Here is a 56358-nt window from a genome sequence, read left to right on the forward strand (position 1 = left end):
GGGGTGGGGGGCTTGGGGTTGGTCCCCGCTGCCTTGAGCTGCCTTCGCAGGGTGCAGTGGCAGCACAACCAAATAGGTGACTGAGCGATGAAATGCCGGGGCCGGGCGTCGCAAGAGTGCGGCCGGGGACGGACCTTCAAAGACGTTGCGACTTCCGTAACTCCAACCGCACACCGGCCTGACGTACGTGCCCACCCAATTGACCCCAGCGTCAAGCGACAGATCAATAGTAGCCGATGTAGATCGCCCCCAAATCGGCCGCTTGAGCTAGCGCGGATAGACAATTCGGGTCAGCGGGTTCAACGCGGAAAAAAGGAGGTCGGAATATCCGTGCCGCCGCCAGCGCGCGTTCTTGTTGGCCGCTGTCCTGCAGCGGAGATGCGCCTCGCGCGTCTTGGCGCCCGGCTGTGGCTGGCTGTGGCCTATGCGGCCTGCCCGTGCTCGTGGTAGACGCGCGCCAGCGCCATGCATTGCAGCGCCATGGTCCCACGCATAGTGCGCTTGCCCAGCCGAAAACAAGCAATCCTTGATTCCTGGCGGTTTCCTGCAACTATTGCCCTAAATCCATGTCAAATGGATGCAATGGGGGCATTGGACCATGGTGAGGTATCGGTTTGCAGGGCACGCCCTGGCTCTCTTGGCTGCTCACGCCTTCATCTCCGATGGTCGCGCCAATGACGCGGCAATGCCGGTCGCGGCAGACGCGCGGGTGTCTCACCTGCTCGACCGCTCCGATATGGCGCGAGCCTATTCAGGCGAATCGGACCTGGTGACCGCCTACATGACGGGAATGGCGCGCAATCGTCTCAATCTGACCGCGCGTGGCGACGAAAGCGACCTTGCGGTCCCGCTTGAGCCAAGGCTCCTGCGCGCGGAATTCCGTGCGCGAACGTGGCGGGCGGCGGACGGCAGCCTGTTGCAGGGTTTTGCCGGCACGGGCGGCTTCCGGCTGACGACCGGAAATTGCCTTGCCCGCATCTGCTCCGCCAGCGAATGCAGCGATGACGGTTGGCCGGTCTACAAATGCAGCGACGGCCGCAAACGCAAGATGTCGGTCACCGACTTCGTGACGGCAGTCTTCGACGGCGTCCCCTACCGGCGATTGAGCGCCCCTCCTCCCAAGGAGTAACGCCGCACATCAATGCCATGAGCGACAATACCGGGCACGGGCGAAGCGATTGAGGCCTGAGGCGCTGGGCAGGCAAAACGGGGCAATGATTTGAGCGACACCCCGTGGCGCTACGCAAGGGCCGAAGGGCCGGCTTACGCGATCGCGCAATAATCAATCCGGCGGACTTTGCTATGCTTGGCTCAGCGGCGGACTTGACGCCGCGTGGCCGGCGCTCCCAGGCAACCCCAATCTCCCCGCCCCCTGCGGCGCCGGCCATCCTCGAAAAGCGGCGATCGATCGATCGGACCGATTTCAGATTCCGTATCCCCCGACGGTGGCTTTGCGACCCAAGTCCTGTTCGGTTCTGCCTGCGAGAGGCGCTTGCACGCGCATGCCCGCCGGGCGATGGTGCAACCGTGTCTTTGGGAGGAACCATGCGAAACATCCTGGCATCGGCGCTGCTGCCTTGCGCCGCGCTCTGCGCAGACACCGCCGCGGCGCTGGACAGCAGCGGCACGCCGGTCGTCGTGACGCCGCTTGCCGATCGCACCGAGACGGCCTCGGGCCAGCCGATCACGCTGCCGCAGAAAAACGTCCAGGTCCTGGTTTCGACCTTCGACATTGCGGTGGGCGCGACCTTGCCGGTGCACAAGCATCCGTTTCCCCGCTACGCCTATGTGCAGGCGGGAACGCTTCAAGTGACGAATGTCGAGACCGGCAAGAGCAACACCTACAAGACGGGCGATTTCATCATCGAGATGATCGGCCAGTGGCACCAGGCCACCAATGTCGGCGACGGCCCGGTCAAGCTTTTGGTCATCGACCAGGTCGAGCAAGGCGCCAAGAACACGGTGCTGCGCCAGTAGCCACGTTCAGCCCCAGGCACCGACCGGCTGTCTGGTGGCGGCGTTGAGGCGGTTGAACGCATTGATGAGCGCGATCTGGACCGCCAGCGCGGCCAGCCCTTTCTCGTCATAGTGCCGGGCGGCCTCGTCCCATACATCGTCGGGCACCGCATCGGAGCGGTCGCTCAACCGGGTCGTGGCCTCAGTCAGCGCAAGGGCGGCGCGTTCGGCATCGTTGAAATAAGGCGTTTCTCGCCAGGCGGAGACGGCGAAGATGCGTTCGTCCTTTTCACCGGCCTTCTTCAGTTCGCGCGCATGCATGTCGACGCAGACGCTGCAGCTGTTGATCTGGCTGGCACGCAGGTGCAGGAGCTTGCGCGTCACATAAGGCACATCGGCAGCTTCGGTCGACTTGTCCAGCGCCAGCAGCGCCTGCAAGGCGCCGGGAATGAGCATCACCGGGTTTTTCAGTCGTGCTTGCATGATTGGTCTCCTTCAAATCGGTTTCGGCAGGGCTGTCGTCGGCCGCGAAATCAATAACCAACTGGCTATGGATTATCCATAACTCGTCGGTTATGGAAATGTCAAGCGGCGTCTGGTCCTGAATAGGCGCCCCACTGTCGCGTGTGGACCGATCATTGCTGCTTTAACGACGGCAGGCCCGATGCTAGGGCTGGCCGTCTGCAATCATGAACGGATCGTCCTCTTGGCCAGAAATGCTCGCCTGCCCCTGATCGAACTTTGCGTCGAAGGCATTGATGGCCTGCTCGCAGCGCAAGCTGCCGGCGCCGACCGGGTCGAACTCTGCGCCAGCCTGGTCGAAGGCGGCATCACGCCGAGCCTCGGCACCGTGCGCGCGGCACTGGAGCTTGCGACCGTTCCGTTCCACGTCATCGTGCGGCCGCGCGGCGGTGACTTTCTCTACAGCGAGACCGAATACCGTTCGATGCTGGCCGATGTCAGCGCGCTCCGCGATCTCGGCGCCGCCGGTGTCGTCGTCGGCTGCCTCAACGCGGACGGCAGCATCGACGAACAGCGCATGAGCGGGCTGGTGCAGGCGGCCGGCTCGCTCAATGTCACCTGCCACCGCGCCTTCGACATGACGCGCGATCCGGTCGAGGCGCTTGAAGCCCTGATCCGCTGCAAGGTCGGCCGCGTGCTGACCAGCGGCCAGCGCGACACGGCGCTGGAGGGAGCCGATCTGCTGGCCGACCTTGTCCGGCAGGCCGGCGACCGCATCATCATCCTCGGCTGTGGCGGGCTCGCCCCCGACAACATCGCCGAGGTGTTTGGAAAAACCGGGCTGAGCGAAATGCATTTCGCCGCGCTCACCGACGTGCCGAGCGTAATGGCCTACCGCAATCCGCATGTCGGCATGGGCGGCACCGACCTCGACCGCGAATACCGCACCACCATCACCGATGAGGCGCTGTTGGCGGCGACCATCGCGGCTGCCAGACCATGAGCGCAGCTTTGCCGATAGACCGGGTCTTGCTCGAGGATGAAGCTGCCATCCTGGCGCTCAACAACGCGCATGCCGCCGAATTGTCATGGCGAGCCCGAGCGGCTGTCTTTCCTGATTGGCGAGGCGTTCTACGCGCGCCGCATCGGCGCGCTCGAAGCCTTCATCATGACCTTCGACCAGCATGCAAACTACGACAGCCCGAACTTCCTCTGGTTCCGCGAGCGCTATGCGCGCTTCGTCTATGTCGATCGGGTCGTCGTGGCCGCGCAAGCGCGCGGCCGCGGCCACGCCCGCCGGCTCTACGAGGATCTGTTCGATCATGTTTCGCGCGCCGGGCAGACCGTCGTCACCTGCGAGGTGAATGCCGAGCCGCCGAATCCGGCCTCGGATGCCTTCCACGCCGCGCTCGGCTTTGCCGAGGTCGGCGATGCGGTGATCCATGGCGGCCAGAAGGCCGTGCGCTACTATGCCAGGCATATCCCGACCTGAGCCCGGGCAGGCGCTGGCCACATAAAGAAGCAGCAGCTAATATGAGTGCTTCCGCGGCCGGAGCCCCCTGTCATGGCAAGCAACGTCTTCCGCTTCGACGAGAACTGGGACATTCCCGAGGCCACACCGCAGGAGGTGTGGGACGTGCTCTCCGATGCCGAACTGCTGCCGCTCTGGTGGGGCGACGTCTACAAGGAGGTCGTGCCGCTCGACAGCAAGGGCAAGGGCGTCGTCGGCTCGCGGGCACGAGCCCGGGCGCGTGGCGCCCTGCCCTATGAGTTGAACTTCATCATCGAGGCGGTCGAAATGGATCCCGGCAAACTCGTCGCGGTCAAGACGATCGGTGACTTCGACGGGCTGTGGCGCGCCGAGCTGTCGCCATCGGGTTCGGGCACCCATGTCAAGCTAACCTGGCAGGTCACGGTGCTGAGGCCGATCCTGAAATTCCTCGCGCCGCTGCTGCGGCCCGCCTTTGCCTGGAATCATCGCTGGACGACACCGCGCGGCGAAGCCGGCCTGCGCCGCTATCTGGCGCAGAAGCGGGCATGGCGGCACGATCACGCCCTGTAGCACCCTGGAGCAATTCCAGGAAAAGTGCGCAGCGGTTTTCCGTCCGGAATTGCGTAAAAACAAATACCGCAGCCCCGCCATTCACGCATGATGGCGAGTCGAAAACCGATGAAAAAGGGGCCGTGAAGGCCCCTTTTTCATGCCATGAGATCGCAAGTGATCAGGCGTTGGCAGCGGCCACCGCGCGCTTGGCCATCACCGCCACCAGATTGGCGCGGTATTCAGCCGAGGCATGGAGGTCGCTCATCAAATTCTTCGCCGGCACTTTCACGCCATCGAGCGCCGCGGCCGAAAAATTCTTCGCCAGCGCCGCCTCGATCTCCTTCGAACGGAAGACGCCGTCGTCACCGGCGCCGGTGACGGCCACGCTGACGCCGTCCTTGCCCTTGGCCACGAACACGCCGACGATCGCGTAGCGCGAGGCGGGGTTGCGGAATTTTTCGTACGCAGCCTTGGCCGGCGCGGTGAAGCTCACCGCGGTGATGATCTCGCCGTCCTTCAGCGCCGTCTCGAACAGGCCCGTGAAGAATTTGCCGGCTGATATCTCGCGCTTGTTGGTGATGATGGTTGCGCCCAATGCCAGCAATGCCGCCGGATAGTCGGCGGCCGGATCATTGTTGGCGACCGAGCCGCCGATCGTGCCCTTGTAGCGCACCGCCGGGTCGCCGATCAGCGAAGCCATGTGGGCGAGCGCCGGGCACACCTTCATCAGCTTCTCATCGCTGGCGACGTCGTAATGCGTCGTGGCGGCACCGATGGTGACGGTCTTGCCCGACACCTTGACGCCTTGCAGCTCCTTGATCCGCGACAAGTCGACGAGATCGGAGGGTGCGGCGAGCCGCGTCTTCATCGCCGGGATCAGCGTCATGCCGCCCGATAACAGCTTGGCATCGCCGCTCTTGACCAGCTTGGCGGCGTCGGCGACCGAGGTGGCGCGGTGGTAATTGACCGAATACATGGCTGTTCCTCCTCAGTGCTTCGTCGTCGCGCGGATCGCTGCCCAGACCGTGGACGGCGATGCCGGCATGGCAATGTCGGTGATGCCGATGGCGTCGGTGATGGCGTTGATGACCGCCGGCGGCGATCCGATGGCGCCCGCCTCGCCGCAGCCCTTGATGCCGAGCGGATTGCTCGGGCACGGCGTGTTCGAAGTCGAGACCTTGAACGACGGCAGGTCGCCGGCGCGCGGCATGGTGTAGTCCATGTAGCTCGCCGTCAGCAATTGTCCGCCGGCGTCATAATGCGCGCCTTCCAGCAAGGCCTGGCCGATGCCCTGGGCGATGCCGCCATGCACCTGACCCTCGACGATCATCGGGTTGATGATGTTGCCGAAATCGTCCGCCGCGACGAACTGGACGATCTCGGTCGTCCCGGTTTCCGGATCGATCTCGACCTCGCAGATGTAGCAGCCTGCCGGGAAAGTGAAATTCGCCGGATCGTAGAACGCCGTCTCCTTCAGCCCCGGCTCCATGCCGCTTGGCAGATTATGGGCGGTGTAGGCGGCGAGCGCCATCTGGAACCACGGTATGTTCTTGTCGGTGCCGGCTACCTTCAGCGCCCCGTTCTCGATGACGATGTCGCCCTCGTCGGCTTCGAGCAAATGGGCGGCGATCTTCTTGGCCTTGGCCTCGACCTTGTCCAACGCCTTGGCGATGGCCGACATGCCGACGGCGCCCGAGCGTGAGCCATAGGTGCCCATGCCCATCTGCACCTTGTCGGTGTCGCCATGGACGATCGAAACGCTGTCGATCGGCACGCCAAAGCGCTCATTGACCAGTTGCGCAAAGGTCGTCTCGTGGCCCTGGCCGTGGCTGTGCGAACCGGTCAGCACCTCGATCGTGCCGACGGCGTTGACCCGCACCTCGGCCGATTCCCAAAGGCCGACACCGGCGCCGAGCGAGCCGACCGCCGCCGACGGCGCGATGCCGCAGGCCTCGATGTAGCAGCTCATGCCGATGCCGCGCAGCAGCCCCTTCTTGGCGGCGGCTGCCTTGCGCTTGGCAAAGCCGGCATAGTCGGACGCCTTCGTAGCTGCGTCGAGCGAGGCGGCATAGTCGCCGGCGTCGTAATTCATGATCACCGGTGTCTGGTGCGGGAAGGAGGTAATGAAGTTCGTGCGCCGCAGTTCCGCCGGCGACACGCGAAGTTCGCGCGCCGCCGCCTCCATGGTGCGCTCGAGCAGATAAGTGGCTTCCGGCCGCCCTGCCCCGCGATAGGCGTCAACGGGCGCGGTGTTCGTGTAGACCGTGCGCACATTGGCGTGGATTGCCGGGATGTCGTACTGGCCCGACAGCAGCGTCGCATAGAGATAGGTCGGCACGCAGGACGAGAACAGCGACATGTAGGCGCCGAGATTGGCGATGGTGTCGACTTTCAGACCGGTTATCCGGTTGTTTTTGTCGAAGGCCATCTCCACCGTCGAGACATGGTCGCGGCCATGCGCGTCCGACAGAAAACTTTCGGTGCGGTCGGCGACCCATTTGACGGGCACGCCGGTCTTCTTCGAAGCCCACAGGCAGACGATCTCTTCCGGATAGATGTAGATCTTGGAACCGAAGCCGCCGCCGACATCGGGCGCAATGACGCGCAATTTGTTTTCCGGCGCGATGTTGTAGAAAGCGCTCATCACCAACCGCGCGACATGCGGGTTCTGCGACGTCGTCCAGCAGGTATAGTGGTCCTCGGCCTTGTCGTAATGGCCAAGGGCGGCGCGAGGCTCCATGGCGTTGGGCACCAGCCGGTTGTTGACGATCTTCATGCGGGTAACGTGGGCGGCAGCCTTGATCGCCGCGTCGGTGGCCTTGGCGTCGCCGATCTCCCAGTCGAAGATCAGATTGTTCTCGGCCTCCGGGTGGAGCTGCGGCGCGCCTTTTTCGAGCGCCTTTGTCGCATCGACGACGGCTTTCAGTTCCTTGTAGGTGATCTCGACCGCTTCGGCCGCATCGCGCGCCTGGCCCTTGGTTTCCGCGACCACGATGACGACCGCATCGCCGACATAGCGGACCTTGTCGACGGCGAGCGGCGACCAGGCGCCCATCTTCATCGGCGAGCCGTCCTTGGAATGGATCATCCAGCCGCAGATGAGATTGCCGATGCCGTCGGCCTTGAGCTCCTTGCCGGTCAGCACGCCGATAACGCCGGGCATGGCTTGGGCCTTCTTGACGTCGATCTTCTTGATCTGCGCATGCGCGTGCGGGCTGCGCACGAAGGCCGCATGCTTCATGCCGGGAACCACCATATCGTCGACATAGCGGCCGGCGCCGGTGATGAACCTCTTGTCTTCCTTGCGCGCGACCCGAGCGCCAACACCTTCAATGCCCATCGCAGAAATTCCTCCCGAAATAGCGAATAGAGAGTAGCAAATAGTGAGTAGTGAATGGTGGTGAGTTGCAACTCGGCCAGACGGACACCGACTACTCGCTACTCACTATTCGCTACTCCCTTATGCCTATGCAGCTTGCCTGGCCTTGCCCTTGACTCCCTTGGCCATCGTCTTCGATGCGGCGAGGATCGCCTTGACGATGTTGTGGTAGCCGGTGCAGCGGCAGATATTGCCTTCCAGTTCGGCGCGCACGGTCGCCTCGTCGAGGCCTTCCGGATGGCGCGCGATCATGTCGGTCGCGGTCATGATCATGCCGGGCGTGCAGAAGCCGCATTGCAGGCCGTGATGTTCCTTGAACGCAGCCTGCACCGGATGGAGGTCGGCGCCGTTCGCCAACCCTTCGATCGTCACGACGCTCGACCCGTTGGCCTGCACCGCGAGCATCGAGCAGGATTTCACCGCCTTGCCGTCGACATGCACGACGCAGGCACCGCATTGCGAGGTGTCGCAGCCGACATGTGTCCCGGTGAGGCCGAGATTTTCCCGCAAGAAATGAACCAGCAGCGTCCGGTCTTCGGCTGTGCCGCTGACCCGCTTGCCGTTCACCATCAACGATACGTCCGACATGAAACCTCCCTGGGTAATTTACCTTGGTCGTCCCGGCGCCGGTGTTGCCCGGACGCAGTGGCTATCGGCCTATTCCTATACCGCACAAAGCACGGGAAAAAGTGCCTTGCGCCCTCCACGACGCGAGAATGCAGTTCGTCCGAAACGGCGCATATTGTACTTTCGGTCACGCCTGACGGGGCCGGCCCATTGCCAAAGCGACCCCCGAAGACAACAATGCCCTGCAACGCCCGCGTGCCGGACACGCACAAGAACAAGCGTTGGAGGACCCGCAGGAGGAAGGCAGCTGGCCAGTTCGAGCACGCGCTACGCATGCGGCCTCTCGGCGCTCACCACGGATGAGCCCGACGCCAATGTTTTCGCCCAGGCCATCGCGGCGGAAGCGGCAGCCATCGACGCCGGCTTCGCGCTGCTGTTCTTCTCCCAGAGCCTGGTCGACGCGACAGCCCTGTCCCAGGCGCTGAAGGCGCACGCGCCGTCGCTTGCCTATGCCGGCTGTTCGACCGCCGGCGAGATCACGCCGCAGGGTCTGGAGGAAGGTCACATCCTTGCCTTGCTGCTGCCTTCGGCGTCGTTTTCGACGGTCAGCATCATGGTCGACAACCTTTCCTCGTCGGGCATGGACAGGATCACCGGCGAAGTCGCCGCCCTCAGGCGCCTGCTGCGCGGCCGCGTCGGACACGAACTGGCCAAGGGCACCTTCGCGCTGTGCTTGATCGATGGGCTGTCCTATGCCGAGGAAGCGGTGACCTCGGCCATCCATTGGGGGCTGGACGACATTCCGCTGATCGGCGGCTCGGCCGGCGACGATCTGAAGTTCGAGACGACGCGGCTGATCTCCAATGGCAAGGTCGCCTCCGACAGCGCCATCATCATGCTGATCACCACGGAAATTCCGTTCCACGTCTTCAAGACCGATAATTTCATCCCCACCGACGAGAAGCTGGTGGTGACCGCGTCCGATCCCGATCACCGCATCGTGCGCGAATTCAACGCCACCAACGCCGCAGAGGAATATGCCGCTTCGGTCGGCATCATCCCGCAGACGCTGACGCCGCTCAGCTTCGCCTCGCATCCGGTGGTGGTGAAGGTCGGCGGCGAATATTATTGCCGTTCGATTCAGAGAATGCATGCCGACGGCTCGCTGTCGTTCTTCTGCGCCATCGACGACGGCGTCGTGCTCTCCATTGCCCAGCCGAAGAACATGGTGGAAGCGACGCGCGCCGCCCTCAAGGACGTCGAGGAAAAGCTGGGCGGCATCGACATGATCCTCGGCTTCGACTGCGTGCTGCGAAGGCTCGACGCCCGCAACCGCCAGGTCTTTCGCGACATTTCGGAGCTCTACCGGGTCAACAACGTCATCGGCTTCGGCACCTATGGCGAACAGTACCGATCGATGCATCTCAACCAGACCTTTACCGGCATCGCCTTCGGCGAGCGCCAGGCGGCGGAATAGGATCCTTTCTCCATGCCGCTGAGAGACATCAACGACCTGGAGAAGCTGAAGAAGATCAACGCGGCCCTTGTCAGCCGCGTCGAGCGCTCGATGGACCAGCAAGGCAATGCCTTCTCGCTGTTCCAGACCGCGATTTCGCTGGAGAACCGGGTGCGCACGCGCACCGAGGAACTGCATTCCACCTTGCGCCGGCTTGAACAGTCGAACATCGACCTCAGCGCCGCCAAGGAAACCGCCGAGCTGGCGAACCTGTCCAAGACCAGGTTCCTGGCCGCCGCCAGCCACGACGTGCTGCAGCCGCTGAACGCCGCCCACCTCTCCGTCTCGGCCCTTGCCGAACTGCAGACCAGCGACGAAGGCAAGAAGCTGGTGCGCCAGGTCGAGCGCTCGCTGGAAACGATGGAAGACTTGCTTCGCACGCTGCTCGACATTTCCAAGCTCGACGCCGGCGTCGTGCAGCCCGACATCGGCGATGTCAGCCTGGAGACGCTGTTCTCCTCGCTGCGCTCGGATTTCCTCCCCGTCGCCGAGATGAAGGGGCTGACGCTGAAATTCCGGCCGGTCAACGCCGTCGTGCGTTCCGACCGCACGCTGCTGCGGCGCATCCTGCAGAACATCCTGTCCAATGCGCTACGCTACACCCGCTCCGGCGGCGTGCTGGTCGGCACCAGGCATCGCGGCGACACCATCCGCATCGACGTCGCCGACACCGGCTGCGGCATCCCCGACGACCAGCGCGAGGCGGTGTTCGAGGAATTCCACCGCGGCGGCACCGCGCTCGCCGATACCGGCCTGTCCGGCGGCGGGCTGGGACTAGGCCTCGCCATCGTGCGCCGCATGGCGGCCGCCCTTGGCCATCCCGTGACGTTTTCGTCGAAGGTCGGGCGCGGCACGATTTTCCACATCGATGTGCCGGTCGGCATTGGTGCTTCGGCCGACGCCATCGCCGGCGCTGCCGACATGGAACGGCCGCGCGGCTACGGCCTGTTCGGCACCAAGGTGCTGCTGGTCGAGAACGACGCCGACGTGCTGCAGGCGATGACATCCCTGCTCGAGCGCTGGCAATGCGTGGTGCGTGCGGCGACCTCGACCGACGATGCGCTCGACATGCTCGGCGATACCGACTGGGTTCCGGACATCGTCATAGCCGACCAGCATCTCGACGGCGGCGACCTCGGCACCACCACTATCGCCGAGGTCCGCGACTATCTCGGCCGCCCGGTTCCGGCCCTGATCGTCACCGCCGACGCTTCAGAAATTGTCGCCAAGGCCGCCCGCGCCGATGGAATCGAGCTGATGCGCAAGCCGCTGAAGCCCGCGCAACTGCGCGCGCTTCTGGCGCATCTGCTGGCTTAGCTCCATGCCCTCCCCTCGATGGGGAGGGTAAAAGGCTCAAAACCCAGCCTGATCCCGAAACAGCTCCGCATTGTCCAGCTTCGAAACCTCGATCACGGCTTGCGTGCGGCTGTAGACATTGAGCTTGCGCAATATCTCCGAGACATGCGCCTTGACCGTGGTCTCGCCGACCTGCAGTTCATAGGCGATCTGTTTGTTGAGCATGCCCTGGCGCAGCATCTGCAGCACCCTCAACTGCTGCGGCGTCAACCTGGACAGGCGCTGCAGCATGTCGGCGCGGTCGGCGCTGTCGGCGTCCGGCGGCTGGCCCTCATAGGTTTCGGGCACATAAATCGCGCCATCCATCACCGAACGGATGGCGACGGCGAGATCGCTCTTGCGCGCCGATTTCGGGATGAAACCGGCAGCCCCATAAGACAGTGCCTCGGAAATGATCCTGGGCTCTTCATAGCCAGAGACGATGACCACCGGCAGGCGCGGATGGCGGGTCCTGAGCTGCAGCAGTCCGTCGAAGCCATGTACGTCGGGCATGCTGAGGTCGAGCAGCGCAAGGTCGAACAGTTTTGTGCCGGCCAGCAGATCGAGCGCCTCGGCGATCGAGCGCGCCTCGACCGTGTCGACATCCGGATAGGCCATCTGCACGGCGCTATGCAGCGCCTCGCGAAACAGCGGATGGTCGTCGATGATCAGAAACCGGGCGCGATCGTTGACTGCGGTCATGGTGAGGTCGCTTCACTTCGCTCAGAATAGGATAATCCCGCGACCATGGCCAGATTATTGCAAGATAGTACATCTCCATATTTGACCAGCGCTTGCCCGGCCGTCCAAATCGGTCGAATGTGCCGGCGAACAAAACCATGGCTTTGCAGAGACCGTGCATGACAGAATTCGTCCTCCCCTTGCCCGCAACCCCTTCGGTGGCCGTCGCAGGCTCTGAGTGGCGTCGACAGGATAGGCACGATCGAACTGACCATCGGCCAGCCGACAGCGTGATCCGATGAGCGACCTCGTCCTTCACAACTACTACCGCTCCTCCACCTCCTACCGGGTGCGGATCGCACTGGAGATGAAGGGCCTGACCTATGATTATGTGCCGCATCATCTGCGCCATGGCGAGCATCTGGAGCCAGCCTATCTCGCGGTTAATCCGCAGGGGCTGGTGCCGGCGCTGATCCTGGGCGACGGCACCCTTCTTACACAGTCGCTGGCGATCATCGAATATCTGGACGAGACGAAGCCCGAACCGCCGCTTCTGCCGAAGGATGCTCTCGGCCGGGCGCGCGTCAGGATGCTGGCGCAGATGATCGCCTGCGACATCCATCCGGTGAACAATCTGCGTGTCCTGACCTCGCTGCGCACCCTGTTCGGCGCCGGCGACCAGGATGTCGTCAACTGGTTCAGGCACTGGGTGAACGAAGGTTTCCAGCCGCTTGAGAAAATTCTGGCTTCGTCGCCCGAGACCGGCACATTCTGTCACGGCGATACGCCGGGGCTGGCCGACATCTGCCTGGTCGCCCAGGTCACCAACAATGCCCGCTTCGGCGTCGACATGACGCCCTACCCGGTGATCTCGCGCATCCACACCGCCTGCATGGCGCTGCCAGCCTTCGAGAAGGCGGCGCCAGAGAATCAGATAGATGCCGAATAGAAGCACAATGCCGGGGCAGAGCATGGGGAGTTGCCGATGAAAGCCGTCGTCTTCGAAAAATTCGGCGAGGCGCCGACGATCCAGACCGTGCCCGACCCGAAGCCGGCGCCCGAAGGCGTCGTCATCAAGGTCGAGGCGACCGGACTCTGCCGCAGCGACTGGCACGGCTGGATGGGCCATGACGACGGCATCACCCTGCCGCACGTGCCGGGTCACGAGTTGGCCGGCGTCGTGGTCGCCGCCGGCAAGCGGGTGACCCGCTGGAAGGCCGGCGAGCGCGTCACCGTGCCCTTTGCCGTCGGTTGCGGCCGCTGTTTCGAATGCAACTCGGGCAACCACCAGGTCTGCGAGCACCAGACGCAGCCGGGTTTCACTGGCTGGGGCTCATTCGCCGAATATGTCGCCATCGACCATGCCGACACCAACCTCGTCCGCTTGCCTGACTCGATGGAATTCGCCACCGCCGCCAGCCTCGGCTGCCGCTTTGTCACTTCGTTCCGCGCCATCGTCGACCAGGGCCGGGTGACGCCGGGCGAATGGGTGGCCGTGCATGGCTGCGGCGGCGTCGGCCTGTCGGCGATCATGATCGCCAGTTCGATGGGTGCCAATGTCATCGCCATCGACCTCACCGACGAGAAGCTGGATTTCGCCAAGAAGATCGGCGCGGTGGCGACGATCAATGCCGCGAAGACGCCGAATGTGGTCAAGGCGGTCAAGCAGATCACCAATGGCGGCGCGCATATGTCGATGGACGCGCTCGGCCACCCGACGACCTCGTTCAATTCGATCGCCAATCTACGCCGTCGCGGACGCCACGTGCAGGTCGGCCTGATGCTCGCCGAGCACGCCAGGCCGCAGGTGCCGATGGACAAGGTGATTGCCTTCGAGCTCGAGATCCTCGGCAGCCACGGCATGCAGGCCTACCGCTACCCGGCGATGATGGAGATGATCCGCACCGGCAAGCTCAAGCCCGAACTGCTGGTCGGCAAGAAGATCAGCCTCGAAGAGGCGCCCGCCGCGCTGATGGCGATGGGCGGTTTCGAGGGCATCGGCATCGGCGTGGTGACGAAGTTTTAGCTGCGGCAGGCACTATCAGCCAACAGTCGCGGGTCGCGGCGCTTCCTGCTTGGCGAATTTCTTGGCGCCGACAACGCAAAGCACCACGCCAAGCGTGACGACAATCATCAGCGGGCTCACCTGTTCATGCAGCAGCGTTGCCGCCAGCGCGAGGCCGAAGAACGGCTGCAGCAACTGCAACTGCCCGACCGCTGCAATGCCGCCTTGCGCCAGGCCGCGATACCAGAAGACGAAGCCGATCAGCATGCTGAACAGCGAGACATAGGCGAGGCCAATCCACGCGCCGGAGCCGACGTCGGCAAAGGATGGCGGCATCGTCGCAAATGTCAGCACCAGCATGATCGGCAGCGACAGCACCAGCGCCCAGCAGATCACCTGCCAGCCGCCGAGCTTGCGCGACAGCGCCGCGCCCTCGGCGTAGCCCAGCCCGCAGGCGATGATTGCCGACAGCATCAGGAGATCGCCGATCGGTGAGGCGGACACGCCTTGGCTCAGGGCAAAGCCGACAACAAGCGCGCTGCCGAGGCAGGAGAACAGCCAGAACGCCGGCCTTGGCCGATCGCCACCGCGCAGCACGCCGAAGATCGCGGTCGCCAGCGGCAGCAGGCCGACGAAGATGATGGAATGGGCCGAGGTTACGTGCTTGAGCGCCAGCGCGGTCAGCAAGGGAAAGCCGACCACCACGCCCAACGCCACGATCACCAGCGACAGCAGATCCGCGCGCTCCGGACGTTTCTGGCGGAACAGGAGCAGCAATGCCAGACCAAGCAGTCCGGCAATCGCCGCTCTGGCCGACGTCAGGAATGTCGGGTCGAAGTCCATCACCGCCACGCGCGTCGCCGGCAGCGAGCCACTGAAGATCAGCACGCCGATCAAGCCGCTCACCCAGCCGTTCAAACTCTTGTCCATGATCTGCTCCGTTTGCCCTTCCGTACCGGTTCGGGCTATGGCGCCGCCAGAGACAATGCGGTACAGTTTGGCAAAACTGTTATGGCTCATCGAGAAGTACAGATGGACACGCCTGCTCCAAAAGCGGACAGCGAAGGAACGCTTGTCGAAGCGGTCATGGCAGCGATCAGGCAGCGGATCACCGCGCGCACCCTGACGCCTGGGGCGCGGCTGCCGTCAATCCGGGCCTTTGCCGGCACGATGCAGGTGTCCAAGTCGACCGTCGTCGAAGCCTATGAGCGCCTAGCCGCCGAAGGCACGATCCGTTCGCGGCCTGGTTCGGGCTTCTACGCCGCCGGACCGCTGGCGCCACTGTCGCTGGCCGAGATCGGCCCTCGGCTCGACCGGGTCATCGATCCGCTCTGGGTCTCGCGCCAGTCCCTGGAAGCCGGCGACGAGACCCTGAAACCCGGCTGTGGCTGGCTGCCAGCCTCATGGATGCCGCAGGCGGCGTTGCGCCGGGCGCTGCGCACAGTGGCGCGGACCGACGATGTCACGCTGGCGGACTACGGCACACCGCTCGGCCTGCCAGCGCTGCGCCAGCTGCTCGCGCGGCGCATGGCCGGGCACGGTATCGAGGCGTCTCCAGAACAGATCATGCTGACGGAATCGGGCACGCAGGCCATCGATCTCCTCTGCCGCTTCCTGCTCGAACCCGGCGACACGGTGCTGGTCGACGACCCCTGCTATTTCAACTTCCATGCCCTGTTGCGCGCTCACCGGGCCAAGGTCGTCAGCGTTCCCTATACGCCGTCGGGGCCGGATATCGAGCTGTTCGCCCAAGCGCTGGCCGAGCACCGGCCGCGCCTCTACATCACCAATTCCGCCATCCACAATCCGACCGGCGCGATCCTGTCGCCTGTCACCGCCCACCGCCTGCTCAAGCTCGCCGACCAGTCGGACCTCACCATCATCGAGGACGACATCTTCGCCGATTTCGAGCACGCGCCTGCCCCGCGCCTTGCGGCGTTCGATGGCCTGAGCCGTGTCGTCCATATCGGCAGCTTCTCCAAGACGCTTTCGGCATCGGTGCGCTGCGGCTTCATCGCGGCGCCCCGCGACTGGATCGAACAACTCACCGACCTCAAGATCGCCACAACCTTCGGCGGCGGCCGGCTCGCGGCCGAACTGGTGCTGACGCTGCTCAAGGACGGCAGCTATCGCAAGCACATGGACTTGCTGCGGACGCGGCTTTCGCGCGCCATGGGCGAAACGAGCGCCCGCCTGAAGGCGATCGGCATCACGCCCTGGATCGAGCAACCGGCCGGCCTGTCCCTGTGGTGCAGCCTGCCGGATGGGGTGGATGCGACAGAAGTGGCCCGCCGTGCTTTGGCCGCCAACATCGTGCTCGCACCCGGCAATGCGTTCAGCCTGTCGCAGACCGCCAGCCGTTTCTTGCGCTTCAACGTTGCCCAGTCGGGAGACGAGCGGATTTTCACCACGCTCGAAGCGGTGATGTCGCGTTGATGTCGTGATCACCAGTCAGCGGGAAGACGTGCAAACCTCCCGAACGCAATCCCGCAGCCAGCGCTGCGCCGGATCGGCGTCGAGGCGCGGATGCCAGAGCATGGAAATGGTGACCTCCACGGTGGTGACCGGCAGGGGAAAGCTGAACATGCCGGCACGTGCCCCGTGCGAATGCCGCTCGGGGACGCTGGCGATCAGATCGGAAGCACGCGCCATGGCCAGTGCGGCCGAGAAGCCTGAAACCATGCACACCACAGTCCGCTGCATTCCGAGTTGGCTCAATGCCTCGTCAATCGGCCCCCTTTCGCGGCCACGCCGCGAAACACTGATGTGGCGGCCGGCCGCGAAGCGCTCCGGTGTGATGGCGCCCCGGCTCAGCGGATGGCCGGCCCGCACCACACCGATGAAGCGGTCGCGGAACAGCGCCTGGATACGCACCTCGGGCCCGGTCTCACCGGCAACGCCGATCTCCAGGTCAACAGCCGCTTCGCGCAGTGAGGCGACGTCCTTGTCGGACTTTGGCGCAAAACGCAGCCGAACCTCGGGCGTATCCGCTTCGATGCGGGCGACAAGCCGCGGCCCGAACTCCTCGACGAAGCCTTCATTGGTGCGCAGCGTAAACGTCCTGTCGAGACGTGAAAGGTCGAGCAGCCTCGCCGGACGCAACAACGCTTCCGCGTCCTGAACCACACGCCCTGTCTGTTGCCGCAATTCAAGTGCCCGCGGCGTCGGCACCAGGCCGCGCCCGGCGCGGACCAGCAAGGGATCGCCCGTTGCCTCGCGCAGGCGCGCCAGTGTGCGGCTCATCGCCGAGGGGCTGAGGCGCAGCCGCTGGGCGGCCCGCGCCACGCTGCCCTCGGTCAGCAAAATGTCGAGAGCGAAGAGCAAATTGAGATCAGGCGATGCCATCGACGGATCATAACACATGACATGGCGTTCTGTGCATGAAAAAGGTGCAAATGCTGCGCCTTCCGCCATATCAGCCAGAAGGCTAGATCTCCGATAGCTCCGGTTCTGGGGCTGATGGAAAGGAGATCGCCTTGGCAATCGCTGAGCAAAATCGGGACGAGCGCGTATCGGTGCCGCAACAGACGCAATCCGCAGGCTGGGCGCTGGTAAGCCTGTCGCTCGCCACGCTGCTGTCATCGCTTGGAACCAGCATCGCCAGCGTCGGCCTGCCGTCGCTGATACAGGCGTTCGGCGCGTCGTTCCAGTCAGTGCAATGGGTTGTTCTCGCCTACCTGCTTGCCATCACCACATTGATCGTCAGTGCCGGACGGCTGGCCGACATGTTCGGTCGCCGGCCATTGCTGCTTGGCGGCATCGCGCTGTTCACGCTCGCCTCGGTGCTCTGCGGCCTGGCGCCGACCCTTTGGCTGCTGATTGCCGCGCGGGCTCTGCAGGGACTTGGCGCGGCGCTGATGATGGCGCTGACGCTGGCCTTTGTCGCGGAAACGGTGACCAAGGCCAGGACGGGCAGCGCAATGGGCCTGCTCGGCGCCATGTCGGCGATCGGCACGACACTCGGCCCCTCACTCGGCGGCTTGTTGATCGCCGGCTTCGGCTGGCGGGCGATTTTCCTCGTCAATGTCCCGCTTGGCGTCCTGACCTTCGCTCTCGCCTGGCGTGCCTTGCCGGCACGCAGTAAGACCGCGCAAGCCGATCGAGGCGAATTCGACGCGATAGGCACCGTCCTGCTGGCCCTAACGCTGGCCGCCTACGCGCTGGCCATGACGCTTGGCAGAGGCAATTTCGGCTCACTCAACATCGGCCTGCTGGCTGTCGCCGGCATCGGCGTCCTTCTGTTCGCCGGCGCGCAGGCGAAGGTGAAAAGCCCGTTGATCCAGCTCGCCAGCTTTCGTGACCTCGAGCTGAGCGCCAGCCTCGGCATGAGCCTCATCGTCGCCACCGTGATGATGGCGACCCTGGTCGTTGCCCCATTCTATCTGTCTCGTGGGCTCGGGCTGGATGCCGCAATGGCCGGTCTCGTGCTGTCTACGGGGCCGCTTGTCTCGACCCTTTCCGCGCTGGTGGCCGGACGCCTTACCGATCGCTTCGGAGCCCACAGGATGATGATTGCCGGCCTGCTCGGCCTCGCCACGGGCACTTTCCTGCTGTCGCTGGCCATGACGGAACTCGGCATTGTCAGCTATGTCGTTCCGATCAGCGTCGCCTGCATCGGCTACGCGCTGTTCCAGACGTCCAACAATGCAGCCGTGATGATGGGTGTCGGTGCCGGCGAGCGCGGAGTCGTTTCCGGCCTGCTCAACCTGTCGCGCAATCTTGGTCTGATCACCGGTGCATCGTTGATGGGCGCCATCTTCGCCGCAGCATCGGCTGGCGGCACGGACGAGGTGATATTGGGCTCTGCGGCAGCTGCCCGGGGCATGCAGGTCACCTTCCAGGCGGCCACGGTGCTTGCGCTGGTCGCGCTCAGCCTCGCAGTGTTCTCCTGGCGCACCGTCGCCAAACGCGAGACACGGGCGTAGGGGCTTCAGGCCCCTGCCCGCTTGCGGCGCTCGTAGAGCATCACCAGCGTCTCGGCGGTCAAGGCCGGCTTCTGCTCGCCTTCGATCTCGACCGTATTGGCGGCCTTCATCAGATACTGGCCGGGACCTTTGTCCTCCATCGACAGGAGTGTCGTGCGCAGCCTGATGCGCGCGCCGACCCGGACCGGCGCCAGGAAGCGCACCTTGTCGAAGCCGTAATTGAAGGCGGCCTGCGTGTTTTCGGGCACGATGCCCATGCCGAGCGCCAGCGCGCCGATGATCGACAGCGTCAGATAGCCATGCGCGATCGTGGTGCGGAACGGGCTTTGCCGTTTCGCTCTTTCAGGGTCGACATGGATCCATTGATGATCGCCTGTGCATTCGGCAAACTGGTCGATGCGGTGCTGATCGACCGTCGTCCACTCCGACACGCCAAGCTCCTGCCCGGCCATCGTCCTCAGTTGCTCGAAGGTCGGCGGAGTCCTCGACCGTGTTTCCGTCATTCCTGCATTCCCGATCGCTCTACCTGTCTCCGGACCACGAACCGCCAGTCTCTGTCAATTCGCCTCGAGCGATTCCACTTCACCATCCTAAGACCGCGTCAGGATTGATTTCCATGCACGAAAAGCCTGCGGCTGAACATTTCCAGCTGCCTCGATGGTCTTCATCCCAAGCTTCAAGCGCAATCGTCGAACCAGGGAAAAACGGCTTTGGTACGGAAGCGACTATTTCTTCTCGTAGCCGGAGCGGATTTCCGCCATCGCTTCCTTGATGCGCTCGCGCAGGATCTCGACGGATTCGGTGCCGGATTTCCGAACCAGTTCGGACACCTCGCCGGCATTCTTCAGCGCGGTTTCGAAGGATTTCCGCGCGAACTCCGCCTGCTTGGCCATCAGTTCCTGCGGATTGCCCGGCGCCCGGTAGTTCTGCGCCATGTCGGCGACCTCGCGCAGCGTGTCCTGCAGCATCTCGCGCTGCCTGGAGAACAGCGAGGTCGCTCCGGCAGCACCGGCTCTCGCCGACTTCTCCAGCGCTTCGAGGTTCTTGCGATGGTGGCTGAGGATCGCTTCTATATCGACATTCGGCACCTTCAGGTCACGGCCGAATCTGCTGAACATGTCCAGGAACGAGTCGGATTCCGGTTGTTTTGCCATAGTCGTTTGCTCCCCAGTCTGCCGCGAATACTAACCCTCATGGAAGAATAGAGCATGACGCGCCCGCGTCAATTGACGAGGAACAATCGCTCCGCCGTATAAAGCGCTATGCCGGCAAGTCCGCCGATGACCATGCCGTTGAAGCGGATGTATTGCAGGTCCCGGCCGATGTTCATTTCGATCAGCCGGCTGAGCTGGGCAAGATCCCAGCGCTTGACCTGGTCGGCGATGAATTTCGACACGCCGCTCTTCTGGCTTTCGACGAAGGAAGACAGCGCCACGATGAACCCCTGGTTCATGTCGGCCCTGATCTGCGCGTCGCTGGCCAGGTGGCGGCCGACCTCGACGAACATGGCCGCGAGATGGGCGCGGATCATCGAATTCGGCGCCTTGGCATCCTGCTCGATAAACAGGCTGAGGCTCTCCCACATGTCGCCGGCCAGTGACTTCACCTCCGGCCTTGCCAGGAAATCGCGCTTCAGCTGCTCGGCGCGCTTGGCATATTGCTTGGACGTCCTCAGCCGCTCGATGAAGGTCCGCGCAAAGCGGTCGAATTCGGCGCGCATCGGATGATCGGGATCGGCCCGCACCTCGTCGAGCAGAGAACCGGCGGACGCGACGATCTTCTTCAACAGATAGGCGTCGGCGCGAAACAGGTTGAACAGCGACGGCAGTTCCTCGCGAATCTTCTCGCGCATGGTCGCCAGCGCCTCCTCATCGTTGAGGAAGCGGCCTATCACCCTGGTGAATTCGTCGAACAGTTTCTGGTGGCGGCGGTCGTCGGTCAGCGCCGACAGCAATTCCGCGGCCAGCGGCGCCAGCGGCACCTTGTCGATTTGCTCCAGCATGCGGCTGGTGACGAAACCGCGCAGGCCGGATTGCTCGACCGCTGTGAGCGTCTGCGGCACCAGACGGGCGACGAAGCGCGACAGGCCGGCGGCGCGCTCGGCATCAGCCAGCCAGTCGGCGACCAAAGCCGAAAAGTCGACCTCGGCCAGTTTCTCGCGCACCGGCTCGGGCGCCAGGAAATTGACCTCGATGAAGCGGCCGAGATTGTCGGCGATACGGTTCTGGTTCTCCGGGATGATGGCGGTGTGTGGGATCGGCAGGCCGAGCGGCCGCTTGAACAGCGCCACCACCGCATACCAGTCGGCCAGCCCGCCGATGGTCGCCGCCTCGGCGAAGGCGGCGACAAACCCAAGCCATGGATAAGTGCCCTCGAACGACTTGGCCAAAGCAAAGACGAGGACGCAGAGCACCAGCGCCGCGGTGGCCGCGAACTTGGTACGCCTCAGCGCCGAGAGCTTCACTTCGGCATCGATGTCGATGCGAACGGCGGCAGCCGGGGCAAGAACCTGGACTGGTGGTGACATGGGTCGAGCCGCTCCTGATCGGTGTCGCGATCTTATTTAGGATCGGTCCCGGTCAAATGCCCGCGACACGCCATCCGGGTCACAAATGCGCGCGGTCATGCACATAAAGTTGACGAACTTGTTCATCTATTATGCGCCGCCAGTCTGGAATTGTTCCAAGGTATAGGCCATATTGAACCCAAGCTACTGCTTCGTGAGGACAAAATGCGGCTTACGCGCCAGACCAACTACGCCATGCGCATCCTGATGTATTGCGCCGCCAACAGCGATCGGCTGAGCCGCATCCCCGAGATCGCAGCCGCCTATTCGGTGTCGGAGCTTTTCCTGTTCAAGATCCTGCAGCCGCTGGTCGAGCATGGTCTGGTCGAGACGGTGCGCGGCAGGAATGGCGGCGTCAGGCTTGGCCGCGCCGCCGAGCAGATCAGCCTGTTCGACGTCGTGCGGGTGACGGAAGAGAGCTTCGCCATGGCCGAGTGCTTCGAGAACGACGCGGCCGAATGCCCGCTGGTCGACAGCTGCGCGCTGAATTCGGCGCTGCGCGAGGCGCTCAACGCCTTCTTTGCCGTGCTGTCGCGCTATACGATCGCCGACCTGGTGGCGGCGCGCCCTAATGTGCGCCAGTTGCTTGGCATCGACATGCTGGTGCAGCGCGCTCCGGCCGCCTGATCCTCTGGCTGTCGCTAAGCGGCCGATTGCGGCAACACGAACGGCACGTTGCCAGCCGGCAGCACGCCGACCTTCAGCCGGCAATCGAAGACCTTTTCGATCAGCTCGTCGCTGAGCACATCCTGCGGCGCGCCGGCGGCGACGAGCCGTCCGCGATGCATGACATGGATGCGGTCGGCATACATGGCCGTCAGGTTGAGGTCGTGCAGGATGACGATCACGCCACCGCCGCGCCTGGCGAAGTCGCGGGCGATGTTCATGATGATCAGCTGATGCTTGATGTCGAGGCTGGAAACCGGCTCGTCGAGGAACAGATAGCGCGGTTTGCCGTCCAGCATCGGCGCCCAGACCTGGCACAACACGCGCGCCAACTGGACGCGCTGCTGCTCGCCGCCCGAAAGCTCCTGGTAGAAGCGTCCGGCAAAACCCTCGAGGTCGACACGCGCCAGTGCGCGTTCAGGCAGCCGCGCGTCCTCGCCTGGCAAGACACCCGAACGGCCGCCGACGAGGCCAAGCTTGACCACCTCCCGCACCGTGAAGGGGAAGGACAGCGTCGTCGCCTGCGGCAGCACCGCTCGCTGCGTCGCGGCCTCGACCGGCCTCATCGCCGACATGTCGCGGCCGTTGAGGGCAATGCTGCCCGTATAGGCAAGCTCTCCCGACAGGGCCTTGAGGAAGGTCGTCTTGCCGGACCCGTTGGGGCCGACAATGGCGGCCACTTCGCCCGGCCGCGCATCGAAATCGACACCGGTAACGATAGGTTTGCCAGCGATCGCCACCGAAACATCCCTTGCCTCGATCATCCGGCCCTCACAGGTCGACGATGCTGCGCTTGCGCAGCAGGATCCAGAGGAAGAACGGCGCGCCGGCGATCGCGGTGACGATGCCGATCGGCAGTTCGGCGGGCGCGACGATGGTGCGGGCAACGGCGTCTGCCAGCAAAAGCAGCGAGGCGCCGAGCAAGGCCGAGGCCGGCAGCAGATAGCGATTGTCGGGCCCGATCAAGAGCCGCAGCAGATGCGGCACCACGATGCCGACGAAGCCGATGCCGCCGCTGACCGCGACGGAGGCGCCCACCGCCGCCGAAACACCAACGATCGCCGTGTATTTCAGCCGCTGGACTGGAATGCCGAGATGGCCGGCGGTCGCCTCGCCGAGCGTCAGCGCATTGAGACCCCGCGCCAGGAACGGCATCGCCGCCAGCGCCAGCCCGATGACCGGCCCGACGGAACCGATCTTCTGCCAGGTCGCGCCGGCCAGTGAGCCGAGCTGCCAGAAAGTCAGGTCGCGCAGCTGCCGGTCATCGGCCATGAAGATCAGGATACCGGTCAGCGCCATGGCAAGCGCCGCCAGCGCGATACCGGCGAGCAGCATGGTGGCAACCGAGGTTTGCCCGCGCCGCGTGGCAACCTGATAAAGCACCAGTGTCGTGGCAAGACCGCCGACGAAGGCCGCCAGCGGCAGCGCAAGCGTACCGAGCAAGGCGGTTACCGGCGCCAGGACTGTCGCACCGAGCACGATGACAGCGACCGCGCCGAGGCTGGAGCCTGCCGAGACGCCGATGAGGCCGGGGTCGGCGAGCGGATTGCGGAACAGCCCTTGCATCACTGCGCCCGACACGGCGAGTGCCGCCCCGATCAGCACGCCGAGCAGCACGCGCGGCATGCGGATGTCCCAGACGATCAGCTGGTCGCGGGCGTTCAACGCCGCGTCGCCCGGCACCGAACCGAACAGCCAGTCGCCGATGACGCCGACGGCCGAGGCGTCGGACGCGCCTGAGGTCAGTGACAGGAAAATCGAGACGCCAAGCGCTAGGCACAAAAGCAGGATGACGAGGCGCGCACGCGCCGAGCGGTCGCCTTCGGCTGCCGTCGCCATCCCGCCCGCCACGCCAGCGATCGACTGATCCGCCATCCGCTCAGTCCGTGACCTGGCCGCCATAAAGCGAGACGGCAAGATCGTGGATGGCGTCGGCCGTGCGCGGCCCGAAGCCGAGCAGGTAGCCGCCATCCATCCGAACCACCTTGCGAGTGTTCCCCGCCGGCGTCGAGGCGATGGACGGGTGCGAAAACAACTCGTCGTCGGACACGGCCGGTCCGGCATTCTTCATCATCAGGATGACATCAGGCCTGGCGGTGACGATCGCCTCGTCCGACATTTGCTTGTAGCCGGAAAGGCCTTCGACGGCGTTGACGGCGCCGGCCAGCTTGACGATGCCGTCGGCGGCGGTCTCGCTGCCGGCGGCAAGGATCTTGCCACCCTGTATCGACAGTACGAACAGGATGCGCTTGCGCTCCTTGATCAAGGCCGTCTGTTTCTCCGCCGCCTTCAGCTTGGCGTCGACTTCGCCCGCCAGTGTCTCGGCTTTGTCCTCGGCGCCAAGCGCCTTGCCGACGATGCGTATCTTTTCGAGGATGCCCTCATGGCTGTAGCGTTCCGGCACCTCTATGAAAGGGATGCTGGTTTTCTTCAGCACGTCGACGGCTTCCTTCGGGCCGCTGCCATGCAGCGCCAGGATTCCCGACGGATTGACCGACAGCACGCCTTCCGGTGACAGCTGACGCATATAGCCGACATCAGGCAGTTGGAGCGCCGCCTCGGGATAGCGGCTTGTCGAGTCGCGCGCGACCAAATGGCTCTGCTGGCCAAGCGCATAGACGATCTCGGTGATCGAACCGCCGATCGCCGCGATCCTGGATGTGTCGGCAAAGGCGGCAACGGTTTCGCTCGCGCGGGCCGGCAAGACGGCGAGAAGCAGCGAGAGGCCGATCGCCGGGACAAGCGTCGCACGAAACAACCGGGGCAATGAAATCATCGTCATGTTTCCTTAGAGCAATTCCAGGAAAAGTGCGTAGCGGCTTTCCGCCCGGAATTGCGTAAAAACAAAGAGTTAGAGCGGCTCAACCATTCTATCAAACGTTGAACCGCTCTAGGCCGCGGTCGGGCTTGGGATGCGCGGCAGGTTCTCGGCCAGGAAGCGCCAGTCGTCGCGCTCGCCCTCGCCCTCATGGCGCTTGCCGAAGAACTGGATGATCATCTTGCCGTCGGCGCCATAAACCTCGAGCGAAGTCACATGGCCGTCCTTGGTCGGCTTGCGCACGGCCCAGACCTCGTGGATGTGGTCGGTCCGCAGATGCAAATGGAAGGTCTCGTCGAGCACATTGATCCAAGGCCCCATCGGCTTGATCGACTTGACCGGGCCGGAATGGATCTGGATGCAGCCGCGATTGCCGACAAAGCACATGATCGGCATTTCACCGGCGGCGGCATGATGGAACATGGCGCTGACAGCGTCGTTGTCGACCAGCCAGGCATAGTCCTGACCGACCATGCGCACCGCCTGGCGGCGGCTGAGCTTGAGCGTCTTCAGCATGCCGAAGAACTGGTGCACGTCGGTCAGCCTGCTCCACTGATCGCGCAGATCGTCGACACTGGCAGCGGCACCCTGGACCTCGTTCTCCTCCTCGGCGCCGCTTGCCGAGACCGCCACGGTCGGTTCCTGGTTCGACGATTCCAGCCCCGCCACCAGCTTCTGATAGGCATAGAGGTTGGATGCGGGCCGCAGATGCACCTTGTGCACGGCTTCGCCGGCCGCGTCGAAGAACTGCAGGCTGCGGCGGATGTCGCCGCCATCGCGCTTTTCGACGGCAAAGCCGTGCGCCCAGACTTTCGGGAAGATGCGCAGGTCGATGTTCTCGCCTAACACCATGGCATTGTGGTTGCCGGTGACGACCTTGTCGTAGATGCCTATCTTCTCGTGCACCGCGCTTTCGTTGCGAGTCAGCGCCATCACCTCGCCAACGGCTTCGAGGCCGGTCAGGAGATCGTTGACGCGCGGCTCGACGCGAACAACGCCTTCGCCGCAATGCGCCGCGACGAGTTCGGCCTCCGAAATGCCGAGCTCGGCGGCGAGATCGCGCTCGCGCGTTTTGGGATTGTCTTCCCGCGCCCGCCGGATTTCATGCGGGGAAGGTTTCACGCGCTGGTCCATGTCGGTACCTTACTTGTTGAGGATAAGCTTGCCCTGGCGGGTGATCTTCAGCCGGTAGAGCGCGCCATGATGCTCGATGCCGATCTCGTGCTCGCCCTGGAACAGCGTGTTGCTGGAGAGCGTCCGCACCGCCAGCGGAACCCGGTCGAAACGGGCTGATGTGTCGTCGGAGCGGCGGACGCGATAGCGGAAGTCACTGGGATTGTGCGTGTTCATCTGGTCGGTCCCTTTCCTGTGCCGGCCACCTGGCCGGGCGCCTGCGTAAAATGCCGATTCATTTCTTGACTTGAATAATCATGTTTACTAGTCAGTGCAATACCGGACTAAATGAGTCAACATTTAAGACGCCGGAACGCAATGAAAAAATGCCAGCGAGCCCCGGGCCAGCCAGCATCGAACCTGGATTTTTGGAGTTGGGGCATGGGGTTGGCGAATTGGGGACTGGGCCTGGCGGACAGCGCTGGCCCGGCGCATCGATCGATGGCAAAGGGAGTGGCCACATTGCTGGCAGGTGCGGCGGCAATCGCATTGTTCGCACCGCCCGCCAATGCCCAGCAGGCCGCCCAACCGGCGGCTGACCAGACGGATGAGCCGAAGAAGACGGAAGAGCCTAAGCCTGCCGAGGCAGGCGCAACACTGCTCGACAAGATCCTTGTCATAAGCCGCACCGGCGAAACGGCGATCGAATCGCTGGCCTCGGCCAGCCATGTCGACCGCGAACAGCTCGACCGCCGCATGGCGACGACGCCAAACGAGATGCTGCTCGGCGTGCCGGGCGTCGCGGTACAGGCCGACGCACGGCGCGTCAGCTCCAGCATCAACATCCGCGGCCTGCAGGATTTCGGCCGAGTCGCCGTCATCGTCGACGGTGCCAGGCAGAATTTCCAGCGCTCCGACCACGGCACGCAATCGACCTTCTATGTCGATCCCGAGCTCATCAAATCCGTCGACGTCATCCGCGGCCCGGTCGCTAACACCTATGGTTCCGGCGCCATCGGTGGCGTCGTCTTCTTCGACACCAAAGACGTCGAGGACTTCCTCAAGCCAGAGGAAACCTGGGCCGGCTCCGTCACCGGGCGCTATGAAAGCAACGGCAAGGGCTGGACCACCAGTGCCAGCGGCGCTCACCGCTTCAACGAAAACTGGGATGTGCTGGGCAACATCGTCTACCGCAACTATGACGACTACAAGAATGGCGGCGGCGACACCGTTGCCGGCACCGGCTTCGACGTATTGAGCGGCCTGCTCAAGACCACGATCCGCCCGAGCGAAAACAGCGAATTGAAGCTCGGCTGGGTCGGCTCGAGCGACGGATGGACAGAGACCAGCAGCGGCGTGCCGGCGAACGATGTCGACTTGAAGTCGAACACCTTCACCGCTCGCTACAAGATCACCGACGACGCCAAGAGCTGGCTCGACCTCCACATCAACGCCTCCTACAACAAGACCAACCTCGATCTGACGACACTTGTTGCGCAAAACCGGTTCGATCCGGTCACCGGCCTTCCCGTGGTGCTGCCGGCGGGCTCGATATCGACCTTCGATGTCGGCACCACAGGCATCGACATCTGGAACACGTCACGCTTCGAGACCGCGGGCATCGCGCATGAGTTGACCTATGGCGGCGACTGGGTGGGCGACAATGTCGAGACGGGCGGCACGGCCGGCGGCGACAGTTTCTATACGCCGTCGGGCAAGCGCAACGTCTCCGGCGGCTACGTCCAGGACAAGCTGACCTGGGACTGGCTCGAAGTCATCACCGGCCTGCGCTATGACAACTACAGCCTGAAGGACTCGAGCAACGAAACATCCGGCGACAGGCTGTCGCCGCGCATCACCGTCGGTGTCTCGCCATTCGAAAGCGCCGGCCTCGCCGGTCTGCAGTTCTACGGCACCTATGCGGAAGGCTACCGATCGCCGTCGCTGACCGAAACGCTGATCAGCGGCAACCATCCGGCCGGCGTCAGCTTCCCGTTCCTGCCCAATCCCAATCTGCGGCCCGAAACCGGCAAGACCACCGAGTTCGGTATCAACTACAAGCAGAACGACATTCTCGAAGCCGGCGACGCGCTGCGACTGAAGGCCGCCTACTTCAACAACAATGTCGACGACTACATCGAGGGCGTGACGCTCTCGCCCTTCGACCCGACCAGCGGTTGCCCATTCGGCCCGGGCATTCCGATCTGCTTCCAGTACCAGAACTTCGCCAAGGCCAAGATCAACGGCTTCGAACTGGAAAGCGTCTACGACGCCGGCTGGGGTTATGCCGGGCTCTCGGCCTCGATCATCAACGGTCACACCATCTCGTATGAAGGCGAGCGGGCCGACCTCGCCACCATCCCGTCCTCCCAGGTGACGGCGCAGCTTGGCGTTCGCTTCCTCGAGGACAAGCTGACCGTGGGCGGCGAAGTGCAATACAACGGCAAGCCCAAGGGCAATCCCGTGGCCAAGAATTATACGCTGGTCAACGCCTTCGCCAGCTACCAGGCGACCGACAATTTGAAGGTGGACTTCCGCGCCGACAATTTGTTCGATGTCAAATATACCAATCCGCTGAACGGAAGCACCACCGCCGTCCTCTACGAACCCGGCGTCACGCTGAAGCTGGCGGCAACCATGGGCTTTGGAGGCTGACGAATGAACTTGACGACATCGCTTCGTCTGCTGACCTCGGCGCTGGCGATGTCGCTTGCGACGGTGCCGGCGTGGACCCAGTCCGCGCCGGCCCCTGTCCTCACGCTCGAACTCAACGGCGCGCAGCCCTCCGAGAAGGGCTGCCGGCTGACCTTCGTGGTCAACAATGCACTAGGCGCCGACCTTACCAAGGCGGCGTTCGAGATTGCGCTGTTCAACGACGCCGGCGTCGTCGACCGGCTGACCGTGCTCGATTTCAAGGACCTGCCCAACGGCAAGACCAAGGTGACGCGCTTCGACCTGGCGGGAACGGACTGCGCCAAGGTCAGTCGCGTGCTGATCAACAGCGCAACCGAATGCGCGGGCAGCGGCGTCGAGCCGGGCGCCTGCATGCGCAAGATGAAGACCGAGACAAAGACCGGCATTGCTTTCGGCGTCTGAGGGCGACAGTGGGACTGCATCCCGCCTTCATGGAAGACACCGCGGCTTGGCCCGTCTCCGGTCCGCTGCCGTGGCAGGCAACCGATCTTGATTTGACAATCTCGCACAGGTCGCGGCAATTTTCCGCCCGCGCCATGCAGGACATCCCCCAAATCTCCGACACCAGCAGCGAATTGACAGTGGCTCCGGGCGAGTCGCTGGCCGACCTCCGGCCGCGCGGCGAGAACAGCAGGTGGACAGTGGCGATCGCGGCCTCATGCTTGATCCATGGCGCGTTGGCGGCGACCTTGCTGATATCACCGGCGGCAAGAAACGATTTTCAGGATTCGGCCCAAACGGAGGGCAGCGACAGGTCCGGCGCCAACGTCGTGGGCAGTGCGCTCAACTCGGAACCGTCAGCCGTGAATGTCGCCTTGGTGGCGGCCCCGCAGCCGCCCAAGCCAGCGCAGCCGACAGCGCCGGTTCGACCCGCCGAGGCGCCGAAACCACAGCCTTCGCCGGAAGCGGTCGAAAGAAAGCCGATTCAGCCTGACATACTTGTCGTCAGCGCCCCGCGTGACGACGCAGAGAGCGTCGTTCAGGATGACAAGAAGCCGGCGCCCACAGAAACCCAGACCGAAAGCCCTCCTCCCGTTCCCGCACAACCGCCTATTCCGACCGCCAGACCGGTCTTCGAAAAATCCCGCGAGGCGGAAGACAAGAGCGGCACCACGGATGGCCGGAACCGCTCCGAGCGGACGGCGAGCAAGGGCCGGAAGCAGAACGAGGTGGGGACAGTCGCGGAAGCGAGCTACCGTAGCGACGTCATCAGAAAACTTGGCCGCGTCTATCGAGCAGTACCGCCTTCGCTACAAGCGACGGCGCGCACCAACACCGTTGTCACCTTCGTCATCGGCAGACAGGGCAACGTCGATGAACTGCGTGTCGTCGAAAGTTCAGGCTCGACAACTTTCGACCAGATCGTTCTCGGCTTCGTTCGCAAGGCGGCGCCCTTCCCTCCCATCCCGGCAAAGGTCGGGAACAGTCTGGAATTCACCGGTGCGATCGGGCCGTTTTGAGACAATCTTGGCTCGCCATTTTGAAAGGAACCCCATGTACATCGCCATGAACCGCTTCAAGGTCCAGAACGGCTCGGAAACCGCCTTCGAGGACGTCTGGAAGAACCGTGATTCCAGCCTTTCGGAGATGAAAGGTTTTCGGGAATTCCATCTGCTGCGCGGCCCGGTCAACGAAGCTGAAGGCTACACGCTGTTTGCCTCGCACACGGTGTGGGCGAGCCACGATGATTTCGTCGCCTGGACCAAGTCGGAGAATTTCCGCGCCGCGCACCGCAACACCGGCACGACAAAAGTCCATTATCTCGGCCATCCGCAATTCGAGGGCTTTTCCGTCGTCGAAGGCGCCTGAGATGGCATCGCCCGCGGCCGACCCGGCCCGTAGCATCCCGGTCCTGCCCTCGCCCGACATCGCGGCGACGCGCGATTTCTATTGCGATGAGCTCGGCTTCGGCATCGTCGGGCCGGAGATGGACGACTATCTGATCGTGCGCCGTGGCGAAATCGAGATCCATTTCTGGAAGAGCGACGACCTCAAACTGCCCGAAGTTTCGTCCTGCTACATCAGGGGTGGCGAGGTGCCGGCGCTGCACGCCGAATTTTCAGCGCGCGGCGTCGAGAAACTCAGCCCGTTCACCGTGCGGCCATGGAACATGAAGGAGTTCTACCTCCGGGACCCGCATGGCAATCTGCTGAAATTCGGCTGCGCGCCCGAGGAGATCTGAAGGTTCGCCGGGCAACGCGTGTCAGCGTGGCGCCCAACCGAACAGCCGCCGCACTCTCCGCGTGAAGCGCTTGCGCAACTGTCGCCGGCGGTTCTTGCTACTGAGAAACGGCGTCAGCCGGGGATCGGCGGCCAGAGTGCCGAACCGCCGGACATGCTGCGCAAGGAACCCGGGCACGAAATCCCTGCCGTTGATGGCGCGTAGCCGCTCCGCATGGGCCAGCACATAATCGAGGACATCCGCGCCCATGGTCGCTTCGTGGGCAAGATAGGCCAGCGATTGCTGCACATGGCCGCCGGCATAGGCAGCGCCGGCCGATGCGTTGGCGCCATGCAGACGATAAAGGCCGAGACTCTCGGACAGGATCAGGCTGCCAGCGGCCAGATGCGCGCATGTCGCGGCAAAGTAGTCGGTCCCTGTCTTCACCCGAAACGGGAACGCCAGAACCGGTTCCAGCGCACCGCGCCGGAAAACCATCGACGAGGTCGGCGCCCACATCCAGCCATAGGCGCCGGGTCCGAAATAGGTCACCGGATGGTCCGATTGATAGGCAAGCTCGCCAGCCATCGCGCCAAGCTGCCTGAAGGCCGGAATGCCGATCCCGGCCGCCTCCGGTTCCGGTCGCGGCTTGCGCAGCACGACATAGGTGCTCGCGAGCAAGGTCCGCTCGCTATCGACGAAGAAAACATCCGAGCTGGATAGCGACGCCGTTCGCGTCGGGTTCAGATGCGCCGACAGATGCGCAAGCAAGAAATTCGGCAGCCAGATATCGTCGGCATCGAGGAATGCAACGAAAGGCGCGTCGGTCGCGGCAAAGCCATCGCGAAATCCCGCGATCTGCCCGCCATTCTCCGAGCGCGCCAGCAGCCGCAGGCGCGGGTTGCCAATCGCCTGGAGGAGTTCGCGGACATGTTCGGCCGAGCCGTCGGTCGAGGCATCGTCGACGATGACGCAGTCCCAGTTCCGGTAGGTCTGCGCCAACACCGAGCGGATCGCCTGTTCGACGTATGGGCGGTAATTGTAGCAGGTAATGACCACCGCCACGCGCGGCAGCTCAAACGGTGGGGACGTGTCTTCCATCTGATCGGCCTCGCCCGCTCGAATTGCCACCCATGTTCATCCGGCAGCTTTTCCTTTGCAACTCGACGCAGGCGAGCGAAGTACGAAAACCTAGGCCGCGGCCAGCAGGCTGGCATTGCCGCCCGCCGCCGTGGTGTCGACGCAGACAGCACGCTCATGCGCATAGGCCGCCGGGTTGAGCACCTCGCTGACCAAAGGCACGATCGGGCCGCTTCGCTCGGCGATCACCTTGCGCACGATGCGCGCGGCCTCGGGCGTGCCGGAGAAGGCGACGACGTCGACGCGTAGCGAACGCGCCTCGACCGGATCGGGACGGCCGTCGATGGCCGCCAGCGGCAGGCCCTTGCCGGTCAGCGCCGACAGTGCCGCCGGCGCCCCTGGCGCGACGGCGAGCACCGCGTTGCCGGCGGCGAGTGCCTGGATCGCCTGCGCCAGCAACGTGTCCTGATCGGGACCGAGGCAGAGCACCCGGCCCCGTGGCGACAGCGAAAGCGTGTTGGCTTCGCCGGTCGGCCCGGGTAGGTCGACTTGGCCGAAATCGATGCTGGCGGCAGCCCCGATGGCCGCCGCACCCTTGCCGCGCAGATGCTTGCGCAGGATGGCCACACGATCGGGCCGCGTCGACCAGCCGCCAAGCGTCGGATCGGGCAGATTGTCGGCAAGCTCGGTCGCCGTCACCTTATGGCCGTCCTCGATATGCGTGCCCGCCTCCGGCCCTTTGCGGAAGCGCCTCAGATAATGTGGCCCGCCGGCCTTCGGTCCGGTGCCGGACAGCCCCTCGCCGCCGAAGGGCTGCGAGCCGACCACGGCGCCGATCTGGTTGCGGTTGACATAGATGTTGCCGGCGTGGATGCCGTCGACGAAATGCTGGGCGCGGCCCTCGATGCGGGTGTGCAGGCCGAAGGTCAGGCCATAGCCCTTGCGGTTGATCGCGGCGATGACGGCGTCGATCTCGTCGGCGTCGAAGGTGGCGACATGCAGCACCGGGCCGAACACCTCGCGCTCCATCTCCTCGATGCCCTTGACCCGAAACACATGCGGCGCGACGAAGCGGCCATTCTTCGGCGCTTCGAGCTTGGCGATCAGCCGACCCTGCAGACCCATTTTCGTGCAATAGTCGCGGATCGAGGCCTGCGCCTCGTCGTCGATGACCGGACCGACATCGGTCGAAATCTGCCAGGGGTTGCCGAGGTTGAGTGCCTCCATGGCGCCCTTCAGCATCTCCAGCATCTTCTTCTCGACGTCCTTCTGCACGTAGAGCACGCGCAGTGCCGAGCAGCGCTGGCCGGCGCTCTGGAAGGCCGAGGCAAGGATGTCGCGCACCGCCTGTTCGGGAAGCGCTGTGGAATCGACGATCATCGCATTCAGCCCGCCGGTCTCGGCGATCAGCATGGCGTCGGGCGCGGCGGTCTCGGCCAGCTGCTTCTCGATCAGCTTGGCGACCTCGGTCGAGCCGGTGAAGCAGACGCCGGCAATGCGCGGATCGGCGGTCAGCGGGCCGCCGACCGACGGACCATCGCCCGGCAGCAACTGGATGACGTCTTCCGGCACGCCGGCCTCGCGCAGCATTTCGACGGCGCGGAAGGCGATCAGCGGCGTCTGCTCGGCCGGCTTGGCAACGACCGAATTGCCGGTGACCAGCGCGGCCGCGATCTGGCCGGTGAAGATGGCGAGCGGGAAATTCCACGGCGAGATGCAGACGATCGCGCCGCGTGCCTGCGTGCCGCTCTCGGCATTGACCGCCTCGGCGGCGTAATAGCGCAGGAAGTCGACCGCCTCACGCACCTCGGCGACACCATCGGCGAGTGACTTGCCGGCCTCGCGTGTGGCCAGCGCGAAGAACTCGACGGCATTGGCTTCATAGAGGTCGGCGGCGCGGTTGAGGATCGCGGCGCGCTCGGCGGCGGGGCGTTTCGCCCATGCCGGCTGCGCCTCTACCGCGATGCGCACGGCGGTCGCGACCTGCTTGGCGTCCGCCTCGTGGACAGAACCCACCACTTCGTCTGGCTTCGCTGGATTGGTGATCGGACGCTGCTTGCCGTAGCCGGCGGCGCGGGTGATCGGCTTGGCGTGCCAGCGGTCCGACCCGGCAAATTTCGCCTTCGCCTTTTCGATCGCAGCCAGCGTCACCGTATCGGTGATGTCGAATCCCCTGGAGTTGCGGCGTCCGCCACCGAAGATGGCAAAGGGCCGGGCGATAGCCGGATTGGCGGCCGGTCCCTGCTTCTCGACCGTTTCCAATGGATCGCGGGCGATATCCTCCGGCTCGACCTCCTCATCGGTGAGTTGGTGGACGAAGGAGGAGTTGGCGCCGTTCTCCAGCAGCCGGCGGACCAGATAGGCCAGCAGGTCGGAATGGGCGCCGACCGGCGCATAGATGCGGCAGCGCGTGCCTTCGGCCTGGCGCACCGTCTCGTGCAGTGCCTCGCCCATGCCGTGCAGGCGCTGGAACTCGAAGGCATCGCGGTTCGTCGCCATCGACAGGATGGCGGCCACGGTATGGGCGTTGTGGGTGGCGAATTGCGGATAGACGCGGCCGGTCATCGACAGCAGCTTCTTCGCGCAGGCCATGTAGGAGACGTCGGTGTTGGCCTTGCGGGTGAAGACCGGATAGCCGTCGAGCCCGAGCGTCTGCGCCCGCTTGATCTCGGTGTCCCAATAGGCGCCCTTGACCAGCCGCACCATGATGGTGCGGTCGTACTTTTTCGCCAGCGCGTAGAGCCAGTCGATGGTGAAGGCGGCGCGCGGGCCATAGGCCTGGACGACGACGCCAAAGCCGTTCCAGCCGGCAAGCTCCGGCTCTGCCAGCACGCGCTCGATGACGTCGAGCGACAGGTCGAGGCGATCGGCCTCCTCGGCGTCGATGTTGAGGCCCATGCGCGAATGCCGCGCCGCCAACGCCAGCGACAGAAGCCGCTCGGCCATGACCGGCAGCATCGTTTCCTTCTGCGCCACCTCATAGCGCGGATGCAGCGCCGACAGCTTGACCGAGATGCCGTGGTTTTGGCGGATGTCCGGCCCATTGGAACCGGAGTCGAGCGAGGAAATGGCGTCGGCATAGGCCTTGTGATAGCGCAGCGCGTCGGCCTCGGTGCGGGCCGCCTCGCCCAGCATGTCAAAGGAATAGAGATAGCCCTTCTGCGTCATCGGTCGGCCGCGCTTGACCGCCTCGGCGATGCTGCGGCCAAGCACGAACTGCTCGCCCATTTCGCGCATCGCTGCCGCGACCGCCTTGCGGATGACCGGCTCACCGAGCCTGCGCACCATGGCGCGCAGCGTGCCTTCGATGCCACCCTCGCCTTCGTCGAGCACACGCCCGGTCAGCATCAGCGCCCAGGTCGAGGCGTTGACGAAGATCGAACTCGAGCCGCCCGAATGCGCTGACCAGTCATGCGGCGCGATCTTGTCGGCGATCAGATCGTCCATCGTCTCGGTGTCGGGCACGCGCAGCAACGCTTCGGCCAGGCACATCAGCGCCACGCCCTCCTTGGTCGACAGGCCGTAGGCGGAGAGAAAGACCTCCATCAGCCTGGGATCGGAGGAGCCGCGCACCGCCCGCACCAGATCGGCCGCACGGGCCGAGATCGCGTTGCGGTCCTTCGTCGACAGTTCTGTCGCCTCGGCCAGCCGCTTCACGGCCGCGTCTTCGGCGGGCAGATAGTTGGCACGGATCTGCTGGCGGATGGCATCGAGCGCTGGCATGGCGGTCCTGTGAACGAGCAAGAGGGAGCGGGCCGGCGGTCACCGGACCGAATGGCGCAAGCTAGCACAATTGCGGATTTCGGTCGGTCCAAAGAAATCGACAAGGCAGGCTGATTGATCTATCATTTGCGCCAACTCCTCACCAATATGACCGTCAAATCGATGACCGAAGACCAATTGGACCGCATCGACCGGAATATCCTGTCGGCATTGGCGCGCGATGGGCGGCTTTCAATGTCGGAACTGGCCGGCAAGGTCGGCCTGTCGAAGACACCGGTGCAGGCGCGGGTCAAGCGGCTGGAGATGGACGGCTTCATCCGCGGCTACCAGGCGATCATTGATCGTGAGCGCATGGGTGAAGGCCATGTCGCCTTCGTCCAGGTGAAACTGTCCGACACCCGTTCGGCCGCCCTTGACGCTTTCAACCGCGCCGTCCAGGCCGTGCCGGAGATCGAGCAGTGCCACATGATGGCGTCGAGCTTCGACTATCTTCTGAAGGTCCGTACCACCGACATCGCCGCCTATCGGCGCGTGCTCGGCGAGCGTATCTCGGCGCTCCCCCACGTCGCCCAGACCTCGACCTTCGTGGCGATGGAGACGGTCAAGGACCGCTAACTCACTCGGCCAGCGTCTTCAAAAACGCCACCAGTGCGGCGCGTTCACGGTCTGAAAGCTGCAGCGGGTGGACTTCCGACACGCCTTCGACACTCGCCGGCGCCTTCGAATAATGCGCCACCACCTCGTCCAGCGACGAAAACTGCCCGGCATGCATATAGGGCGGTCGCGTCGCTGCACCCCGCAGAGACGGCGTCTTGTAGGCACGGATCAGTTCCGGCCCTGTCTTGACCATGAAGCGCAGTTCACGACAGGCGCTGTCGTCACCGTCGCGGAAAGCGCCGAAGCAGTTGAACGGATCGACCTCGACCTGCGCCACCGCGTCGATTCGTCCGCGGTCCGGCGGCAGATCGGCAACCGGCGGCACACCGGTGTTGTGAAAACTGTTGTCGGTGAAGCGCGGGCCGTTGTGGCAGGTCACGCAATTGGCCTTGCCGATGAACAGCTTCAGCCCGAGGATCTCCTCAGGCGAAAACGCATCGTCGCCCTGCGGCTTGGCGCCCGACGCCAGATCGATTGCAAAACGGTCGAAGCGCGTCTGCGGGGGCTCGATGGATCGCTCGAAGGCGGCGATCGCCTTGCCGATATTGGCAAAGACGCGATTGACGTCCTCGGCCTGGCTGTCGTGCATGGCATTCCAGGCTGCTTTCTCGGCATCGGTGCCGAGCGGACTGGCATTGGCGGGCACGCTCGAAAGATCAGGCAGCGGCCCGAAGATGCGCTCGTAGCGCTCGCCGAAACGCTTCTTGATGTAATGCGCGAAGGCGGCGCGGTTGCCGCCCTGCTCGAGCGGATTTTCGAGCGGCGTCAGCGCTTGCGCCCACAGGCTATCGCGGCGCCCGTCCCAGAAGAACCACGGACCGCGCGCGACACCCGCCAGCGGCATGGTGCGCCGGTTGGTGCGGCCGATGCCAACCGCCTGCGGCAGGTCGTCCTGGAACTGGCGATCGATCTTGTGGCAGGTCGAGCAGGAGACCGTCCCGTCGCGGCTCATGCCCTGATCGAAGAACAGCGTCGAACCAAGTGCCGCGGCGGCAGGTACGTCGGCAAAACGGTTGGTAGTGTCGGGCTTCAACGCCGGCAACGTGTTCAACGCCAGCGAGGCGATGGTTTTCTTCTCGCCATCGGAAAACTGCGGCTTGCCGCAGCCGGCCAGCACGGCAAACGCGCCAAGAGCGAGAACGCATGAAAGACTGGCAAGGCGCCTCATCGGCTGCTCACAACACCACATTGAAGACGACCGTATCGGAGCCGGCCGCCGCGGAAATGGCAAAGCGCAGCTGCCACCAGCCGCTCATGGTGAACTTCAGCCCGTCGATGCGGTAGCGCCCCTTGCCCAGATAGTCGGTCGCCTGCGGACTGGTCGGCAGGCCGTGATTGTGCAGCGGCATGCCGCCGGAAACCGTGATCGCCGCCCCTTCCACAGGAGCCCCCTTGACTGTTTTCAGCGTCAGCAGCCAGGACTGCAATTCGCCTTGCCTGATGACGCCCCGTTCCGGCTGGAAACTGGCGACGAACAGCCCGTTCGCCGTCGTCTTCGAGCGCGACGTGTCGGCACCCGGCGCCGTCTGCGGAGCGGTCAGGTAGACGATCGCCAGGATGCCGACCAGCAAGGCGGCCAGACCGAGGCCCGCGAGAAGATAACGCCATAGGGATGCCAAACCGGTTCCTTTTCCAAGATAACGTTGCAGCGGGCGGATCGCGTCCCACGGGGGAAAACGCTTCTGGCGCAAAAAACGGCCTGCGCCAAGCATGGCGCTGCCGATCGCAAAAAGCTACAGCAGCAAAATTGCCTGGAGGGAGATACATGACGGGAATCGCCTCGATCGGTGAGTGCATGCTCGAACTGTCAGGCCAGGCCGGGCCGAACTGGCGCATGGGCTTTGCCGGCGACACGTTCAACACGCTGTGGGCGCTGCATGCGCTGAGCAACGACCGGCCGGCGACCTATGTCTCGGCCTTCGGCGACGACCCGTTCTCGCAGGCACAGATTGCTTTCTTCGCCGAAAACGGCATCGGCATCGGCCAGAGCCCGATCATCACGGGAGCCCGGCCCGGCCTCTATGCCATCACGCTGACCGGCGCCGAACGCGCCTTCACCTACTGGCGCGCCGACGCGGCCGCCAGGCAGCTCGCTTCGGACCCAGCCGCCCTGGCAAAAAGCCTGGAAAACCAAGCGCTTGTCTATTTTTCCGGAATCACCTTGGCAATTCTGGACGACGCCGCGCGCAAGACATTGCTGGCGGCGGTGGCCAAGGCCCGCGCGGCCGGCTCGCTTGTCGCCTTCGATCCCAACTACCGGCCACGCCTGTGGCGCAACCGCGAGGACGCGCAAGCCGCGATCCTCGAAGCGCTTGCCGGCACCGACATCGCCCTGCCGACCTTTCCCGACGAGCAGATGCTGTTCGGCGATACCACGTCGCAGGCGACCGCGGAGCGGCTCGGAAAGCTGGCCGGTGAAGTCGTCGTCAAGAACGGCGAGGAAGCGGCGCTTATCGCGACGAACGGAGCCTTTCACCCGGTTCCGGCGGTCCACGTCGCGACCCCTGTGGACACCACCGGCGCCGGCGATTCCTTCAATGGCGGCTACCTCGCCGCCCGACTCGCCGGCCATGCCCCGGTGGACGCCGCACTGCGCGCGCATCGCGTCGCCGCCGCCGTCGTGCAGGTGCGCGGCGCGCTCGCTCCGTTCGAAACCCTTCGAGTGGCATTTGACGGTTAAGGCAGGCGGAACCGATATTCCGTCACCTGATGGTAGATTTGCCCGGGCCACAGCGTCGCTTGTGGGAAATACGGCCGGTTCGGTGCATCCGGCCAGACCTGCGCCTCCAGGCAGAAGCCCGAGAACGCTTTGTACTGGCGACCCTCCAGTCCCGCTGAGGACGGCGTCAAATACTGGCCGGTATAGAGCTGCAGGCCGGGCTCGGTGGTCCACACCTCCATCTCGACGCCGGAAGTCGCGCCTTGCGCCCAGGAAGCCTGCTTCAGCGGCCCGCGTGTCGGGGCGAGGCAGAAATTCAGGTCGTAGGGAAGCTGCTCGCCCTCGCTCTCCATGCGCAGCGGTCGCGCCTGGCGGAAGTCGAAGGGCGTGCCGTCGACCGGCTTGACCGCGCCGGTCGGGATCATCTCGCCGTCGATTGGCGTGTAGGCGCCGGCATTGAGCATCAGCCGGTGGTCGAGGATATCGCCGGCGCCGCCGTCGTCGAGGTTGAAATAGGAATGCTGCGCGAGATTGCACAGTGTCGGCTCCTCTGAGGTCGCGGTCAACTCGACGCTGAGCGTACCCGGGATTTTTAGCCGGTAGGTGCAGGTCACGTCGAGCGCGCCGGGAAAGCCCATCGTGCCGTCGGGGTCATGCAGGGACAGCGTGACGAAGTCCCGGCCGTGCAGCGAGACGATCCACGGCCGGTGGAAGTAGCCTTCAGAGCCGCCATGCAATGTGTGCTTGTCGAGGAAGTTGCGTTCCGTCTGGTAGCGGTTGCCGGCGATGGTGAAGCGGCCGTCGCGGATGCGGTTGGCATAGCGCCCGACGACCGCGCCGAAGAACGCCTTGTCGGTCTCGTAGGGCTCGAAACGGTCGTAGCCCAGCACCAGCGGCGCATCATGTCCGGAGAGGCGCAAATCCTGGATGATCGCGCCCAGCCCGATGATGTTGGCGGTGAGGCCGCCGCCACGGATGGTGAAGCGGCGGACGGCATCGCCCGCCTGCGTCGTACCGAAGACCTCGCCGTCCTTCATCGTCATGCCCGAAAGTCAGTTCGTTGATCTATCGACTTCGGCCGGTTGCGTCTTTCGGCCGGGTTTGACGTATCGAAAGGGCAGGCTTGCGCCTGCCCCGCTCTTCCGATGGCTATCAGAAGCCGAGGCCGCCGATGCAGACATATTTGGTGTCGAGATAATCCTCGATGCCCTGATGTCCGCCTTCCTTGCCGAGGCCCGATTCCTTGACGCCGCCGAACGGCGCTTCCGGTGTGGTGATGAGGCCTTCATTGACGCCGACCATACCGTATTTCAGCCCTTCCATGACCCGGAAGGCGCGGCCGAGATCGCCGGTGTAGAAATAGCAGGCAAGGCCGAATTCGGTGTCGTTGGCCAGAGTGACTGCCTCTTCCTCGGTCTCGAATTTGAAGACTGGCGCGACCGGTCCAAATATCTCTTCCTTCATGAAGCGCATCTTCGGCGTCGCGTTCGCGATCACGGTCGGCTGGAAGAACGAGCCGCCGAGCGCATGGCGCTTGCCGCCGGCGACGACCTTGCCGCCCTTGGAGGTCGCGTCGGCGATCAGTTCCTCGACCTTCTCGACCGCCTTCTCGTCGATCAGCGGCCCCTGCTGCACGCCCTCTTCGAGGCCGGAACCGACCTTGAGATTGTCGCTGGCGGCGGCGAGCTTTTCGACGAACTTGTCATAGACGCCGGCCTGAACCAGGAAGCGGTTGGTGCAAACGCAAGTCTGGCCTGAGTTGCGGTACTTGGCGGTGATCGCGCCGGCGACGGCACGCTCGATATCGGCATCGTCGAAGACGATGAACGGCGCATTGCCGCCGAGTTCCATCGACACTTTCTTGACGGTCACCGACGCCTTCTGGATGAGCATCTTGCCGATTTCGGTCGAGCCGGTGAAGGTGATCTTCGACACCAGCGGATTGGCGCAGATCTCGTCGCCGATTTCGGCGGCGGCACCGGTCAGGATGTTGACGACACCCTTTGGGAAGCCGACTTCCTCGGCGAGCGCGCCCCAGGCCAGGCCGGAATAAGGCGTCTGCGTCGCCGGCTTGACCACGGCGGTGCAGCCGGCGGCCAGCGCCGGGCCGAGCTTGCGGGCGAGCATCGAGGACGGGAAATTCCACGGCGTGACGGCGGCGATGACGCCGACCGGCTCCTTGGTCACCAGGATGCGGCGGTCCGCCCACGGCGACGGCACGACGTCGCCATAGGTGCGGCGGCCTTCCTCGGCGAACCAGAGTATGTAGGACGCGGCCGAGCCGATCTCGCCCTTGGATTCGAACAGCGACTTACCCTGCTCGATGGTCAAGAGCTCGGCCAGCACGTCCTGATTATCCATCATCGCGTCATGCAGCTTGCGCAGCAGCTTCGAGCGCTCGAGCGCGGTGGTCTTGCGCCAGGTCTTGAAGGCTTCATGGGCAGCCTCGATGGCGCGGCGGGTCTCCGCCTTGCCCGACTTCGGCACGGTGCCGATCTTGAGGCCGGTGGCCGGATTGTTGACGTCGACCGTCTGGCCGCTGTCGGCCTGCACCCATTCGCCGTTGATGAGATTGGCCTGCCGCATGAAATGGCTGGTTTTCTGAAGCATGGTCTAACCTCCGTTCGGCGCGCGGGCCGGTCGCTGATTTCTTCGGTGGAGCGTGCGCAAAGGCCCTCGAAGCCGGCACGCTGGGGCATTGCTCTTTACCTAGGGCGAGCCCGGCAAGCAATCGCAATATGGCATATAGGGGTTGGGCCAGAGAAGGCGAGAGCACGCCCTCCCGGATTCCGGCCCGAGTGCCCCGGTTTTATCCAAAAATGTGGACCACCACCGTCAGCCAGAAAGCCGTGGTGACCACCGCGCTCGCCGTGGCGATGGTCATCTGGTTCGATGCCAGCGCCTGGCCGGTGTTGAACTGCACGGCGATGAGATAGGTATTGATGCCGGACGGCAGCGCTGCCACCAGGACCGCCACCTTCGCCGTCAAAGGCGGCAGGCCGAACAGCCAGACCAGGCTGAGCACCAGCCCCGGCATCAGGAACAGCTTCAACGCCGACAAAGCGAGCGCCGGCAGGACATTGCCGGAGATGCCGAAGCGGCGCAGGCTGAGCCCCATCGCGAACAGCGCGACCGGCCCTGCCGTGGCGGCCAGCGCATCGACCAGCCGCATGACCAGATCGGGCAGCGGCGCCCCGGTGATGCGCCAGGCAAGCCCCACCAGGATGCCGATGATCAGCGGATTGACGAACAGCCGCCGTAAGAAGCTCTGGATGACGCGCAGCGGATGCACAGGCTCGTTGCCGCCGCGGCCGAACATCTCGAACAGGATGATCGAGGCGGCCATCGTGACCGGCAGGTGAATGGAAACCAGCAGCGACAATACCTCGAACCCGTCCTGTCCAAAAATGCCGAGGATGAAGGGGGCTCCCAGCAGGACCACATTGGAATAGGCCGACGAAACGCCCCCGACCACGCCGGCGCGGGCGTCTCGCCCGAATATCCGCGTGGTGACCAGATGGCCGGCGGCCCAGGTGATGGCGAACGCCGTGAAATAGGCGCCCCACAACGACCATGGCGCGACGCCGTGGAAATCGGACTTCACCATCGTCTGAAGCAAGAGCAGCGGCATCGCCACGTTGATGGCGAATTCGGAAATGCCCTCGCCACTCGCCGGCTTGAGATAGCCGGTGAGCCCGGCCAGATAGCCGAGCGCGACAAGACTGAAGACGAAGAGGACGGTTTCGGTCAGCGGAGACATTTTTCCCGTGATAGGCGAGCCCTGAGTGCGGCGCAATCGCCCTGCCCCTTCCAAACCGCATGGCGCGAAAACGGGGCCCTTTGACCCTCACTTGTCTTTCAGCCGGCTTTGCCGTCCCTATATGCCGGTCACCGGACCACCTGCCGGCGACCGGGAGAAAGATAACTGATGGTTCGATTTCTGTTGGTGCTGCTCCTGCTCGTCGCTCCCGCCACAGCCCACGCGACGGATGCCGGCTGGGCGTTGCTGCGTGACGGCGGACATGTCGTGCTGCTTCGCCACGCCATGGTCACCGGCACCACCGATCCGGCCAATTTAGACATCGCCAAATGCCCGACCCAGCTCAACCTTTCGGCGCGCGGCCAGCAGCAGGCAAGCCGGATCGGTGCGCTGTTCGCCGCCCGCGCCGCCCCGATCGAGCGCGTTCTGTCCAGCCGCTATTGCCGTTGCCTCGACACTGCTCGGATCGCCTTCGAGGCCGATCCGGAGCCCTTCGCGCCGCTTGACCTGCTGAAGACCGATCCGGCGGAGAAGGCCGCGCAGCTCACAGCGGTGATGACCGAGATCCGCGGCTATTCCGGCTCGGACAATCTGGTCCTGGTCACCCATCTGGAGAACATCGTGGCGCTGACCGGCGTGTCGCCGCGCGAAGGCGAAGCGGTGGTGGTCGAGCCGCAGGGCGACGGCTTGCGCGTGCTCGGCCGCGTCACCTTCTGACGGCACCGAAGGCCCTGCCCGGGCGCCGAGCGAGTGTTGCCGAAATGCCACCATCGAGGGAAGCCGCAAATATGCCGCGACAATGCCGCTTGCGACAACCCGTCGCAGGGGCTATAGGCGCGCTCCCGGTCACGAAAACCGAAGCGAGCACAACGGTTGGAGCTTTCGCCTCCGCCCGCGCAGGTGGCTTTGCCGTCCTGTGTACGGCGCCGTTTCGGGGGTTGGGATCGCGGATGTAGCTCAGGGGGAGAGCGCCGGATTTGGGTCCGGAGGTCGCAGGTTCGAATCCTGCTGTCTGCACCACGGATAGCTCAGTTTGGGTAGAGCATCAGACTCATGATCTGACGGTCGAAGGTTCGAATCCTTCTCCAATGGCTGATAGGCCACCACCCTTTCACGGTGTTATCTGAAAAGCGGTCCGGGGACCGGAATGCTGAAGACCTGACGGACGGCCGAAGCCTTCGGGCCGAGACCGCACCGAAGGTCTGACGCCGTCGGCTCGCGGCCAGGCCCGCGGTGACGATCAAGGCGCAGCGCCGCCGGCAAGGGAAGCTTCGGCTTCCGGCGCCCGCTTCGCCGCCCCGCGATCCGCTCCCGAAGGCCCGCCGCGAATTGACGCCACCGGTCCCTGGATCATCGTGCCGGGACGTGAAGCAAGAGACGAAGCGAAACGAGAAACGAAAAGGAAGATCGACGCATGACGTGACGCCTCGCATGGGGCCATGCCCGACAGGAGTAAGACAATGACCATTCTCGATAAGGTTTTGGGACGCGAGCGCGTCCTTGTTAAGGAAAACGAGCGTGCCGTCACCCTCTACAAGGGTGAGATCAAGGCTGTCCTGATGCCGGGCGAGCACTGGCTCGCCAACCGGCGCCAGAGCCTTGAAGTCTCGCGGCACGATCTGAAGAACCCGGAATTCGTTTCGGCGTACGAGAAGGCGTTGTTCGACAAGCTCCCGGATGTGGCCGCGCGTCATTTCACCGTCATTCGCACCGGGCGCACGGATGTCGCCGTCATCGAGCGTGACGGCAACCTCCATGCCGTCCTGGCGCCAGACCGCAAGCTCGTGCTGTGGACGGATGCCGGACCGTGGAAGGTGACGCTGGTCGACACTGCCGCGGAACTGGCGATCGATCCTGCGGTCATGCGCCGGATCGGCCAGGCGCGGAAGACGGAACTGATGTCCGTCCATCCGGTCGTCGACGGCCAGGCCGGACTGCTGTTCGTCGATGGTGTCCTTGTGCGGACGCTCACGGCGGGCGTGCATGCGTTCTGGAACGTCGGACGCATGGTGCAGGTGAAGGTCGTCGACCTCAAGCGCCAGTCGCTCGATGTCGCCGGGCAGGAAGTGCTGACCAAGGATCGCGTCACGATCCGCGTCAACATCGCCGCCGAATACCGGGTCGTCGATCCGGTCAAGGCGGTGAGCGCTGTGAAGGACTTCGCGGAAGCCCTCTACCGCGCCCTGCAGTACGCCTTCCGCAAGACGCTTGGCGCTCTGACGCTCGACCAGATCCTCGAGAAGAAGGTGACGGTCGACGAGGAGGCCGCCGGCAAGGTCCGCGCCGACATGGCCGAGGTCGGGGTCGAGGTCAGCGATATCGCGCTCAAGGATGTCATCCTGCCGGGCGAGATGCGCGAAATCCTCAACCAGGTGGTTTCGGCCGAAAAGCAGGCCGAGGCCAACGTCATCCGCCGTCGCGAGGAGACGAACGCGACGCGTTCGCTGCTCAACACGGCCCGGGTGATGGCCGAGAACCCGGTGATGCTGCGTCTGAAGGAGCTCGAGGCTCTGGAGACCATCGCCGGAAAGGTCGAGCGGCTGACCGTCCACAACGGAACGGGCGGGCTGCTGAACGACCTGGTCAAGCTCCGCGATTGAGCTGACCTTGCGTCAAATGGGAAGGGCCGCCGGACAAACCGGCGGCCCTTCTTGTCTTTGCAAGGGAGGCATCCCATCTGCGCCCGGCGTATCAGGCCTTTTCCTGCCCGGAAAAACCGATTAGACAGCGCCCAAACAAGATGCGGACAGATTCCGCCCGCAACCGAAGGAAGAGCCCTTGTCCACCACGTTCGACAAAGTCGCCAAGATCATTGCCGACACCAGCGAGATCGATATCGAGACGATCACGCCCGAAAGCCACACCATCGACGATCTCGGCATCGACAGCCTCGATTTCCTCGACATCGTCTTTGCCATCGATAAGGAATTCGGCATCAAGGTGCCGCTGGAGAAGTGGACGCAGGAGGTCAATGACGGCAAGGCCTCGACCGACGATTACTTCGTCATGAAGAACCTGTGCGCCAAGATCGACGCGCTGGTCGCCGCCAAGACCGCCTGACGTCAGTTGAGCGCGTGACCTTGACGCGCTCTGCCGCCTAACCCACAAAGCCGCCCATGAGCAGCCCCCGCGACGTCGTCATCACCGGCATCGGCCTTGTCTCTTCGCTGGGAGAAGGTCCGGATGCGCACTGGCAGAAGCTCGCCCAGCCGGGCCTGCAGCCGGTGCTGGAGGCCGCGCGCTTTGCGCCCTACACCATCCACCCGCTGCCCGACATCGACTGGAACCTGCAGATCGCCAAGCGCGGCGACCAGCGGCAGATGGAGACCTGGCAGCGGCTCGGCACCTATTCCGCCGGCCTGGCGCTGGACGATGCCGGCATCAAGGGCAATGACGAGCTCTGCGCGACCATGGACATGGTGGTGGCCGCCGGCGGCGGCGAGCGCGACGAGGCGGTCGATGCCGCGATCCTCGCCGCTTCGGAAAGCCGCAACGACCGCGACGTGCTGCTCAACGAGAAACTGACCACCGAATTGCGCCCGACCTTGTTCCTGGCGCAATTGTCCAACCTGCTCGCCGGAAACATCTCCATCGTCCACAAGGTTACCGGTTCGTCGCGCACTTTCATGGGCGAGGAAGGTGCCGGCGTCGCCGCGGTCGAGACGGCCGCAGCGCGCATCCGCTCGGGACAGTCGACGCATGTGCTGGTTGGCGGCGCCTTCCAGACCGAACATTCCGACATGCTGCTCGGCTACGAGCTGGCCGGCTATTTGCATCGCGGCGCCTGGAAACCAGTCTGGCAAAGACAGGGCGGCGAAGGCGGTGGCGTGGTTACCGGCTCCGGCGGCGCCTTCCTGGTGCTGGAGCAGCGCGAGCACGCTGAAAGCCGTGGGCGCAAGATCTACGCCGAACTCGGCCACATCGTCTCCGGACGCGCCAGGCGGCGGCTGGGCGAACTCGACGCCGAGATCGCCACACTGCTCAACCAGACTGCATTGCCTGACGGTGAATTGCTGGTGATGTCAGGTGCTTCCGGCGCTCATGCCGCCACCGCCGCCGAGAAAGCAACTTTCGGCGCCCATCCGGCGATTGCAGCGCGCGCGTTCTCAACGCTGACCGGCCACATGAAGGAAGCGCAGTTCCCCTTCGCGGTGGCGCTGGCAGCGCTGGCCGTCGACCGCAAGGCCGCCTATCCCGCCTTCGATGCCACGGTCGAAAAGCCGTTCGGTGGCGTTCCCAGATCCGTGCTTGCAACGGCGATCGGCTATCACCAATTCGAGGGCATGGGGCTGGTAAAAGCCGCCTGAGCTACGACCTAGGACAAAACATGGCCAATCTAAACGATCACATGGGCAGGCCAATCGTCGCCGTCACCGGTATCGGCGTGGTGACGTCGCTCGGCGTCGGCAAGGCCGACAACTGGGCGGCACTCACATCGGGCAAATCCGGCATCCATCCGATCACCCGCTTTCCGGTCGATCACCTGAACACCCGCATCTCCGGCATGGTCGACTTCCTGCCGTCGAGCTCGCAGGGCTCCAGCCCCCTCACCTACGAGCTGGCCGAAACCGCCGCGCGTGAAGCAGTCGCGGAAGCAGGCCTCGATTCCGCCGATTTCGGCGGACCGCTTTTCCTCGCCTCGCCGCCGGTCGAGCTCGACTGGGCTGATCGCTTTTCGCTCTACAATTCCGACAAGCAGGACGCCGGCGCCGAAAGACTACTGCGCGTGGCGCGCGCGCTGAAGGAACTCGACATCTTCGAGACAACGCAGTTCGGCTCGATCGCCGACCGGCTGGCGGACAGGTTCGGCACCCGCGGCCTGCCGATCACGCTGTCGACCGCTTGCGCCTCGGGCGCCACCGCCATCCAGCTCGGCGTCGAGGCGATCCGCCGCGGCGAATGCGACAAGGCGCTGTCGATCGGCGCCGACGGCTCGGCGACTGCCGAGGCGCTGATCCGTTTCTCGCTGCTGTCGGCGCTGTCCACCCACAACGACATCCCGGAAAAGGCCTCAAAACCCTTCTCCAAGGATCGCGACGGTTTTGTGCTCGCCGAAGGCTCCGGCGCGCTGGTGCTGGAATCGCTGGAGGCCGCACTTGCCCGAGGCGCCACCATTCTCGGCATCATGCGCGGCTGCGGCGAGAAGGCCGACGATTTCCACCGCACTCGCTCGAAGCCCGACGGTTCGCCGGCGATCGCGGCGGTGCGCGCCGCGCTCGCCGATGCCGGCCTTGGCGAGGACGAGATCGACTACGTCAACGCGCACGGCACTTCGACGCCGGAAAACGACAAGATGGAGCATTTGTCGCTGTCGACCGTCTTCGGCGAACGGATCGGCTCGATGCCGATCTCGTCGAACAAGTCGATGATCGGCCACACGCTGTCGGCCGCCGGCGCCGTCGAGGCGGCATTTTCGCTGATGACGATGCGCGAAAGCGTCATTCCGCCGACCATCAACTACGACAATCCCGATCCGGCGATCGTGCTCGACGTTGTACCGAACAAGAAGCGCAATGCCGAGGTTGGCACCGTCCTGTCGAATTCCTTCGGCTTCGGCGGCCAGAACACTTGCCTTGTCATGGCGCGGGAACCGGTCTAAGCGAGCGCTTTCCGCTCAACAGAACCGACAGACTCCATGCGCGCACTGCAACTTATCGAGGACCGCCGCCTTGAAACGGTGGACCTGCCGCCTCCCCCGCCGCCCTCGCTCGGCGAGGTAACGCTGCGCATCAAGGCCGTGGCGCTGAACCACATCGACGTCTGGGGCTGGCGCGGCATGGCCTTCGCCAAGCGCAAGCTGCCGCTGGTCGTCGGCGCCGAGGCCTCCGGCGAGGTCGAGGCCGTCGGCCCCGGCGTATCCAGCCTCCTGCCCGGACAATTGGTGTCGATCTATGGCGCGCGCACTTGCGGCCTTTGCCGCGCCTGCCGCGAAGGCCGCGACAATCTCTGCGAGCATGTCTCCGGTGTGCACGGCTTCCACCTGGATGGCTTCGCGCAGGAGAAGATCAACCTGCCGGCACGGCTTCTGGTCCCTGCTCCGCCCGGGGTGAGCGAGATCGGCGCCGCTGTCGCGCCTGTCACCTTCGGCACGGTCGAGCACATGCTGTTCGACAATGCCAGGCTGCAGCCGGGCGAAACGATCCTCGTCCATGCCGGAGGCTCGGGCATCGGTTCCGCCGCCATCCAGCTGGCGAAGAAGATGGGCTGCACCGTGATCACCACGGTCGGCTCGAACGACAAGATCGACAAGGCGAAGGCGCTCGGCGCCGACCATGTCATCAACTACCGCGACGACCGTTTCGAGGGTGTCGTGCGCAAGCTGACCAAGAAGAAGGGCGTCGACGTCGTGTTCGAGCATGTCGGCGCCGACACCTTTGCCGCCTCGATGCTGTGCCTGAAGCGCGGCGGGCGCCTGGTCACTTGCGGCTCTACGTCGGGCGTGTCGACGCAAATCAATTTGATGCAGCTTTTCCAGCAGCAGCTGAAGCTGCTCGGCTCGTTCGGCTGCCGCATGGAGAATATGGCCGACGCCATGCAGAAGATGGCGGCGGGCCTCGTCGCGCCGGTGATCGACACCGAAGTCGGCTTCGACGACATCGATGACGCGCTGAAGCGCATGGAAGGCCGCGACGTGTTCGGCAAGATCATCCTGCGCGTCGACTAGGAATGGTCGGCAGAGCCTTCAAGAAAGTCCGCAGGGACCTGGCGTTTCGCTACGGCCGGCGGCTTCGCCAGATGGAGCACTGGCTGGTCGCGCGCGTCGCGATGACGATCATTTCGCTGCTGCGCTTGCTGCCGCCCGACAGTGCGCTCAACTTCGCCGACCGCGTCGCTCGCCGCATCGGTCCATTGGTCGGGCGCCACCGCGTCGCGACCAGTAATCTGCGCCTCGCCTATCCCGAGAAGAGCGATGCCGAGATCGAGGCCATCGCCTTGGACATGTGGGGCAACATGGCCCGCCTTGCGGCCGAGTACATCTTCCTCGACGCGCTTTTCGACTACGACCCGAAAGCGACGACGCCCGGTCGGGTCGAGGTCCGCGGCGTCGAGCATTTCCTTGAGATCGCCGGCGAAGACAAGCCGCACATCTTGTTCACCGGCCATCTCGGCAATTTCGAACTTTTGCCGGTGGCTGCCGCCACCTTCGGCATGAAGATCACGGCGCTGTTTCGTCCGCCCAACAATCCCTATCTGGCCGACTACATCCATTCGACCCGCCGTTCGACGATGGGGGCCTTGCTGCCGTCTTCCACCGGCGCTTCATTCGCACTCGCCGCGATCCTGGAAAACGGCGGCAATATCGGCGTGCTGGTCGACCAGAAATTCTCGAGCGGGCTGGAAACGACCTTCTTCGGCCGCCCGTGCCAGAGCAATCCGGTGCTGGGCATGCTGGCCCGCCACTATGACTGCGACGTCTATCCGGCGCGCTGCGTGCGGCTACCGGGCAACCGGTTCCGCCTCGATATCGAGGACAAGCTGACCTTGCCGCGCACCGCGGGTGGCAGCGTCGACGTGCCGGCCACCACCCAGCTACTCGCCGATGTGGTCGAGCGCTGGGTGCGCGAGGATCCGGGACAGTGGATGTGGTTCCACAAGAGGTGGGAGATCAGCGGCCGGCGTCGCCGCCAGCGCGGGCGGGCAATGGACGCTGCCCGCCAGTAACCACAAGCGTCTGCCCGGACTAGTCGGTGACGACGATCCGTGTGTTGCCGTAACCGGCTTCCCGCACCATCGAGTAGAAGGTCGCGGCATTGGCCGTGTGCAGGCGCACGCAGCCATGCGAGGCCGGGCGCCCAAGATACTTCACAGCACCCGTGCCGTGGATGGCGTAGCCACCGCGGAAGAACACCGAATAGGGCATCGGCGACATGTCATATTTGCGCGAATACCACATCCGCGCCGTCCATTGCGGGCGGTACTTGCCGCGCGGCGTGATGTAACCCTTGCGGGCGGTGGACACGCTCCACCGGTAAACCACCTGACCATAACGGCTGACGGTCATCGTCTGCGAAGATATGTCGATGTTGGCTACGAGAGCGGCTGCCTTGCTTTCGATTGAAGTGCCGAACAGCGCCGTTGCCAGTATCGCCGCCATGAGAACGGTCTTTTTCATGCGATCAAACCCCTTTGATTGCCCTTGCCCGCTGCCATCACGCTGTTTTTCATGCTTTTAATAGCAGGTGAATGAAGTAACACACACTCATTGATAAATTCGCCAATCTAAAGCAGCGAATTTGAACGATTTTCCCGTCATAGTTGCCGCTGTGACACGCAGTTTCAGCGGCTTCAGCATCATGCTTGCAAAATGACCCGGTTCGCTGCTCAACTCCGGAAATGAACGAACGACTCCTGAAGGCCGTCGACGCTCGGGTCGACGACCTGATTGCACTGACCGCCGAGCTGATCCGCTTTCCGACCATTAATCCGCCCGGCGAGGCCTACAGGCCGTGCGCGGAATACATTGGTGCGCGGCTGAAGAAGCACGGCTTCGAAACCGAGTTCATCCGCGCCGAAGGCACACCCGGCGACACCGACCGCTATCCGCGTGTCAATGTCGTCGCCCGTTTCGACGGCCGCTCGCCCGGCGCCTGTGTGCATTTCAACTCGCATATCGATGTCGTCGAGGCCGGCGACGGCTGGAGCGTCGATCCCTTCGCCGGCCTGGTGAAGGACGGCAAGGTCTATGGCCGCGGCGCCTGCGACATGAAGGGGGGCCTGGCTTCCTCGATTATCGCCGCCGAAGCCTTCATGGAGGTCTTCCCGGACTTTCCCGGCGCCATCGAGATCTCGGGCACCGTCGACGAAGAATCCGGCGGCTTCGGCGGCGTCGCCCACCTGGCCAAGCTCGGCTATTTCTCGAAGCCCAGGGTCGACCACGTCATCATTCCGGAGCCGCTGAACAAGGACCGCATCTGTCTCGGCCATCGCGGCGTCTGGTGGGCGGAGATCGAGACCAAGGGCGAGATCGCGCATGGCTCGATGCCGTTCCTCGGCGACAATGCGGTGCGCCACATGGGCGCCGTGCTGCAGGCCTTCGAGGATGAATTGTTTCCCGCACTTGACCGCAAGATGACGCGCATGCCGGTGGTGCCCGAGGGCGCCAGGCGCTCGACCATGAACATCAATTCGATCCATGGCGGCCAGACCGAGGATTTCCGGCCTGGGCTGCCCTCACCCAACGTGCCCGATTCCTGCCGGCTGACCATCGACCGCCGCTTCCTGCTCGAAGAGGATCTTGCCACGGTCAAGAGCGAAGTGACCGATATCCTCGAGCGGCTGAAGCGGGAGCGCAAGAAATTCGACTACGAGATCCGCGACCTGATGGAGGTGCTGCCGCTGATGACCGAGCGCGACGCACCGGTGGTCAAGGCGGTGGCGCAGGGGATCATGGCGATCTTCGACCGCGAGCCAGACTATGTGATCTCGCCCGGCACCTACGACCAGAAGCACGTTGCCCGCATCGGCCACATCTATGACTGCATCGCGTACGGTCCGGGCATTCTCGATCTCGCGCACCGGCCCGACGAATGGGTCGGCATTGCCGATATGGTGGAGTCGGCCAAGGTGATGGCGATCGGGCTCAACGTGCTGCTGCGCGGCACGGCAACGGGATGATCCGGCGACAAAGAGGTCAGCGCCGATCGACGACGCGATCCGAGGAAAAACATTCCCCCTGGCGCTGCCCGGCAGCACGAAACGCAATTTACTCCACCTCGAAATCACGCTTCTATCCACCCGGTTTGAGCATATGGGAGTTGCACGATGAAATTGTGGAAAACCATTCTTGCCGCTGCGGCCCTGGCGCTTGCCGCCAGCACCTCGTCATTTGCCGCGCGCACCGACCTGGTCATCGGCATTCCGCTCGAACCCCCGCATCTCGACCCGACCGCGGGCGCCGCGGCGGCGATCGACGAAGTGCTCTACGCCAACGTGTTCGAGGGCCTGACCCGCATCGGCCCAAGCGGCGAGGTGCTGCCTGATCTCGCAGAGAGCTGGGCCATTTCCGATGACGGCACGGTCTACACCTTCAAGCTGCACACTGGCGTGAAATTCCACGACGGCACCGACTTCAATGCGGACGACGTAAAATTCTCGCTCGACCGCGCCAGAGCCGACAATTCTGTCAATGCGCAGAAGGGCCTGTTCGCGGCCATAGACAAGGTCGACGTGGTCGACCCGGCGACCGTGAAGGTGACGCTAAAGAACCCTCAAGGCTCCTTCCTCTACAATATGGGCTGGGGCGACGCGGTGATGGTGGCGCCGGAGTCCGCCGACACCAACAAGGAAAAGCCCATCGGCACCGGTCCGTTCAAGTTCCAGAGCTGGGCCAAGGGGTCGTCGATCACGCTGGTCAAATCGGACAATTACTGGGGCGCGCCTGTAGCCCTCGACAAGGCCGAGTTCCGCATCGTTCCGGACGCCGCGGCCGCCGTGCCGGCACTGCTTTCCGGCGACATCCAGGCCTTCCCGTTCTTCGATCCCGACAGCGTCGCCCAGGTCAAGGACGATCCGCGCTTCAAGGTGGTGATCGGCTCGACCGAGGGCGAGACCATCCTGTCGATCAACAACAAGAAACCGCCTTTCGACAAGCTGCAGGTCAGGCAAGCGATTTCCTACGCGCTCGACCGCAAGGCGATCATCGACGGCGCCTCGGCCGGCCTCGGCGTGCCGATCGGCTCGCATATGTCGCCAGCCAACAAGGACTATGTCGACCTCACCGGCCGCTATCCGCATGATGTCGCCAAGGCCAAGGAACTCTTGAAGGAGGCCGGCCTCGAGAACGGCTTCAAGGCAACACTGAAATTGCCGCCGCCCTCCTATGCGCGGCTCGGCGGCGAGATCATCGCCTCGGAGCTTCGCGATGTCGGCATCGATCTGGAGATCATTCCGGTCGAATGGGCGCAGTGGCTGGAACAGGTGTTCACCAAGAAGGACTACGACCTGACCATCGTTTCGCACACCGAGCCCAACGACATCGATATCTATTCGCGCAAGGACTACTACTTCAACTACGACAATCCGGCCTTCGACAAGATCATCGCCGATCTCAACCTCACCTCCGACGAGGCCAAGCGCAAGGAGCTTCTGGGACAGGCCCAGAAGATCCTCGCCGATGATGCCGTGGTCGGTTTCCTCTATGAATTGCCGAAGGTTGGTGTCTGGGACGCCAAGCTGCAGGGGCTGTGGGAAAACGCACCGATCCAGGCGAATGATCTCACCAAGGTGAAGTGGAGCGAGTGAGGCTCTCTGGATTTCGTCATCCTCGGGCGAAGCAGCGAGCGAAGCGAACTGCGTAGACCTAGGATCCATTCCGTGACCTGAGAGCGTCGCCGCGATGCAGAATCTGGGAGACTTTGAGGTGGAGATAGGGAGAGGCAACGCCCGTTCCGGACCGTCGCGCTCTTCGGCTGCTGTCACGGCATGGATCCTGGGGTCTTCGCGACGTCGCTTCGCTCCTGCTCCGCCCCAGGATGACGAAGCTACGCTCGCCCGCGTTCCATGACCGCCTACCTCCTAAAACGCCTCATCATCGCTCTCGCCACGCTGGTGCTGGCCTCCATGGTGGTGTTCGCCGTGCTTGAGATCATCCCCGGCGATCCGGCGCGGCTGATGCTGGGCCTGAACGCCAGCGCCGACCAGGTCGAGGTGCTGCGCAACCAGATGGGCCTCAACGCGCCGCTGGCCTTGCGCTATCTGCACTGGGCCGGCGGCTTGCTTAGCCTCGATTTCGGCCGCTCTTACACCTATTCGGTGCCTGTCATCGATCTCGTGCGCGAGCGCATCGTCGTCTCGCTGCCGCTGGCGCTGATCGCGCTCGCGCTCTCCACAATCATCGCCATTCCGGTTGGGCTCTATTCCGCCAGCCGGCGCGGGCGGGCCGGCGATGCGATTGCCATGGGCGCCACGCAGTTCGGCGTTGCCGTACCGAACTTCTGGTTCGCGCTGATGCTGATCTACCTCTTTGCCGTCTGGCTGCGACTGGTGCCGGCCGGAGGCTTTCCGGGCTGGAGTGCCGGTGTCTGGCCGGCATTGAAATCGCTGCTGTTACCGGCCGTAGCACTAGCGCTGCCGCAGGCGGCGATCCTCGCCCGTGTCGCCCGCTCGGCACTGATCGAGGTGCTCAACGAGGACTACATCCGAACCGCCCGCGCCAAGGGCCTGCCCTACCGTGCCGTGCTCTGGCGGCATGCGCTGCGCAATGCCATGATCCCAGTGCTGACCATTCTCGGCTTGCAGTTCGCGTTTTTGCTCGCCGGCACCATCATCATCGAGAATGTCTTCTACCTGCCCGGTCTCGGACGGCTGGTGTTCCAGGCGATCACCCAGCGCGACCTGATCGTCGTCGAAAGCGTCGTCATGCTGCTGGTCGCCGCCGTCATTGCCGTCAACCTCCTTGTCGACCTCTCCTACGCGGTGGTCGATCCGCGCCTGAGAAGCCGGCAATGACGCTGCACGTCGACATCCCCGAAGAGACGCTTGCCAGAATTCTGGCCAAGGCGTTCCGCAATCGATCGTTTCTCATCGGCCTCATCATCACTGCCCTGGTGGCGGCGGTGGCGATCCTCTCCTATGTCTGGACGCCCTACGACGTCACCAGACTGGTGATATCAGACAAGACGCAAGGCCCGTCGCTGACGCACTGGTTCGGCACCGATCATTTCGGCCGCGACATCCTGTCGATGATCATGGTCGGCGCCCGCAACTCGATCGCCGTGGCGCTTGTCGCTGTCGGCATCGGCATGGGTGTCGGCGTGCCGCTCGGCGCCTTCGCCGCCGCGCGCGGCGGCCTTGTCGACGAAGTGCTGATGCGCATGAACGATCTCGTCTTCGCCTTCCCGGCCCTGCTGTCGGCGATCATGATCACCGCCATCTTCGGGCCGGGCGCCATCAACGCCATCATCGCCATCGGCATCTTCAACATCCCGGTGTTTGCGCGCGTGGCGCGGGCTGGCGCGCTGGCGATCTGGCCGCGCGAATTCATCCTCGCCGCGCGCGCCGCCGGCAAAGGCAGCACGCTGATCACCATCGAACATATCCTGCCCAACATCGCCACGCTGCTCCTGGTGCAAGGCACCATACAGTTCGCGCTCGGCATCCTCGCCGAAGCCGGGCTTTCCTATGTCGGCCTCGGCGCCCAGCCGCCGATGCCGAGCTGGGGCCGCATGCTGTTCGACGCCCAGACCCGCATGGTGGTGGCGCCGTGGATGGCGATCTTCCCTGGCATGGCGATCGTCGTCACCGTGCTTGGCCTCAATCTGCTCGGCGACGGTATCGCCGACATCCTCGACCCGAAATCGCGGCGGCAGCGATGAGCCTGCTCGAGATCGAGAACCTCTCGCTGGCGATCGGCGACACGCCGATCCTGAAGGGTGTCGAGCTTTCCGTCCCGCCCGGCGAGGTGATAGGCCTGGTCGGCGAATCTGGCTCAGGCAAGTCGATGACGGCGCTAACAGTGATGCAGCTCCTGCCTTTCGCGGCGCGCGCCACTGGACGCGTCACCTTCGATGGCATCGACATTCTCGCCGCCAGCGAAGACCAGATGTGCGCGCTGCGCGGCGACGACATCGGCATGGTGTTCCAGGAGCCGATG

At 64.2% G+C, this 56358-nt stretch carries 53 protein-coding genes, 2 tRNA genes and 1 pseudogene (1 of these 56 only partly in view); 33 read left to right on the top strand and 23 right to left on the bottom strand.

Annotated elements, in window-relative coordinates; genetic code table 11:
* Positions 1–598 precede the first annotated feature (598 nt).
* Both AC04SI_RS22570 and AC04SI_RS22575 read left to right on the top strand, forming a co-directional pair.
* Positions 599–1129: a hypothetical protein gene (locus AC04SI_RS22570; RefSeq protein ID WP_488474932.1), complete on the top strand. Its 531-nt coding sequence runs from the start codon at positions 599–601 to the stop codon at positions 1127–1129.
* Positions 1130–1545: 416 nt separating this feature from the next.
* Positions 1546–1977: a cupin domain-containing protein gene (locus AC04SI_RS22575; protein ID WP_488474933.1), complete on the top strand. Its 432-nt coding sequence runs from the start codon at positions 1546–1548 to the stop codon at positions 1975–1977.
* Between the two features lie 6 nt (positions 1978–1983).
* Here AC04SI_RS22575 and AC04SI_RS22580 read toward each other — a convergent pair whose 3' ends face one another.
* Positions 1984–2439, bottom strand: coding sequence for a carboxymuconolactone decarboxylase family protein (locus tag AC04SI_RS22580; RefSeq protein ID WP_404280616.1), 456 nt, complete (start codon positions 2437–2439; stop codon positions 1984–1986).
* 181 nt (positions 2440–2620) lie between these two features.
* Between AC04SI_RS22580 and AC04SI_RS22585 the strand changes: the two genes are divergently transcribed.
* From AC04SI_RS22585 to AC04SI_RS22595, 3 genes and pseudogenes are all read left to right on the top strand, one after another.
* Positions 2621–3421, top strand: coding sequence for a copper homeostasis protein CutC (locus AC04SI_RS22585; RefSeq protein WP_488474934.1), 801 nt, complete (start codon positions 2621–2623; stop codon positions 3419–3421).
* Positions 3418–3910: pseudogene (locus AC04SI_RS22590) on the top strand (GNAT family N-acetyltransferase). Before AC04SI_RS22585 ends, AC04SI_RS22590 begins: the two are co-directional and overlap by 4 nt.
* A 72-nt stretch (positions 3911–3982) precedes the next feature.
* On the top strand, positions 3983–4480 hold the full coding sequence (locus AC04SI_RS22595) for an SRPBCC family protein (RefSeq protein ID WP_404280613.1): 498 nt from the start codon (positions 3983–3985) through the stop codon (positions 4478–4480).
* A gap of 160 nt (positions 4481–4640) precedes the next feature.
* Here AC04SI_RS22595 and AC04SI_RS22600 read toward each other — a convergent pair whose 3' ends face one another.
* The 3 genes from AC04SI_RS22600 to AC04SI_RS22610 all read right to left on the bottom strand — a co-directional run bounded on the left by AC04SI_RS22600 (position 4641) and on the right by AC04SI_RS22610 (position 8429).
* Positions 4641–5438 carry an FAD binding domain-containing protein gene (locus AC04SI_RS22600; RefSeq protein ID WP_404280611.1) on the bottom strand — a complete coding sequence of 266 codons (798 nt, stop codon included), beginning with the start codon at positions 5436–5438 and terminating at the stop codon, positions 4641–4643.
* A gap of 12 nt (positions 5439–5450) precedes the next feature.
* Positions 5451–7802 carry a xanthine dehydrogenase family protein molybdopterin-binding subunit gene (locus AC04SI_RS22605; RefSeq protein WP_404280610.1) on the bottom strand — a complete coding sequence of 784 codons (2352 nt, stop codon included), beginning with the start codon at positions 7800–7802 and terminating at the stop codon, positions 5451–5453.
* A gap of 126 nt (positions 7803–7928) precedes the next feature.
* Positions 7929–8429, bottom strand: coding sequence for a (2Fe-2S)-binding protein (locus tag AC04SI_RS22610; RefSeq protein WP_404280609.1), 501 nt, complete (start codon positions 8427–8429; stop codon positions 7929–7931).
* A gap of 286 nt (positions 8430–8715) precedes the next feature.
* Here AC04SI_RS22610 and AC04SI_RS22615 point away from each other — a divergent pair, with 286 nt between their 5' ends.
* Positions 8716–9885, top strand: coding sequence for an FIST N-terminal domain-containing protein (locus tag AC04SI_RS22615; protein ID WP_404280704.1), 1170 nt, complete (start codon positions 8716–8718; stop codon positions 9883–9885).
* A gap of 12 nt (positions 9886–9897) precedes the next feature.
* Positions 9898–11241, top strand: a complete 1344-nt coding sequence (locus AC04SI_RS22620; RefSeq protein ID WP_404280608.1) for an ATP-binding response regulator — start codon at positions 9898–9900, stop codon at positions 11239–11241.
* Positions 11242–11277: 36 nt separating this feature from the next.
* Here the strand turns inward: AC04SI_RS22620 and AC04SI_RS22625 are convergent, their stop codons facing one another.
* Positions 11278–11961 carry a response regulator gene (locus AC04SI_RS22625; RefSeq protein ID WP_404280607.1) on the bottom strand — a complete coding sequence of 228 codons (684 nt, stop codon included), beginning with the start codon at positions 11959–11961 and terminating at the stop codon, positions 11278–11280.
* A 277-nt stretch (positions 11962–12238) separates the two neighbouring features.
* On the opposite strand from AC04SI_RS22625, the gene maiA reads away from it, so the two are divergent.
* Together maiA and AC04SI_RS22635 are read left to right on the top strand one after the other, a co-directional pair.
* Positions 12239–12889: a maleylacetoacetate isomerase gene (maiA, locus tag AC04SI_RS22630; RefSeq protein ID WP_404280606.1), complete on the top strand. Its 651-nt coding sequence runs from the start codon at positions 12239–12241 to the stop codon at positions 12887–12889.
* 36 nt (positions 12890–12925) lie between these two features.
* Positions 12926–13966 (top strand): zinc-dependent alcohol dehydrogenase family protein, encoded by a 1041-nt coding sequence (locus tag AC04SI_RS22635; RefSeq protein ID WP_404280604.1) that lies wholly within the window; start codon positions 12926–12928, stop codon positions 13964–13966.
* A gap of 15 nt (positions 13967–13981) precedes the next feature.
* On the opposite strand, the gene AC04SI_RS22640 is transcribed toward AC04SI_RS22635, so the two are convergent.
* The gene (locus tag AC04SI_RS22640; protein WP_404280602.1) at positions 13982–14875 is read right to left on the bottom strand and encodes a DMT family transporter; all 894 of its coding nucleotides are present in this window, start codon (positions 14873–14875) and stop codon (positions 13982–13984) included.
* A gap of 102 nt (positions 14876–14977) precedes the next feature.
* On the opposite strand from AC04SI_RS22640, the gene AC04SI_RS22645 reads away from it, so the two are divergent.
* Positions 14978–16381: an aminotransferase-like domain-containing protein gene (locus tag AC04SI_RS22645; protein ID WP_488474935.1), complete on the top strand. Its 1404-nt coding sequence runs from the start codon at positions 14978–14980 to the stop codon at positions 16379–16381.
* Between the two features lie 15 nt (positions 16382–16396).
* Here AC04SI_RS22645 and AC04SI_RS22650 read toward each other — a convergent pair whose 3' ends face one another.
* Positions 16397–17290: a LysR family transcriptional regulator gene (locus AC04SI_RS22650; RefSeq protein ID WP_404280599.1), complete on the bottom strand. Its 894-nt coding sequence runs from the start codon at positions 17288–17290 to the stop codon at positions 16397–16399.
* Between the two features lie 131 nt (positions 17291–17421).
* Here AC04SI_RS22650 and AC04SI_RS22655 point away from each other — a divergent pair, with 131 nt between their 5' ends.
* Positions 17422–18870 (top strand): MFS transporter, encoded by a 1449-nt coding sequence (locus AC04SI_RS22655; protein ID WP_404280598.1) that lies wholly within the window; start codon positions 17422–17424, stop codon positions 18868–18870.
* A 5-nt stretch (positions 18871–18875) separates the two neighbouring features.
* On the opposite strand, the gene AC04SI_RS22660 is transcribed toward AC04SI_RS22655, so the two are convergent.
* From AC04SI_RS22660 to AC04SI_RS22670, 3 genes are all read right to left on the bottom strand, one after another.
* Positions 18876–19373: a MaoC family dehydratase gene (locus AC04SI_RS22660; RefSeq protein ID WP_404280597.1), complete on the bottom strand. Its 498-nt coding sequence runs from the start codon at positions 19371–19373 to the stop codon at positions 18876–18878.
* A 222-nt stretch (positions 19374–19595) separates the two neighbouring features.
* Complete coding sequence (locus tag AC04SI_RS22665; RefSeq protein ID WP_192183534.1) at positions 19596–20024, bottom strand: phasin family protein; 429 nt, start codon at positions 20022–20024, stop codon at positions 19596–19598.
* Positions 20025–20092: 68 nt separating this feature from the next.
* Positions 20093–21397, bottom strand: coding sequence for a DUF445 domain-containing protein (locus tag AC04SI_RS22670; RefSeq protein ID WP_488474936.1), 1305 nt, complete (start codon positions 21395–21397; stop codon positions 20093–20095).
* Positions 21398–21601: 204 nt separating this feature from the next.
* Between AC04SI_RS22670 and rirA the strand changes: the two genes are divergently transcribed.
* Positions 21602–22063, top strand: coding sequence for an iron-responsive transcriptional regulator RirA (rirA, locus tag AC04SI_RS22675; protein ID WP_006203413.1), 462 nt, complete (start codon positions 21602–21604; stop codon positions 22061–22063).
* A 14-nt stretch (positions 22064–22077) separates the two neighbouring features.
* Here rirA and AC04SI_RS22680 read toward each other — a convergent pair whose 3' ends face one another.
* The 5 genes from AC04SI_RS22680 to hemP form a co-directional block, all read right to left on the bottom strand.
* Positions 22078–22866: a heme ABC transporter ATP-binding protein gene (locus tag AC04SI_RS22680; RefSeq protein ID WP_404280595.1), complete on the bottom strand. Its 789-nt coding sequence runs from the start codon at positions 22864–22866 to the stop codon at positions 22078–22080.
* 7 nt (positions 22867–22873) lie between these two features.
* Positions 22874–23977: a FecCD family ABC transporter permease gene (locus tag AC04SI_RS22685; RefSeq protein ID WP_404280594.1), complete on the bottom strand. Its 1104-nt coding sequence runs from the start codon at positions 23975–23977 to the stop codon at positions 22874–22876.
* Between the two features lie 4 nt (positions 23978–23981).
* Positions 23982–24878 carry a heme/hemin ABC transporter substrate-binding protein gene (locus AC04SI_RS22690; protein ID WP_404280593.1) on the bottom strand — a complete coding sequence of 299 codons (897 nt, stop codon included), beginning with the start codon at positions 24876–24878 and terminating at the stop codon, positions 23982–23984.
* A gap of 114 nt (positions 24879–24992) precedes the next feature.
* Positions 24993–26054, bottom strand: a complete 1062-nt coding sequence (locus AC04SI_RS22695) for a hemin-degrading factor (protein WP_404280592.1) — start codon at positions 26052–26054, stop codon at positions 24993–24995.
* A 9-nt stretch (positions 26055–26063) separates the two neighbouring features.
* Positions 26064–26270, bottom strand: a complete 207-nt coding sequence (gene hemP, locus AC04SI_RS22700) for a hemin uptake protein HemP (protein ID WP_006203408.1) — start codon at positions 26268–26270, stop codon at positions 26064–26066.
* Positions 26271–26534: 264 nt separating this feature from the next.
* On the opposite strand from hemP, the gene AC04SI_RS22705 reads away from it, so the two are divergent.
* The 5 genes from AC04SI_RS22705 to AC04SI_RS22725 are packed head-to-tail and all read left to right on the top strand — an operon-like array spanning position 26535 to position 30909.
* The gene (locus AC04SI_RS22705) at positions 26535–28688 is read left to right on the top strand and encodes a TonB-dependent hemoglobin/transferrin/lactoferrin family receptor (protein WP_488474937.1); all 2154 of its coding nucleotides are present in this window, start codon (positions 26535–26537) and stop codon (positions 28686–28688) included.
* Positions 28689–28691: 3 nt separating this feature from the next.
* Entirely contained in the window at positions 28692–29129 is a 438-nt protein-coding gene (locus AC04SI_RS22710; protein WP_404280589.1) for a hypothetical protein, read from the top strand.
* Positions 29130–29137: 8 nt separating this feature from the next.
* The gene (locus tag AC04SI_RS22715) at positions 29138–30187 is read left to right on the top strand and encodes an energy transducer TonB family protein (protein ID WP_404280588.1); all 1050 of its coding nucleotides are present in this window, start codon (positions 29138–29140) and stop codon (positions 30185–30187) included.
* Between the two features lie 34 nt (positions 30188–30221).
* Entirely contained in the window at positions 30222–30536 is a 315-nt protein-coding gene (gene hmuQ / locus AC04SI_RS22720) for a heme-degrading protein HmuQ (RefSeq protein WP_006203404.1), read from the top strand.
* A gap of 1 nt (position 30537) precedes the next feature.
* The gene (locus AC04SI_RS22725; protein WP_404280587.1) at positions 30538–30909 is read left to right on the top strand and encodes a bleomycin resistance protein; all 372 of its coding nucleotides are present in this window, start codon (positions 30538–30540) and stop codon (positions 30907–30909) included.
* A gap of 21 nt (positions 30910–30930) precedes the next feature.
* Here the strand turns inward: AC04SI_RS22725 and AC04SI_RS22730 are convergent, their stop codons facing one another.
* Both AC04SI_RS22730 and putA read right to left on the bottom strand, forming a co-directional pair.
* Positions 30931–32019, bottom strand: coding sequence for a glycosyltransferase family 2 protein (locus AC04SI_RS22730; protein WP_488474938.1), 1089 nt, complete (start codon positions 32017–32019; stop codon positions 30931–30933).
* A gap of 60 nt (positions 32020–32079) precedes the next feature.
* Positions 32080–35691, bottom strand: a complete 3612-nt coding sequence (putA, locus tag AC04SI_RS22735) for a bifunctional proline dehydrogenase/L-glutamate gamma-semialdehyde dehydrogenase PutA (RefSeq protein ID WP_488474939.1) — start codon at positions 35689–35691, stop codon at positions 32080–32082.
* A 162-nt stretch (positions 35692–35853) separates the two neighbouring features.
* Between putA and AC04SI_RS22740 the strand changes: the two genes are divergently transcribed.
* Entirely contained in the window at positions 35854–36306 is a 453-nt protein-coding gene (locus tag AC04SI_RS22740; RefSeq protein WP_404280703.1) for an Lrp/AsnC family transcriptional regulator, read from the top strand.
* 1 nt (position 36307) lies between these two features.
* On the opposite strand, the gene AC04SI_RS22745 is transcribed toward AC04SI_RS22740, so the two are convergent.
* Together AC04SI_RS22745 and AC04SI_RS22750 are read right to left on the bottom strand one after the other, a co-directional pair.
* Entirely contained in the window at positions 36308–37516 is a 1209-nt protein-coding gene (locus AC04SI_RS22745; protein WP_488474940.1) for a cytochrome-c peroxidase, read from the bottom strand.
* A 7-nt stretch (positions 37517–37523) separates the two neighbouring features.
* Positions 37524–37967, bottom strand: coding sequence for a FixH family protein (locus AC04SI_RS22750; RefSeq protein ID WP_488474941.1), 444 nt, complete (start codon positions 37965–37967; stop codon positions 37524–37526).
* 146 nt (positions 37968–38113) lie between these two features.
* On the opposite strand from AC04SI_RS22750, the gene AC04SI_RS22755 reads away from it, so the two are divergent.
* The gene (locus tag AC04SI_RS22755; RefSeq protein WP_404280580.1) at positions 38114–39028 is read left to right on the top strand and encodes a sugar kinase; all 915 of its coding nucleotides are present in this window, start codon (positions 38114–38116) and stop codon (positions 39026–39028) included.
* Here the strand turns inward: AC04SI_RS22755 and AC04SI_RS22760 are convergent.
* The 3 genes from AC04SI_RS22760 to AC04SI_RS22770 form a co-directional block, all read right to left on the bottom strand.
* The gene (locus AC04SI_RS22760) at positions 39025–40050 is read right to left on the bottom strand and encodes an aldose epimerase family protein (protein ID WP_404280579.1); all 1026 of its coding nucleotides are present in this window, start codon (positions 40048–40050) and stop codon (positions 39025–39027) included. The two genes, AC04SI_RS22755 and AC04SI_RS22760, sit on opposite strands and share 4 nt — an antisense overlap.
* 109 nt (positions 40051–40159) lie before the next feature.
* Positions 40160–41617, bottom strand: coding sequence for an NAD-dependent succinate-semialdehyde dehydrogenase (locus AC04SI_RS22765; protein WP_404280578.1), 1458 nt, complete (start codon positions 41615–41617; stop codon positions 40160–40162).
* Positions 41618–41816: 199 nt separating this feature from the next.
* Entirely contained in the window at positions 41817–42767 is a 951-nt protein-coding gene (locus tag AC04SI_RS22770; RefSeq protein ID WP_404280577.1) for an AEC family transporter, read from the bottom strand.
* Between the two features lie 168 nt (positions 42768–42935).
* Between AC04SI_RS22770 and AC04SI_RS22775 the strand changes: the two genes are divergently transcribed.
* From AC04SI_RS22775 to AC04SI_RS22815, 9 genes are all read left to right on the top strand, one after another.
* Positions 42936–43484: a histidine phosphatase family protein gene (locus AC04SI_RS22775; RefSeq protein ID WP_404280576.1), complete on the top strand. Its 549-nt coding sequence runs from the start codon at positions 42936–42938 to the stop codon at positions 43482–43484.
* Positions 43485–43713: 229 nt separating this feature from the next.
* A tRNA-OTHER gene (locus AC04SI_RS22780) sits at positions 43714–43787 on the top strand.
* 1 nt (position 43788) lies between these two features.
* A tRNA-Met gene (locus AC04SI_RS22785) sits at positions 43789–43855 on the top strand.
* 372 nt (positions 43856–44227) lie between these two features.
* Positions 44228–45367 carry a slipin family protein gene (locus AC04SI_RS22790; protein WP_404280575.1) on the top strand — a complete coding sequence of 380 codons (1140 nt, stop codon included), beginning with the start codon at positions 44228–44230 and terminating at the stop codon, positions 45365–45367.
* Positions 45368–45545: 178 nt separating this feature from the next.
* Positions 45546–45827: an acyl carrier protein gene (locus tag AC04SI_RS22795; RefSeq protein ID WP_006203389.1), complete on the top strand. Its 282-nt coding sequence runs from the start codon at positions 45546–45548 to the stop codon at positions 45825–45827.
* Positions 45828–45883: 56 nt separating this feature from the next.
* Positions 45884–47074, top strand: coding sequence for a beta-ketoacyl-ACP synthase (locus AC04SI_RS22800; RefSeq protein ID WP_488474942.1), 1191 nt, complete (start codon positions 45884–45886; stop codon positions 47072–47074).
* A 20-nt stretch (positions 47075–47094) separates the two neighbouring features.
* Positions 47095–48366: a beta-ketoacyl-ACP synthase gene (locus tag AC04SI_RS22805; RefSeq protein WP_404280572.1), complete on the top strand. Its 1272-nt coding sequence runs from the start codon at positions 47095–47097 to the stop codon at positions 48364–48366.
* Positions 48367–48402: 36 nt separating this feature from the next.
* Positions 48403–49431, top strand: coding sequence for a zinc-binding dehydrogenase (locus AC04SI_RS22810; RefSeq protein WP_404280571.1), 1029 nt, complete (start codon positions 48403–48405; stop codon positions 49429–49431).
* A gap of 2 nt (positions 49432–49433) precedes the next feature.
* Complete coding sequence (locus AC04SI_RS22815; protein ID WP_404280570.1) at positions 49434–50429, top strand: lipid A biosynthesis lauroyl acyltransferase; 996 nt, start codon at positions 49434–49436, stop codon at positions 50427–50429.
* Positions 50430–50448: 19 nt separating this feature from the next.
* Here AC04SI_RS22815 and AC04SI_RS22820 read toward each other — a convergent pair whose 3' ends face one another.
* Positions 50449–50880: a L,D-transpeptidase gene (locus tag AC04SI_RS22820; RefSeq protein WP_006203384.1), complete on the bottom strand. Its 432-nt coding sequence runs from the start codon at positions 50878–50880 to the stop codon at positions 50449–50451.
* A 221-nt stretch (positions 50881–51101) separates the two neighbouring features.
* Here AC04SI_RS22820 and AC04SI_RS22825 point away from each other — a divergent pair, with 221 nt between their 5' ends.
* The 5 genes from AC04SI_RS22825 to AC04SI_RS22845 form a co-directional block, all read left to right on the top strand.
* On the top strand, positions 51102–52382 hold the full coding sequence (locus AC04SI_RS22825) for an acetylornithine deacetylase/succinyl-diaminopimelate desuccinylase family protein (protein ID WP_488474943.1): 1281 nt from the start codon (positions 51102–51104) through the stop codon (positions 52380–52382).
* A 147-nt stretch (positions 52383–52529) separates the two neighbouring features.
* On the top strand, positions 52530–54008 hold the full coding sequence (locus tag AC04SI_RS22830; RefSeq protein ID WP_488474944.1) for an ABC transporter substrate-binding protein: 1479 nt from the start codon (positions 52530–52532) through the stop codon (positions 54006–54008).
* A 258-nt stretch (positions 54009–54266) separates the two neighbouring features.
* The gene (locus AC04SI_RS22835; protein WP_404280566.1) at positions 54267–55214 is read left to right on the top strand and encodes an ABC transporter permease; all 948 of its coding nucleotides are present in this window, start codon (positions 54267–54269) and stop codon (positions 55212–55214) included.
* The gene (locus tag AC04SI_RS22840) at positions 55211–56080 is read left to right on the top strand and encodes an ABC transporter permease (protein WP_488474945.1); all 870 of its coding nucleotides are present in this window, start codon (positions 55211–55213) and stop codon (positions 56078–56080) included. Before AC04SI_RS22835 ends, AC04SI_RS22840 begins: the two co-directional genes overlap by 4 nt.
* Positions 56077–56358: the 5' portion of an ABC transporter ATP-binding protein gene (locus AC04SI_RS22845; protein ID WP_404280563.1), read on the top strand. The gene runs 1341 nt beyond the window's last position; only the first 282 of its 1623 coding nucleotides appear in the window; it begins with the start codon at positions 56077–56079; the stop codon falls past the right edge of the window. The genes AC04SI_RS22840 and AC04SI_RS22845 overlap by 4 nt, the downstream gene beginning before the upstream one ends.

This window comes from Mesorhizobium sp. CNPSo 4689, from assembly GCF_057784325.1.

What these genes read in the sequence shown, in the direction of transcription:
- AC04SI_RS22775 (WP_404280576.1), top strand. Translation starts at nt 42,936, where the DNA reads ATGGTTCGATTTCTGTTGGTGCTGCTCCTGCTCGTCGCTCCCGCCACA.
- AC04SI_RS22580 (WP_404280616.1), bottom strand. Translation starts at nt 2,439, where the DNA reads ATGCAAGCACGACTGAAAAACCCGGTGATGCTCATTCCCGGCGCCTTG.
- AC04SI_RS22840 (WP_488474945.1), top strand. Translation starts at nt 55,211, where the DNA reads ATGACGCTGCACGTCGACATCCCCGAAGAGACGCTTGCCAGAATTCTG.
- AC04SI_RS22595 (WP_404280613.1), top strand. Translation starts at nt 3,983, where the DNA reads ATGGCAAGCAACGTCTTCCGCTTCGACGAGAACTGGGACATTCCCGAG.
- AC04SI_RS22755 (WP_404280580.1), top strand. Translation starts at nt 38,114, where the DNA reads ATGACGGGAATCGCCTCGATCGGTGAGTGCATGCTCGAACTGTCAGGC.
- AC04SI_RS22570 (WP_488474932.1), top strand. Translation starts at nt 599, where the DNA reads ATGGTGAGGTATCGGTTTGCAGGGCACGCCCTGGCTCTCTTGGCTGCT.
- AC04SI_RS22825 (WP_488474943.1), top strand. Translation starts at nt 51,102, where the DNA reads ATGAACGAACGACTCCTGAAGGCCGTCGACGCTCGGGTCGACGACCTG.
- AC04SI_RS22745 (WP_488474940.1), bottom strand. Translation starts at nt 37,516, where the DNA reads ATGAGGCGCCTTGCCAGTCTTTCATGCGTTCTCGCTCTTGGCGCGTTT.
- AC04SI_RS22800 (WP_488474942.1), top strand. Translation starts at nt 45,884, where the DNA reads ATGAGCAGCCCCCGCGACGTCGTCATCACCGGCATCGGCCTTGTCTCT.
- putA (WP_488474939.1), bottom strand. Translation starts at nt 35,691, where the DNA reads ATGCCAGCGCTCGATGCCATCCGCCAGCAGATCCGTGCCAACTATCTG.
- AC04SI_RS22705 (WP_488474937.1), top strand. Translation starts at nt 26,535, where the DNA reads ATGGCAAAGGGAGTGGCCACATTGCTGGCAGGTGCGGCGGCAATCGCA.
- hemP (WP_006203408.1), bottom strand. Translation starts at nt 26,270, where the DNA reads ATGAACACGCACAATCCCAGTGACTTCCGCTATCGCGTCCGCCGCTCC.
- AC04SI_RS22710 (WP_404280589.1), top strand. Translation starts at nt 28,692, where the DNA reads ATGAACTTGACGACATCGCTTCGTCTGCTGACCTCGGCGCTGGCGATG.
- AC04SI_RS22640 (WP_404280602.1), bottom strand. Translation starts at nt 14,875, where the DNA reads ATGGACAAGAGTTTGAACGGCTGGGTGAGCGGCTTGATCGGCGTGCTG.
- AC04SI_RS22740 (WP_404280703.1), top strand. Translation starts at nt 35,854, where the DNA reads ATGACCGAAGACCAATTGGACCGCATCGACCGGAATATCCTGTCGGCA.
- AC04SI_RS22820 (WP_006203384.1), bottom strand. Translation starts at nt 50,880, where the DNA reads ATGAAAAAGACCGTTCTCATGGCGGCGATACTGGCAACGGCGCTGTTC.
- AC04SI_RS22815 (WP_404280570.1), top strand. Translation starts at nt 49,434, where the DNA reads ATGGTCGGCAGAGCCTTCAAGAAAGTCCGCAGGGACCTGGCGTTTCGC.
- AC04SI_RS22725 (WP_404280587.1), top strand. Translation starts at nt 30,538, where the DNA reads ATGGCATCGCCCGCGGCCGACCCGGCCCGTAGCATCCCGGTCCTGCCC.
- AC04SI_RS22830 (WP_488474944.1), top strand. Translation starts at nt 52,530, where the DNA reads ATGAAATTGTGGAAAACCATTCTTGCCGCTGCGGCCCTGGCGCTTGCC.
- AC04SI_RS22645 (WP_488474935.1), top strand. Translation starts at nt 14,978, where the DNA reads ATGGACACGCCTGCTCCAAAAGCGGACAGCGAAGGAACGCTTGTCGAA.
- AC04SI_RS22790 (WP_404280575.1), top strand. Translation starts at nt 44,228, where the DNA reads ATGACCATTCTCGATAAGGTTTTGGGACGCGAGCGCGTCCTTGTTAAG.
- AC04SI_RS22665 (WP_192183534.1), bottom strand. Translation starts at nt 20,024, where the DNA reads ATGGCAAAACAACCGGAATCCGACTCGTTCCTGGACATGTTCAGCAGA.
- AC04SI_RS22835 (WP_404280566.1), top strand. Translation starts at nt 54,267, where the DNA reads ATGACCGCCTACCTCCTAAAACGCCTCATCATCGCTCTCGCCACGCTG.
- AC04SI_RS22625 (WP_404280607.1), bottom strand. Translation starts at nt 11,961, where the DNA reads ATGACCGCAGTCAACGATCGCGCCCGGTTTCTGATCATCGACGACCAT.
- AC04SI_RS22605 (WP_404280610.1), bottom strand. Translation starts at nt 7,802, where the DNA reads ATGGGCATTGAAGGTGTTGGCGCTCGGGTCGCGCGCAAGGAAGACAAG.
- AC04SI_RS22680 (WP_404280595.1), bottom strand. Translation starts at nt 22,866, where the DNA reads ATGATCGAGGCAAGGGATGTTTCGGTGGCGATCGCTGGCAAACCTATC.
- AC04SI_RS22635 (WP_404280604.1), top strand. Translation starts at nt 12,926, where the DNA reads ATGAAAGCCGTCGTCTTCGAAAAATTCGGCGAGGCGCCGACGATCCAG.
- AC04SI_RS22650 (WP_404280599.1), bottom strand. Translation starts at nt 17,290, where the DNA reads ATGGCATCGCCTGATCTCAATTTGCTCTTCGCTCTCGACATTTTGCTG.
- AC04SI_RS22685 (WP_404280594.1), bottom strand. Translation starts at nt 23,977, where the DNA reads ATGGCGGATCAGTCGATCGCTGGCGTGGCGGGCGGGATGGCGACGGCA.
- AC04SI_RS22620 (WP_404280608.1), top strand. Translation starts at nt 9,898, where the DNA reads ATGCCGCTGAGAGACATCAACGACCTGGAGAAGCTGAAGAAGATCAAC.
- AC04SI_RS22670 (WP_488474936.1), bottom strand. Translation starts at nt 21,397, where the DNA reads ATGTCACCACCAGTCCAGGTTCTTGCCCCGGCTGCCGCCGTTCGCATC.
- AC04SI_RS22765 (WP_404280578.1), bottom strand. Translation starts at nt 41,617, where the DNA reads ATGCTTCAGAAAACCAGCCATTTCATGCGGCAGGCCAATCTCATCAAC.
- AC04SI_RS22760 (WP_404280579.1), bottom strand. Translation starts at nt 40,050, where the DNA reads ATGACGATGAAGGACGGCGAGGTCTTCGGTACGACGCAGGCGGGCGAT.
- AC04SI_RS22770 (WP_404280577.1), bottom strand. Translation starts at nt 42,767, where the DNA reads ATGTCTCCGCTGACCGAAACCGTCCTCTTCGTCTTCAGTCTTGTCGCG.
- AC04SI_RS22660 (WP_404280597.1), bottom strand. Translation starts at nt 19,373, where the DNA reads ATGACGGAAACACGGTCGAGGACTCCGCCGACCTTCGAGCAACTGAGG.
- hmuQ (WP_006203404.1), top strand. Translation starts at nt 30,222, where the DNA reads ATGTACATCGCCATGAACCGCTTCAAGGTCCAGAACGGCTCGGAAACC.
- AC04SI_RS22695 (WP_404280592.1), bottom strand. Translation starts at nt 26,054, where the DNA reads ATGGACCAGCGCGTGAAACCTTCCCCGCATGAAATCCGGCGGGCGCGG.
- AC04SI_RS22585 (WP_488474934.1), top strand. Translation starts at nt 2,621, where the DNA reads ATGCTAGGGCTGGCCGTCTGCAATCATGAACGGATCGTCCTCTTGGCC.
- AC04SI_RS22600 (WP_404280611.1), bottom strand. Translation starts at nt 5,438, where the DNA reads ATGTATTCGGTCAATTACCACCGCGCCACCTCGGTCGCCGACGCCGCC.
- AC04SI_RS22810 (WP_404280571.1), top strand. Translation starts at nt 48,403, where the DNA reads ATGCGCGCACTGCAACTTATCGAGGACCGCCGCCTTGAAACGGTGGAC.
- AC04SI_RS22805 (WP_404280572.1), top strand. Translation starts at nt 47,095, where the DNA reads ATGGCCAATCTAAACGATCACATGGGCAGGCCAATCGTCGCCGTCACC.
- AC04SI_RS22610 (WP_404280609.1), bottom strand. Translation starts at nt 8,429, where the DNA reads ATGTCGGACGTATCGTTGATGGTGAACGGCAAGCGGGTCAGCGGCACA.
- AC04SI_RS22575 (WP_488474933.1), top strand. Translation starts at nt 1,546, where the DNA reads ATGCGAAACATCCTGGCATCGGCGCTGCTGCCTTGCGCCGCGCTCTGC.
- maiA (WP_404280606.1), top strand. Translation starts at nt 12,239, where the DNA reads ATGAGCGACCTCGTCCTTCACAACTACTACCGCTCCTCCACCTCCTAC.
- rirA (WP_006203413.1), top strand. Translation starts at nt 21,602, where the DNA reads ATGCGGCTTACGCGCCAGACCAACTACGCCATGCGCATCCTGATGTAT.
- AC04SI_RS22690 (WP_404280593.1), bottom strand. Translation starts at nt 24,878, where the DNA reads ATGATTTCATTGCCCCGGTTGTTTCGTGCGACGCTTGTCCCGGCGATC.